At 35.7% G+C, this 57671-nt stretch carries 57 protein-coding genes and 1 riboswitch (1 of these 58 running past the window's edge); of the genes, 48 read left to right on the top strand and 9 right to left on the bottom strand.

What is annotated here, in order from left to right; translation table 11 throughout:
• From CD30_RS05300 to CD30_RS05280, 5 genes are all read left to right on the top strand, one after another.
• Positions 1–36 carry the 3' portion of a shikimate kinase gene (locus CD30_RS05300; protein ID WP_036173484.1) on the top strand. The gene continues 477 nt to the left of window position 1, outside the view, so 36 of the gene's 513 nt are visible here — the last part of the coding sequence; its start codon lies off the left edge, out of view; it ends in the stop codon at positions 34–36.
• A gap of 129 nt (positions 37–165) precedes the next feature.
• Positions 166–258, top strand: a riboswitch (glycine riboswitch).
• 225 nt (positions 259–483) lie between these two features.
• Positions 484–1587 (top strand): glycine cleavage system aminomethyltransferase GcvT, encoded by a 1104-nt coding sequence (gene gcvT, locus CD30_RS05295; RefSeq protein WP_036173481.1) that lies wholly within the window; start codon positions 484–486, stop codon positions 1585–1587.
• A gap of 21 nt (positions 1588–1608) precedes the next feature.
• A complete protein-coding gene (gene gcvPA, locus CD30_RS05290; protein ID WP_036173663.1) occupies positions 1609–2955 on the top strand; it encodes an aminomethyl-transferring glycine dehydrogenase subunit GcvPA in 1347 nt (448 codons plus the stop codon).
• Entirely contained in the window at positions 2948–4417 is a 1470-nt protein-coding gene (gene gcvPB / locus CD30_RS05285) for an aminomethyl-transferring glycine dehydrogenase subunit GcvPB (protein WP_036173479.1), read from the top strand. The genes gcvPA and gcvPB overlap by 8 nt, the downstream gene beginning before the upstream one ends.
• A 404-nt stretch (positions 4418–4821) precedes the next feature.
• Complete coding sequence (locus tag CD30_RS05280) at positions 4822–6183, top strand: IS4 family transposase (RefSeq protein WP_036173477.1); 1362 nt, start codon at positions 4822–4824, stop codon at positions 6181–6183.
• Between the two features lie 111 nt (positions 6184–6294).
• Here CD30_RS05280 and CD30_RS05275 read toward each other — a convergent pair whose 3' ends face one another.
• The gene (locus tag CD30_RS05275; protein WP_036173468.1) at positions 6295–6678 is read right to left on the bottom strand and encodes a rhodanese-like domain-containing protein; all 384 of its coding nucleotides are present in this window, start codon (positions 6676–6678) and stop codon (positions 6295–6297) included.
• A 103-nt stretch (positions 6679–6781) separates the two neighbouring features.
• On the opposite strand from CD30_RS05275, the gene CD30_RS05270 reads away from it, so the two are divergent.
• Positions 6782–7615, top strand: a complete 834-nt coding sequence (locus tag CD30_RS05270) for a lipoate--protein ligase family protein (RefSeq protein WP_036173465.1) — start codon at positions 6782–6784, stop codon at positions 7613–7615.
• Positions 7616–7864: 249 nt separating this feature from the next.
• Positions 7865–10438 carry a vitamin B12-dependent ribonucleotide reductase gene (locus CD30_RS05265; RefSeq protein ID WP_036173462.1) on the top strand — a complete coding sequence of 858 codons (2574 nt, stop codon included), beginning with the start codon at positions 7865–7867 and terminating at the stop codon, positions 10436–10438.
• A gap of 106 nt (positions 10439–10544) precedes the next feature.
• On the opposite strand, the gene CD30_RS05260 is transcribed toward CD30_RS05265, so the two are convergent.
• Both CD30_RS05260 and CD30_RS05255 read right to left on the bottom strand, forming a co-directional pair.
• Positions 10545–11309 carry a TSUP family transporter gene (locus CD30_RS05260; RefSeq protein ID WP_036173459.1) on the bottom strand — a complete coding sequence of 255 codons (765 nt, stop codon included), beginning with the start codon at positions 11307–11309 and terminating at the stop codon, positions 10545–10547.
• A 117-nt stretch (positions 11310–11426) separates the two neighbouring features.
• The gene (locus CD30_RS05255) at positions 11427–12311 is read right to left on the bottom strand and encodes a DUF1385 domain-containing protein (RefSeq protein WP_408056738.1); all 885 of its coding nucleotides are present in this window, start codon (positions 12309–12311) and stop codon (positions 11427–11429) included.
• A gap of 187 nt (positions 12312–12498) precedes the next feature.
• On the opposite strand from CD30_RS05255, the gene CD30_RS05250 reads away from it, so the two are divergent.
• The 12 genes from CD30_RS05250 (at position 12499) to CD30_RS05195 (ending at position 20607) form a co-directional block, all read left to right on the top strand.
• Complete coding sequence (locus CD30_RS05250) at positions 12499–12957, top strand: hypothetical protein (protein WP_036173453.1); 459 nt, start codon at positions 12499–12501, stop codon at positions 12955–12957.
• A 31-nt stretch (positions 12958–12988) separates the two neighbouring features.
• On the top strand, positions 12989–13417 hold the full coding sequence (aroQ, locus tag CD30_RS05245; RefSeq protein ID WP_036173442.1) for a type II 3-dehydroquinate dehydratase: 429 nt from the start codon (positions 12989–12991) through the stop codon (positions 13415–13417).
• A gap of 15 nt (positions 13418–13432) precedes the next feature.
• Positions 13433–14494 carry a M24 family metallopeptidase gene (locus CD30_RS05240; protein ID WP_036173439.1) on the top strand — a complete coding sequence of 354 codons (1062 nt, stop codon included), beginning with the start codon at positions 13433–13435 and terminating at the stop codon, positions 14492–14494.
• Between the two features lie 13 nt (positions 14495–14507).
• Positions 14508–15065, top strand: a complete 558-nt coding sequence (gene efp, locus CD30_RS05235; RefSeq protein ID WP_036173436.1) for an elongation factor P — start codon at positions 14508–14510, stop codon at positions 15063–15065.
• A 185-nt stretch (positions 15066–15250) separates the two neighbouring features.
• Complete coding sequence (locus CD30_RS05230; RefSeq protein WP_036173433.1) at positions 15251–15457, top strand: hypothetical protein; 207 nt, start codon at positions 15251–15253, stop codon at positions 15455–15457.
• Positions 15458–15464: 7 nt separating this feature from the next.
• Positions 15465–15842 (top strand): hypothetical protein, encoded by a 378-nt coding sequence (locus CD30_RS20290; protein ID WP_036173420.1) that lies wholly within the window; start codon positions 15465–15467, stop codon positions 15840–15842.
• Between the two features lie 12 nt (positions 15843–15854).
• On the top strand, positions 15855–16766 hold the full coding sequence (locus CD30_RS05220; RefSeq protein ID WP_036173419.1) for a stage III sporulation protein AE: 912 nt from the start codon (positions 15855–15857) through the stop codon (positions 16764–16766).
• A 204-nt stretch (positions 16767–16970) separates the two neighbouring features.
• A complete protein-coding gene (locus CD30_RS05215; RefSeq protein WP_036173418.1) occupies positions 16971–17381 on the top strand; it encodes a hypothetical protein in 411 nt (136 codons plus the stop codon).
• Positions 17378–17917 carry a SpoIIIAH-like family protein gene (locus CD30_RS05210; RefSeq protein WP_036173416.1) on the top strand — a complete coding sequence of 180 codons (540 nt, stop codon included), beginning with the start codon at positions 17378–17380 and terminating at the stop codon, positions 17915–17917. The genes CD30_RS05215 and CD30_RS05210 overlap by 4 nt, the downstream gene beginning before the upstream one ends.
• A 177-nt stretch (positions 17918–18094) precedes the next feature.
• The gene (accB, locus tag CD30_RS05205; RefSeq protein ID WP_036173414.1) at positions 18095–18613 is read left to right on the top strand and encodes an acetyl-CoA carboxylase biotin carboxyl carrier protein; all 519 of its coding nucleotides are present in this window, start codon (positions 18095–18097) and stop codon (positions 18611–18613) included.
• 12 nt (positions 18614–18625) lie between these two features.
• On the top strand, positions 18626–20002 hold the full coding sequence (accC, locus tag CD30_RS05200) for an acetyl-CoA carboxylase biotin carboxylase subunit (protein WP_036173411.1): 1377 nt from the start codon (positions 18626–18628) through the stop codon (positions 20000–20002).
• A 200-nt stretch (positions 20003–20202) separates the two neighbouring features.
• Entirely contained in the window at positions 20203–20607 is a 405-nt protein-coding gene (locus tag CD30_RS05195) for an Asp23/Gls24 family envelope stress response protein (protein ID WP_036173409.1), read from the top strand.
• Between the two features lie 151 nt (positions 20608–20758).
• On the opposite strand, the gene CD30_RS05190 is transcribed toward CD30_RS05195, so the two are convergent.
• The gene (locus CD30_RS05190) at positions 20759–20959 is read right to left on the bottom strand and encodes a cold-shock protein (RefSeq protein WP_036173407.1); all 201 of its coding nucleotides are present in this window, start codon (positions 20957–20959) and stop codon (positions 20759–20761) included.
• Between the two features lie 313 nt (positions 20960–21272).
• Between CD30_RS05190 and glpK the strand changes: the two genes are divergently transcribed.
• The 15 genes from glpK to CD30_RS05115 all read left to right on the top strand — a co-directional run bounded on the left by glpK (position 21273) and on the right by CD30_RS05115 (position 37502).
• Entirely contained in the window at positions 21273–22763 is a 1491-nt protein-coding gene (gene glpK, locus CD30_RS05185) for a glycerol kinase GlpK (protein ID WP_036173404.1), read from the top strand.
• Positions 22764–22937: 174 nt separating this feature from the next.
• Positions 22938–23318 carry a transcription antitermination factor NusB gene (gene nusB / locus CD30_RS05180; protein WP_036173396.1) on the top strand — a complete coding sequence of 127 codons (381 nt, stop codon included), beginning with the start codon at positions 22938–22940 and terminating at the stop codon, positions 23316–23318.
• Positions 23319–23360: 42 nt separating this feature from the next.
• Positions 23361–24215 carry a bifunctional methylenetetrahydrofolate dehydrogenase/methenyltetrahydrofolate cyclohydrolase FolD gene (gene folD, locus CD30_RS05175; protein WP_036173394.1) on the top strand — a complete coding sequence of 285 codons (855 nt, stop codon included), beginning with the start codon at positions 23361–23363 and terminating at the stop codon, positions 24213–24215.
• Between the two features lie 362 nt (positions 24216–24577).
• Positions 24578–25933: an exodeoxyribonuclease VII large subunit gene (gene xseA / locus CD30_RS05170; protein ID WP_036173393.1), complete on the top strand. Its 1356-nt coding sequence runs from the start codon at positions 24578–24580 to the stop codon at positions 25931–25933.
• A 1-nt stretch (position 25934) separates the two neighbouring features.
• Entirely contained in the window at positions 25935–26159 is a 225-nt protein-coding gene (locus CD30_RS05165) for an exodeoxyribonuclease VII small subunit (protein WP_036173391.1), read from the top strand.
• A gap of 11 nt (positions 26160–26170) precedes the next feature.
• Positions 26171–27055: a polyprenyl synthetase family protein gene (locus CD30_RS05160; protein ID WP_036173389.1), complete on the top strand. Its 885-nt coding sequence runs from the start codon at positions 26171–26173 to the stop codon at positions 27053–27055.
• A 91-nt stretch (positions 27056–27146) separates the two neighbouring features.
• Positions 27147–29048 carry a 1-deoxy-D-xylulose-5-phosphate synthase gene (gene dxs / locus CD30_RS05155; RefSeq protein WP_036173387.1) on the top strand — a complete coding sequence of 634 codons (1902 nt, stop codon included), beginning with the start codon at positions 27147–27149 and terminating at the stop codon, positions 29046–29048.
• On the top strand, positions 29045–29863 hold the full coding sequence (locus tag CD30_RS05150) for a TlyA family RNA methyltransferase (RefSeq protein WP_036173385.1): 819 nt from the start codon (positions 29045–29047) through the stop codon (positions 29861–29863). The genes dxs and CD30_RS05150 overlap by 4 nt, the downstream gene beginning before the upstream one ends.
• Positions 29864–30024: 161 nt before the next feature.
• Positions 30025–30474, top strand: coding sequence for a transcriptional regulator AhrC/ArgR (gene ahrC / locus CD30_RS05145; RefSeq protein ID WP_036173383.1), 450 nt, complete (start codon positions 30025–30027; stop codon positions 30472–30474).
• Between the two features lie 16 nt (positions 30475–30490).
• A complete protein-coding gene (gene recN / locus CD30_RS05140) occupies positions 30491–32191 on the top strand; it encodes a DNA repair protein RecN (RefSeq protein WP_036173381.1) in 1701 nt (566 codons plus the stop codon).
• A gap of 149 nt (positions 32192–32340) precedes the next feature.
• Positions 32341–33285, top strand: coding sequence for a SpoIVB peptidase S55 domain-containing protein (locus CD30_RS05135; RefSeq protein ID WP_036173378.1), 945 nt, complete (start codon positions 32341–32343; stop codon positions 33283–33285).
• Positions 33286–33544: 259 nt separating this feature from the next.
• The gene (gene spo0A, locus CD30_RS05130) at positions 33545–34336 is read left to right on the top strand and encodes a sporulation transcription factor Spo0A (protein WP_036173375.1); all 792 of its coding nucleotides are present in this window, start codon (positions 33545–33547) and stop codon (positions 34334–34336) included.
• A gap of 415 nt (positions 34337–34751) precedes the next feature.
• Positions 34752–35087 (top strand): phage holin, encoded by a 336-nt coding sequence (locus CD30_RS05125; RefSeq protein WP_084077655.1) that lies wholly within the window; start codon positions 34752–34754, stop codon positions 35085–35087.
• A 125-nt stretch (positions 35088–35212) separates the two neighbouring features.
• On the top strand, positions 35213–36784 hold the full coding sequence (locus CD30_RS05120; RefSeq protein WP_036173372.1) for a DUF342 domain-containing protein: 1572 nt from the start codon (positions 35213–35215) through the stop codon (positions 36782–36784).
• Positions 36777–37502, top strand: coding sequence for a glycerophosphodiester phosphodiesterase (locus tag CD30_RS05115; protein ID WP_036173369.1), 726 nt, complete (start codon positions 36777–36779; stop codon positions 37500–37502). The genes CD30_RS05120 and CD30_RS05115 overlap by 8 nt, the downstream gene beginning before the upstream one ends.
• Before the next feature lie 27 nt (positions 37503–37529).
• Here CD30_RS05115 and CD30_RS05110 read toward each other — a convergent pair whose 3' ends face one another.
• The gene (locus CD30_RS05110; RefSeq protein ID WP_036173367.1) at positions 37530–37772 is read right to left on the bottom strand and encodes a DUF2627 domain-containing protein; all 243 of its coding nucleotides are present in this window, start codon (positions 37770–37772) and stop codon (positions 37530–37532) included.
• Positions 37773–38020: 248 nt separating this feature from the next.
• On the opposite strand from CD30_RS05110, the gene CD30_RS05105 reads away from it, so the two are divergent.
• From CD30_RS05105 to CD30_RS05060, 10 genes are all read left to right on the top strand, one after another.
• Entirely contained in the window at positions 38021–39115 is a 1095-nt protein-coding gene (locus CD30_RS05105; protein WP_036173365.1) for a Leu/Phe/Val dehydrogenase, read from the top strand.
• A gap of 55 nt (positions 39116–39170) precedes the next feature.
• On the top strand, positions 39171–40592 hold the full coding sequence (gene lpdA, locus CD30_RS05100) for a dihydrolipoyl dehydrogenase (protein WP_036173362.1): 1422 nt from the start codon (positions 39171–39173) through the stop codon (positions 40590–40592).
• A 43-nt stretch (positions 40593–40635) separates the two neighbouring features.
• The gene (locus CD30_RS05095) at positions 40636–41646 is read left to right on the top strand and encodes a thiamine pyrophosphate-dependent dehydrogenase E1 component subunit alpha (protein WP_036173360.1); all 1011 of its coding nucleotides are present in this window, start codon (positions 40636–40638) and stop codon (positions 41644–41646) included.
• Positions 41646–42629, top strand: coding sequence for an alpha-ketoacid dehydrogenase subunit beta (locus CD30_RS05090; RefSeq protein WP_036173357.1), 984 nt, complete (start codon positions 41646–41648; stop codon positions 42627–42629). Before CD30_RS05095 ends, CD30_RS05090 begins: the two co-directional genes overlap by 1 nt.
• A gap of 13 nt (positions 42630–42642) precedes the next feature.
• The gene (locus CD30_RS05085) at positions 42643–43929 is read left to right on the top strand and encodes a dihydrolipoamide acetyltransferase family protein (protein ID WP_036173354.1); all 1287 of its coding nucleotides are present in this window, start codon (positions 42643–42645) and stop codon (positions 43927–43929) included.
• 117 nt (positions 43930–44046) lie between these two features.
• A complete protein-coding gene (locus CD30_RS05080; RefSeq protein WP_036173351.1) occupies positions 44047–45750 on the top strand; it encodes a methylmalonyl-CoA mutase family protein in 1704 nt (567 codons plus the stop codon).
• Positions 45747–47894, top strand: coding sequence for a methylmalonyl-CoA mutase (scpA, locus tag CD30_RS05075; RefSeq protein WP_036173348.1), 2148 nt, complete (start codon positions 45747–45749; stop codon positions 47892–47894). The genes CD30_RS05080 and scpA overlap by 4 nt, the downstream gene beginning before the upstream one ends.
• Positions 47894–49000 carry a methylmalonyl Co-A mutase-associated GTPase MeaB gene (gene meaB / locus CD30_RS05070; RefSeq protein WP_036173343.1) on the top strand — a complete coding sequence of 369 codons (1107 nt, stop codon included), beginning with the start codon at positions 47894–47896 and terminating at the stop codon, positions 48998–49000. Before scpA ends, meaB begins: the two co-directional genes overlap by 1 nt.
• A 69-nt stretch (positions 49001–49069) precedes the next feature.
• Positions 49070–49510, top strand: a complete 441-nt coding sequence (locus CD30_RS05065; protein WP_036173658.1) for a BrxA/BrxB family bacilliredoxin — start codon at positions 49070–49072, stop codon at positions 49508–49510.
• Positions 49511–49629: 119 nt separating this feature from the next.
• Complete coding sequence (locus CD30_RS05060) at positions 49630–50595, top strand: aromatic acid exporter family protein (protein ID WP_036173339.1); 966 nt, start codon at positions 49630–49632, stop codon at positions 50593–50595.
• 30 nt (positions 50596–50625) lie between these two features.
• Here the strand turns inward: CD30_RS05060 and prli42 are convergent, their stop codons facing one another.
• The gene (gene prli42 / locus CD30_RS20040; protein ID WP_156962300.1) at positions 50626–50721 is read right to left on the bottom strand and encodes a stressosome-associated protein Prli42; all 96 of its coding nucleotides are present in this window, start codon (positions 50719–50721) and stop codon (positions 50626–50628) included.
• A gap of 125 nt (positions 50722–50846) precedes the next feature.
• On the opposite strand from prli42, the gene mce reads away from it, so the two are divergent.
• From mce to CD30_RS05040, 4 genes are all read left to right on the top strand, one after another.
• Positions 50847–51257 (top strand): methylmalonyl-CoA epimerase, encoded by a 411-nt coding sequence (gene mce, locus CD30_RS05055; RefSeq protein WP_036173336.1) that lies wholly within the window; start codon positions 50847–50849, stop codon positions 51255–51257.
• A 5-nt stretch (positions 51258–51262) separates the two neighbouring features.
• Complete coding sequence (locus tag CD30_RS05050) at positions 51263–52810, top strand: acyl-CoA carboxylase subunit beta (RefSeq protein WP_036173333.1); 1548 nt, start codon at positions 51263–51265, stop codon at positions 52808–52810.
• A gap of 435 nt (positions 52811–53245) precedes the next feature.
• Positions 53246–54004, top strand: coding sequence for a gluconate 2-dehydrogenase subunit 3 family protein (locus CD30_RS05045; protein WP_036173329.1), 759 nt, complete (start codon positions 53246–53248; stop codon positions 54002–54004).
• Between the two features lie 14 nt (positions 54005–54018).
• Entirely contained in the window at positions 54019–55776 is a 1758-nt protein-coding gene (locus CD30_RS05040; protein WP_036173326.1) for a GMC family oxidoreductase, read from the top strand.
• Positions 55777–56119: 343 nt separating this feature from the next.
• Here the strand turns inward: CD30_RS05040 and tatA (CD30_RS05035) are convergent, their stop codons facing one another.
• The 3 genes from tatA (CD30_RS05035) to tatC form a co-directional block, all read right to left on the bottom strand.
• A complete protein-coding gene (gene tatA, locus CD30_RS05035; protein ID WP_036173322.1) occupies positions 56120–56317 on the bottom strand; it encodes a twin-arginine translocase TatA/TatE family subunit in 198 nt (65 codons plus the stop codon).
• Between the two features lie 135 nt (positions 56318–56452).
• Entirely contained in the window at positions 56453–56665 is a 213-nt protein-coding gene (gene tatA / locus CD30_RS05030) for a twin-arginine translocase TatA/TatE family subunit (RefSeq protein WP_036173320.1), read from the bottom strand.
• Between the two features lie 14 nt (positions 56666–56679).
• A complete protein-coding gene (tatC, locus tag CD30_RS05025; protein ID WP_052126049.1) occupies positions 56680–57420 on the bottom strand; it encodes a twin-arginine translocase subunit TatC in 741 nt (246 codons plus the stop codon).
• Positions 57421–57671 lie beyond the last annotated feature (251 nt).

Here is a 57671-nt window from a genome sequence, read left to right as displayed (position 1 = left end):
ATAGCATTCCAAGTAAATAGACTACAAGGCGAATAATGAAAGTTAAATTAATATAAAAGTTCGTGTTTTGCTTAATTTCAAAAAAACATTGCCAGCTATAGAGGTGTAATGTTAGGATATAGGCAATAAATAAATATTTTGAACTTTGAATTATTAATAATGCGGATGATTATACGGGGAGAGAACGTGAGGACACGTCGCCGAAGGAGCAAGTAGCATAGCTATGAATCTCTCAGGCAAAAAGACTCGTATAGGACGCGTCTCTGGAGAGTGCTGTATAACTTAATGTCAATTTATTGATCATTATACAGCCACCAAAGGGGAAAGCCTATTAGAAAGAAATTTTATTATAGGTGTAACTTTCAGGTGCAAGGACAGAGGATCCCTCAATTACAAGGGATTCTTCTGTCCTTTTTTGTTTTGAATGCCAATGTAAAGATTGAGTGGAATATTAATAACTTGATTTTACAAGGAGGAGACGTATTGACGACAACTTTAAAACGTACCCCATTATTTAATGAGTACGCAAAGTATGGTGGTAAGACGATTGACTTTGGTGGATGGGAGTTACCAGTGCAATTTTCTTCAATTAAAGAAGAGCATGAAGCTGTAAGAAGCCGTGCAGGCCTCTTTGATGTGTCACATATGGGCGAAATCATTGTTGAAGGAAAAGATGCAGTGCATTTTCTTCAAAGGCTATTAACAAATGATATATCAAAAATAGCAATTGGTAGTGCCCAATATAATTTAATGTGCTATGAAAATGGCGGAGTAGTAGATGATTTATTGGTATATCGACTAGAAGAATACTGTTATCTTTTATGTGTGAACGCTGCAAATATTGATAAGGATTTCGAATGGTTAAAGAATCATGTTGAAGGTAGTGTAACAGTTACCAATAGATCGAATGAATATGGACAGCTCGCGTTACAAGGGCCGCTGTCTGAAGAAGTACTTCAAGCTTTAACAGATACGAATTTATCGAATATACAATACTTCAAGTTTCAAAACGGAGTGTTAATCTCAGGACACGAAGTACTCTTGTCACGTAGTGGTTATACAGGAGAAGATGGATTTGAAATATACGGTTCACCAGAAGCAATTGTTGAATTGTGGGGAGCCATTTTAACTGCGGGTAAAGAGAAGGGTATTCTTCCTTGTGGTCTTGGCGCTCGTGATACTCTTCGATTTGAAGCCTGTCTACCGTTGTATGGGCAAGAACTTTCGAAGGATATTACTCCGCTTGAGGCTGGTATGGGATTTGTGGTGAAATTACAAAAGAATTCTGAGTTTATAGGGAGAGCGGCTTTATTAAAGCAAAAAGAAAATGGCCTAAAAAGAAAATTAGTTGGAATTGAAATGATTGATAAAGGCATCCCACGTCACGGCTATAAAATTTTAAAAAATGGTATTGAAATTGGAGAAGTAACAACGGGTACTCAGTCGCCGCTAACAAAGCGTAACATTGGGTTAGCACTAATTAATGTGGAATTTGCAACTGTTGGTACTGAACTGGAAATCGAAATTAGAAATAAAAAATTGAAGGTACTCACTGTGGAGACACCTTTTTATAAACGTTCAAAATAAATGATGAAAGAGGTTAGAGACGTGAATCATCGTTATCTCCCAATGACGGAACAAGATAAAAAAGAAATGCTTGCGACAATTGGTGTTGAAAGCATAAGTGAGTTATTTTCAGATATTCCTGAAAGTGTACGATTTAAAGGACTATATAATATTAAAGCAGCTAAATCAGAAAGTGCATTATTAAAAGAATTAAAACAGCTTGCCTCTAAAAATGAAGATACAGAAGCGAATATATCGTTTTTAGGTGCAGGTGTTTACAATCACTATAAACCTGTCATCGTAGATCATGTTATTTCGCGTTCGGAGTTTTATACAGCATATACACCTTATCAGCCCGAAATTTCCCAAGGTGAGCTGCAAGCGATTTTTGAATTCCAAACAATGATAGCAGAGCTAACTGGAATGGATTTAGCAAATTCATCAATGTATGATGGTGGAACAAGTTTGGCAGAAGCAGGGATGCTTGCAGCAGGTCAAACAAAGCGTAAAAAGATATTAGTATCTGAAGCGATTCATCCTGAGTATCGTGATGTTGTAGCAACATATGCTTACGGTCAATCTATTGAAACCGTTACAATCCCTACAGTTAATGGAGTAACAGATATCTCAGAGTTAAATAGATTAGTTGATGAAAATACTGCTGCAGTAATGGTGCAATATCCTAACTTTTTTGGTCAAATAGAAGATATTAAAGTGCTTGGAGAAATTGCTCACGAAGCTAAGGCATTATTTATCGTCTCTGCAAATCCATTGGCATTAGGAGTGCTAACACCTCCTGGAAAGCTTGGTGCAGACATTGTAGTAGGAGATGCGCAAGTTTTCGGTATTCCTGAAAGCTTTGGTGGTCCTTATTGTGGCTATTTTGCAACAACAACTAAATTAATGCGTAAAGTTCCAGGTAGATTAGTAGGCGAGACTGTAGACGGTGATGGGCGCAGAGGGTTTGTGTTAACATTACAAGCTCGTGAACAACATATCCGTCGTGAAAAAGCTACCTCTAACATTTGCTCAAACCAAGCATTGCTAGCTCTTGCAGCTTCTGTAGCAATGACTGCTCTTGGGAAAAAAGGTGTTCAAGAAATGGCAAAACAAAATATTGTAAAAACCCGCTATGCGAAAAATGCATTTGAATCAAATGGTTTCACAGTTCCATTTAAAGGACCTCATTTTAATGAAATCGTTGTTAAAACAAATAAACCCGTTCTTGAAATTAATAAAATGTTACTAGAAAAAGGGATTATCGGTGGGTATGATTTAGGACTTGTGTATCCGGAGCTTGAAAATCATACATTAATCGCAGTTACTGAATTACGAACTAAAGAAGAAATTGATCAATTAGTAGCAGAAATGGGGGCTTACAATGCGTAACGAAAATCAACCACTTATTTTTGAGTTAATTCATGAAGATCGTATTGGTTATAGCTTACCAGAACTTGATGTACCAGATGTGGAGTTAGAGGATTTATTGCCAGAAGGTTATGTACGAGAGGAAGCAGCTGAATTACCTGAAGTGTCAGAATTAGATATTATGCGTCATTATACGGCTCTTTCTCGGAGAAATCATGGGGTTGACTCAGGTTTTTATCCATTAGGCTCCTGTACAATGAAATATAATCCGAAATTAAATGAAAATGTTGCTCGTATTTCTGGATTTGCGAATATTCATCCACTTCAAGCGGAAGAAACAGTTCAAGGTGCTCTTGAATTATTATATGAGTTGCAAAGCTCTCTAAAAGAAATTACAGGAATGGATGAGGTTACGTTACAACCGGCTGCTGGTGCCCATGGTGAATGGACGGCATTGATGATGATTCGTGCTTATCACAAAGCAAATGGTGAAGGACATCGAAATAAAGTAATTGTTCCAGATTCCGCACATGGAACAAATCCTGCAAGTGCAGCTGTTGCTGGCTTTGAAACAATTACTGTCAAATCCGACGAAAATGGATTAGTAGATTTAGAGGATTTACGACGAGTCGTTGGAGATGATACAGCGGCATTAATGTTAACAAATCCAAATACATTAGGTTTATTTGAAGAAAACATCCTCGAAATTTCTGAAATCATCCATTCAGTTGGCGGTAAAGTTTATTATGATGGTGCAAATTTAAATGCTGTTATGAGTAAAGCGCGACCTGGGGATATGGGCTTTGATTGTGTGCACTTAAATTTACACAAAACCTTTACTGGTCCGCATGGCGGGGGAGGTCCAGGATCTGGTCCTGTTGGAGTAAAGGCGGATTTAATACCATTTTTACCAAAACCCGTATTAGTCAAATTAGAGGATGGTACATTCCATTTCGATTACAATCGACCACAATCTATCGGTCGAGTAAAGCCATACTACGGGAACTTTGGTATTAATGTTCGCGCTTATACTTATATTCGTACAATGGGACCTGAGGGGTTAAGGCAAGTAACAGAATATGCAGTATTGAATGCGAATTATATGATGCGCCGTTTGGAGCCATATTTTGACCTACCGTTTAATCGTCATTGTAAGCATGAATTTGTCTTATCAGGTCGTCGTCAAAAGAAACTAGGCGTTCGTACATTAGATATAGCAAAACGTTTGCTTGATTTTGGTTATCATCCACCGACAATTTACTTCCCTTTAAATGTAGAAGAGGGGATGATGATTGAGCCTACGGAAACAGAATCAAAAGAAACGTTGGATGCGTTTTGTGACATTATGATACAGATTGCCAAGGAAGCGGAAGAAAATCCTTCAATCGTTCAAGAGGCACCTCATACAACGGTTGTAAATCGGTTAGATGAAACGCGCGCAGCTAGAACACCTATACTAAGATATAAGAAAGATTATAAATAAAAAATCCGTGAGAGGTATCTCTCATGGATTTCTTTAGGTTAAACATCCAAAATTGGTTATTAAAAATGTTAAAAGATTATTAAAAAATAGTCTAGTCATTTAGGTCGTTTTTACAGTTTTAAATTGAGTTTCTACTATTATATAGTGATAAATTTATTTAGGTAAATATAGTAGGAAGTTACTAAGTAAATTAGGCAACTTATTATCTACGTCACAATAAATTTTTAATATAAAATTCTCAAACTTCGCACCTAAATAATTAGATTCGATAGTTGGCTCTATTAGGTTCTTCATGATTTCAATAAAAACCTTGACAAAGTTTTTTAAGATACAAAAAACACCTCATTCTTTGGTATAGTGGATTTGTCGAGAATACACTACCAAACAGAAGAGGTGCTTCCATTATGATAGAGCATAATGACCAAAACAATCAACTGCCAAAAGAATTAAAATCGGTATTTCGTGAATTAGAAATCGTAAAGCACCTTCGTAAAGCTGGCATTACGAAGAAGTTTGGCTTTACAACTTCCTATTTGTTTCAGCTTGTTTTTTGTTTAATCTTTCATCATAAGAGCTGGTTCACCCTTTTAAATTCAAAGAAGGGAGACCGTTACCCTGCCAAAGATTCTGTTTATCGTTTCTTGAATCATTCCAAGTTTGCATGGCGTCGCTTTTTAACGTATTTAAGTGTGCACGCCATTCAAAAGGTGGAGCAGCTGACGGATACAAAACGTCCAAAGGTATTCATCATAGACGATTCTATGTTCGACCGTAACCGCAGTAAAAAGGTGGAGCTTCTTGCGCGTTGTATGGATCATTCCTCCTTAACAAAACGCTTTTATAAAGGATTTCGCATGCTTACATTGGGTTGGTCCGATGGCTTTACATTTATGCCACTAGACTTCACATTACTAAGTTCAAAAAAGGCGCAAATCAACGGAATTTCTGAGAATATTGATAAGCGTTCTTCTGGCTATAAACGTCGTGTCGAAGCATTAGAATCTGCTCCAACCGTCATCCCAGGTATGCTTGAACGAGCATTACAAGCAGGTGTATCGGCTGACTATGTGTTACTGGATACGTGGTTTACGCAACAACCTCTTATCCAATCAATCGTTGAACTCGGTCTTGACGTCATTGGCATGGTAAAGGCAACGAACCAACGCTATTTGGTGAACAATAAAAAGCTATCTCTGAAGGAACTATATAAGGTTGCCGCACCTGTTTCTGGCAAGAAAGGCATCATGCGATCGATTCAAACAACCATGGCAAATGGCGTTCAAGTAAAAGTCGTATTTATTCAAAACCGCAATAAAAAGAGCGAATGGCTTGCGATTCTCAGCACGGATTGTACGCTTTCTGAACAAGAAATCGTCCGTATTTATGGTATGCGCTGGGATATTGAGGTCTTTTTCAAGACGACTAAATCCCTCTTACGCCTTCAAAAAGAATTTCAAGGCATGTCATATGATTTACTTATTAGCCACACAACGATTGTGTTTTCGAGATACATCGTTTTGTCCTGGCAGAATCGTTGCCATAACGATCAACGAACACTAGGTGGCATTTTTTATGAGCTATGTGATGAAGTGAACGAACTGGATTGGGCTGTCGCATTACAGCAATTAATCGAGCTTCTTGAAGATGCCTTAAAAAAGACGAATAAAACGATTCAAAAAATAATCAAAAGTCAACTACAGCAATGGATTGACGGTCTGCCTAACTATATCAAGGCTTATTTGTCGATTTCAGTCTGCGAAGTTTGAGTAAAATTTTAATAAAAATTTTACATTTAACTATGTATTGACAAAAATTGACTTGTATCTATGATTACCAGCATTGATACAAGTCAATGATAGATACGGGCGTAGAATTTATTACGCCTTTGTCTTTACTTTACCTGTCCAAGTTTTGAAGCCGCCTTGAAGTTGGTATAGTTGATTATATCCTTTTTTCTTTAAGAAAAGGGCAGCTCGTGCGCTACGACCTGAATTTTGACAGTACAAGTATACTGGTAAGTCAGGACGAATCTCTTTGTAACGTTGACGAAGCTGTGTAGATGGGATGTTTCTAGCACCAAGTATGTGTCCAGAATCAAACTCTTTTGTCTCACGTACGTCAATCAATTGGGCTTTTCGATAGCCTTGGATAAATTGTTCTTGAGATAAATTTGTTACAGATTTTTTTAAGCGGAAAGTATTAACTAGTACATAAATGATAATAAGAACTAGTATAATCGCGATAGTATAAAGAACGTTCACTGCATGTTTTCTCCTTTCATTCTACATAATCCATTATAAAAGAGAAAGTGGCGTTCGTCCAATGAGTTTGATAAAATGATATACATTGTGAGGAGATGGGAATATGAAAACAAAGTGGTACTTTATCAATTCAGGACCTTGTAGTCCATCTTATAATATGGCATTAGATGAAGCATTGTTAGATTTACATAGTAGAGGAGAAATACCTCCAGTCATTCGATTTTATGAATGGAATCCTGCTACACTATCTGTCGGATATTTTCAAAGAGCAGAAAAGGAAATAGATTTTGATAAATTGAAGGCTCAAAAAATTGGTTTTGTACGACGTCCAACAGGTGGGCGTGCAGTTTTGCATGAACACGAATTAACTTATAGTGTTATTGTAACCGAACAATATCCTGACATGCCTGCTACAGTAACGGAAGCCTATCGTGTTTTAAGCGAAGGTTTATTATTAGGTTTTCAAAATTTAGGATTAAATGCTTATTTTAGTGTACCTGATAGTGAGGAAAAACTATTAGATTTAAAGAAACCAAAAAGTGCGGTATGCTTTGATGCTCCGAGTTGGTATGAACTTGTTGTCGAAGGGAAGAAAGTTGCAGGAAGTGCTCAAACTCGACAAAAAGGTGTCATTTTACAGCATGGTGCGATATTACTAGACCTTGATGAAGATAAGTTGCTTTCTGTTTTTAAATTTCCATCCGAGGAAGCAAAAGAAAAAATGCGTACTAAGCTTCCAGAAAAAGCAGTTGCGATTAACAGAATTGCAGATCGTCGTATTACGATAGAAGAATGTGTTGTAGCATTTAAAAAAGGATTTGAGGATGCTTTGAATATTGAACTCATTCCTTATGAATTAACAGATTCTCAAAAAGACTTTGTTAAGGAATTAGAAAAAACTAAATATTTAACAGATGAATGGAATTTTAGAAAATAAATATATTACCGGAATGTACGTTTATATTTAGAAAAATTTTTTAATAGTTCCAATCCTAGTATTTTATAGGTTTTTAATATTTTTAAAAAAATCAACCCCTTGCATTGAAAGATTTTATGAGGTAATCTTTTCTAAGAAAATATTGCAACAACATCTAGTGTGCTTTTTTGTTAACATAACACTATATATTGTGTATGATAGATAGAAAGAATTTACTAGATATTGAACTTAGAAAAGGGAGGCTGGCAGATGGTATTGGCACACGCAAAAGAAACAACCATCCTCATAGATCAACTGAACAAAGACATCGAGAAATTTCCTCAAGTACATTCGATTACACCGGATATGCACATCACACATAAAGGTGTATCAAGATTAGTAATGATTGACCGTTACTCATTTAAGGATACGGAAAAGAAAACGTTAAAAACGGGTGATTTCGTAGTACTAACAATTAAAGAGGATCCGAAATTCCCAGCTCGTGGATTAGGATTTATACGATCAATTGACTTTGCTACGAAAAGAGCAGAAATTCTAATTGAGGAAGAGTATCGACACGTGCTTGACGATCCGAAAGAACAAGAAACAGGTGTTATTGTTCGTTCGATAGACGTGATTGAAAAGCCTCTTGAAGTATTTTATGAACAAATTGCAAAACGTAATGCTGCAGGTCTTGCTGCTGTTGAAAAAACGGAAGAAGATCGCGAAAAATGGTTCCAAAAGTTCTATGAGCAACTAGTGTCATTAAAATTCGTTCCTGCAGGTCGTGTACTATATGGTGCAGGTTCTCAAACGGACGTAACATTCTTCAACTGTTATGTAATGCCTTTTGTTGCCGATAGTCGTGAAGGAATTAGTGATCACCGCAAGCAAGTAATGGAGATTATGAGCCGTGGTGGCGGGGTAGGAACAAATGGTTCAACTCTTCGTCCACGAAACACATTAGCTCGTGGAGTAAATGGTAAATCAAGCGGTTCTGTATCATGGCTTGATGACATTGCTAAATTAACACATCTTGTTGAACAAGGTGGATCAAGACGCGGTGCTCAAATGATTATGCTTGCAGATTGGCATCCTGATATTGTGGAATTTATCATTTCAAAAATGCAAAATCCACGCATTTTACGTTATTTAATTGAAAATACGGAAGATGAAGTCATTAGCCGTCTAGCAAAAGAAAAATTAAATTTCAAACCTTTAACTGCTCAAGAAGAGGCAATGTATCAAGGTATTGTTAATTATAAAAATATTCCAGGGTATGGCGGCTTTAATGAAGCCATTATTAAAGATGCAGCGCAAAAGCTTCGCGATGGTGGGACATATTCTGTTCATAACCCTGAGTTTTTAACTGGTGCTAATATTTCGGTTACTTTAACGAAAGATTTTATGGCCGCTGTAGAAAATGATGAGGACTATGAACTTCGTTTCCCAGATGTAGCTAACTATACACCTGAAGAGATGGCTATTTACAATGAGAAATGGCATGAAGTAGGGGATGTTAGAGAATGGGAGAAAATGGGCTATCGTGTACGCACATATCGTAAAATTCGTGCGCGTGAACTTTGGAATTTAATCAATGTTTGTGCAACTTACGCTGCAGAACCAGGTATCTTCTTTATTGATAATGCCAACGACATGACAAATGCTCGTGCATATGGTCAAAAAGTCGTAGCAACAAATCCATGTGGAGAACAACCTCTTGCACCGTTTTCAGTATGTAATCTTGCAGCTGTTAATTTAGCTCAATTTGCGATTAAAGAGCAAAAAGCAATTGATTATGAAGCGTTAAAAGAAACTGTACGTGTAGGGGTTCGTATGCAAGATAACGTCATCGATGCTACACCTTATTTCTTAGAACAAAACCGTAAGCAAGCATTAGGTGAGCGTCGTGTTGGACTAGGGGTTATGGGTCTTGCTGACTTACTTATTTATTGTGAAAAAGAATACGGTTCAGAAGAGGGTAACAAGCTTGTTGATAAAATCTTTGAAACAATTGCGATTACCGCTTATGAAACATCCATTGAACTTGGACAAGAACGTGGCAGTTTCCCATTCTTAGAAGGTGAAACTGAAGAGGAAACAAACCGTTTAAGACAATCGTTCATTAATACTGGATATATGAGTAAAATGCCTGAACACGTTCGTCAAGGTGTGTTAGAGAAGGGAATTCGTAATTCTCACTTATTAACTGTAGCACCAACAGGATCTACTGGAACAATGGTTGGAGTGGCAACAGGATTAGAGCCTTACTTCTCATTCACATATTATCGTTCAGGACGTTTAGGTAAATTTATTGAAGTGAAAGCTGAAATCGTTCAAGAGTACTTAGAACAGCATCCAGAAGCAGATGAACATAATCTACCTAATTGGTTTATTTCATCCATGGAATTAACACCAGAAGCGCATGCTGATGTACAATGTGTGATCCAACGTTGGGTCGACTCTTCAATTTCTAAAACAGTAAATGCTCCTAAAGGGTATACGGTTGAACAAGTTCAAAAGGTCTATGAACGCCTATACAAAGGTGGAGCAAAAGGTGGAACGGTTTACGTTGATGGAAGCCGTGATTCACAAGTATTAACATTAAAAGCAGAATCGTCACACGACGAACAATTAGCATTTGATGAAGTTTTAGAAGAAAAAGTTCATGAGAAACAACCAGTAGTATTAGTGGACACGATTGCACCTCTAGAAACAACAAATGTAACAATTGGATCAGAGGTTGGTAATACATGCCCAGTATGTCGTCAAGGCACAGTAGAAGAGTTAGGTGGATGTAACACTTGTACAAGCTGTGGGGCACAGCTAAAATGCGGATTATAATCGAAAGAGAAGCCGTATTGAAGAAGTTCCTTATTCTTCATTAATTTAAACTTAATAAAATATAAAACCGGGGCAGACCTAAATTGGTCAGCCCCGGTTTCTTTCATTAACCGAAAAAATAATCGTATGTATTCTTCGCAATTAGTACAACGGTCATTACAATAAATAAAATTCGTACAAATGTCGTTCCTCTTTTTAGAGCAAATTTTGTACCGATGAATGCCCCTATCATCATGGATATCCCCATGATGATGCCATATAAGAACAATACTTCCCCGAGAAAGATAAACATGATAAGCGCGGAAATATTGCTTGTAAAGTTTAATAACTTTGCATTTCCTGCTGCCTGTAAAAAATCAAATCCCATTAATAAAAAAGCAAATATCATAAAAGAACCTGTACCTGGTCCAAAAAAGCCGTCATAAAATCCTAAAAGTATTAGACCCCCAAAAAATAAGGTCCCTGTTTTCCAATTAATAGCCTTTCTATCTTCAACACTACCCCAGTTTTTATTTAACAAAGTGTATACTAAGACGACTACTAACATGATAATAATCAAAGGCTTTAAAATCTCTGAGTCCAATAAATGAACAGTAAATGCCCCTAGCATGGAAAATGCGAATACAAATGGAACAATAGGCCCCATCAGCTTTACATCTACTTTCCCAGCTTTAAAGAATGTTAATGTGCTCGTTAGATTCCCCATAGTAGCTGCTAATTTATTCGTTGCAATCGCTGTTGAAGGGGGGAGTCCTAATGATAGTAAAGCAGGTAATGAAATTAACCCACCTCCACCAACGGTTGCATTGATAAATGAACTAATTAATCCAAAAAACACAAGAATAATACAGGTAAATAAATCCAATTCCATAATGAGATCCCCTTTAGTGTAATATCGAAATCTTATCGAATTTGTCGGAAATTGTAAATGGAATTTTGAAAATAATTAAAAAAGAGAGACTGGCGGTTTGCCAATCTCTCGATATTGTTAGTCGTGTGCTAATTCTTTTGCGATTTCAGGATTTTTTTCTACTTCGTGTAGTTTTTTGAATGAACAAATAGCTACTTCAACCATATCATCTTTAGGCTCTTTTGTCGTTAATAACTGCAGCCATAGTCCAGGGTAACCTAAATATTTTAAAACCGGTATGTTTCTTAATGCATTTGTACCTTGAAGAACTTCAAAGGAAATACCAATTACTACTGGAATTAACAAAATACGAATTAATACGCGTAACCATAGTGGATCTGTTGGGAATAAGAAATAAACGAACATCCCGACAACAACCGTAAATAAGATAAAACTAGATCCACATCGATAATGTAGACGCGATTGCTTTTGTACATTCTCAACAGTTAATTCTAAGCCTGCTTCATAACAATTAATGACCTTATGTTCTGATCCATGGTATTGGAAAACGCGCTTAATAATCGGCATCATGGAGATAAAATATAGATAGCCGAATAGCAAAATAAGCTTAAACAATGTTTCAAGTAAGATTTGCCCTGTCTTATCTGGTATCCACGGTGAAAACAATTCGGCAAGAAATACCGGAACTAATGTAAATACAAATTTACCGAATAAAAATGATAGGACCCCAACAACTGCAACGCCTAGTATCATTTGAAGCTTTGACATTTCTGGGCCTTGTTCTTCCTCTTCGCCTGGCATTACATCGTAACGATCACCAGAAAATTGCATATGTCGAGCCCCTAATCCAGCCGATTCAATTAAAGCGACATTCCCTCTTAAAAAAGGAACCTTCTTAAGTTTTTGAAGTAAGGGCTTTTTTTCCTTTTTCGCATAAAAATATTCAATAGACTCATCTTTACGACGAACCGCTGTAACAGAATGATCTTTTCCGCCGAACATAACACCTTCTAAAAGTGCTTGTCCTCCATATACAGGTGTTTTATTACTCAAGTTATGTACACCACTCTCTACTAGATTCTAAATATAGTAACTATCTCATTGTACTAAATTTTATCGAAATGCACTACTATACGCATACTAAATTTTAGTTTGGGTGAAACTAAAAGAAAAAAATGAGGTGTTTTTCATGTTGAAATTAGCATTATTAACAAGCATTGCCGCTTCCATTTTTTTAACCTTTGCACTATCTGGATTATCCTTTTTTAAATTTATCCAATGGAACCCATTGGATTATACCACTCGTTATGGCATCTTACAGGATAGTCATCCACTAGTACAATGGATTTTCCTAGCTATTTTTTTATTCGTTATTATTCTTATTTTTTATTTAATCATGCAGTATGTATCCTTTGTTCCTGCATTCTTTTCTTCATTGGTAATAGGTGGCGTCTTTGCATTATTAACCGAATGGGCAATATATGGATTACCAGCAGAGCTAGAATCGTTTACAAAATTATCAGTTCCATTCATTATTACTGTTATCGTCGCTGCTAGATTTGTTTTTGAAACGGCCAGCTTTCACTACCAAGCGAATGAGAATGAACGTCAAAATAAGTTGCCCTATAAGGACTCTGTGATAAAATAAATAGTAAATATTGGCGAAATGGGGAACCTTAGTGAAGCTTTTAGTGCTAAATGGGCCTAATCTAAATCGATTAGGAAAAAGAGAGCCAGAAATTTACGGCAAAGAAACGTTAGAAGACATTAAACAAAGATTACTACAGCTTTCCAATAAATTTCATGCAACATTAGATTTTAGACAGTCTAATCATGAAGGAGAGTTGATTGACTGGATTCATGAGGCGGAAGACACTGGGATTGACGGTATCGTTTTTAATCCTGGTGCTTATACGCATACGAGTGTTGCGCTTCGGGATGCTATTGCGAGTGTAAAAGTTCCTGTTATTGAAGTACACATTTCAAACATACATAAAAGAGAACCATTCCGACATACTTCCTTGTTAGCGGCAGAATGTGTCGGTCAAATTTGTGGTTTAGGAACTATTGGATATGATCTCGCTCTAAGAAAATTTTTAGAGCAATAAAGGGGGAACTTTAGAATGACGAAATTAGACAAGTTACGTAAATCATTGGAAGAGCAAAATGTTGATGCTTTAATTATTACAAACGAGCATAACCGTCGCTACATCACGGGTTTTACTGGGACTGCTGGAATAGCTATTGTTTCTAAAAATGATGCAGTATTTATTACAGATTTTCGATATATGGAGCAAGCGAAAAAACAAATTATAGATTTTCGTATTGTACAGCATAAAAAACAAATAATCGATGAAGTAGCAGACCAAGTGGTGGAGATGGGTATAAAATCATTAGGTTTTGAAAAAGATACGGTAACTTATAGTTTATTTGAGGAATTTCAAGCGAAAATTCAAGCGGATTTAATACCGCTTTCTGGTTTAATTGAAAAAATTCGCTTGATAAAGACAAACGAAGAGATTAATATTATTAAGGTTGCATGTGAAATTGCAGATAACGCTTTTACTCACATTTTAAATTTTATCAAGCCCGGAGTAACGGAGCTTGAAGTTTCGAATGAACTTGAATTTTTCATGAGAAAACAAGGCGCTACTTCTACATCCTTTGATACAATTGTTGCCAGTGGAACTCGTAGTGCTTTACCGCACGGAGTTGCAACAGATAAGGTGATAGAAAAGGGCGATTTCGTAACACTTGATTTTGGTGCAATATATAATGGGTACGTTTCAGATATAACACGTACGATTGCTGTTGGGAATCCATCACAACAATTAATAGAAGTGTATGAAACAGTGTTAGAGTCACAAATGTTAACATTAGAAAAAGTGGGGCCAGGCATGAGCGGTAAAGAAGCTGATGCCGTTGCTCGCGATTATTTAACGTCTAAAGGTTATGGTGAAGCATTTGGTCATTCTACAGGTCATGGTATTGGATTAGAAATTCATGAAGGACCTGCTCTTTCATTCCGCTCTGATACAATTTTAAAACCAAATATGGTCGTTACGATTGAGCCGGGCGTTTACCTACCTGGAATTGGTGGCGTACGAATTGAAGACGATATACTAATTACAGAGTCAGGTAACGAAAGACTAACTCATTCGAAAAAAGAACTAATCATTTTATAATGGAGGAGTATTCATGATTTCAGTAAACGATTTTCGTACTGGTCTAACAATTATGATTGATGGCCAATTATACCGTGTAATGGATTTCCAACACGTTAAACCAGGGAAAGGTGCAGCATTTGTACGTTCAAAACTACGTAACCTTCGTAATGGTAACGTGACAGAAAAAACTTTCCGTGCAGGTGAAAAAGTAGAAAAAGCACAAATTGATAACCGTAAAATGCAATACTTATATGCTCAAGGTGATTCACATGTATTTATGGATATGGAATCATACGAGCAAACGGAGCTATCAGCAGTTCAAATTGAAGAGGAATTAAAATACCTTCTTGAAAATATGGAAGTTTATATTCAATCATATCAAGGTGAAATGCTAGGTGTTGAATTACCAAATACAGTTGTTCTAGAAGTAAAAGAAACAGAACCAGGTATTAAAGGTGATACTGCTTCTGGTGGATCAAAACCAGCTGTTATGGAAACAGGTCTTGTTGTGCAAGTACCATTCTTCGTTAACGAAGGAGATAAATTAATTATCAATACAACTGATGGTTCATATGTATCTCGTGCTTAATCATTTTTAGCTAACTCGATTTTTCGAGTTAGCTTTTTTCATTTTATCCTGCATTTTTTAGGACAAATATTAATAAATTACATTGTAAGTCATCTATCCAATATAGATGGCTTTTTTAATTAGATAGAAGTAGGTCTATTTAATGGACCAAGCTCATATACTGCGTTACACAAGGAGGCGTCCTAATGGAGTTACAAGACGTTTTGCGAGTAGCTGGAGTAGGTTTAGTCATTGCTTTACTTCATGTCTTTTTCGAGCAAATCGGCAAAAAGGAATTTTCATTCTTCTTATATTTCATAGCATATTTATATATAACTGCAGAACTAATTCGATTTTTGCGTCTGTTCTTTGGTGATATATTAACATTCTTCCAATGGCTTAATTTAAATTAGGTAGATTATGATATTTGTATTTTATGCCGTCATTTTAATTTTAGTTTTAATATTAATTAGAGATTCGTTCGAAAAACTACACACATTAATCGCCATCATCTTTTTTTTCATACTACTACATTTTCTGTTGTCGATGCTTGTGATTCCATTTATAGAGAAACTCCTATCATATGTACACTCAGTGCCTTACATTTCACAACTTGTGTATTCTGCATTGTTTTATCAAATAGGTTCTTTAATTCACTCAATGTTTGAGGAACAGGAATACGAAGCTATTGGAGAGCTTGTAATGATAGCAGTAAGAATTGTGTTATTAACCTACTGGATTGGTGAATTTGCAGATGTACTATCAAAATTCTCTTCAATTTTAGAAAAGCTTCAATAAGGGGCTTGCATAATGAATGAAATACTAAACGTTTTTACGGATCCTCTGATTATTGCAGGGAAATCAATATTTCTAATCGTAACGTATACGGTTGTGTTTTTAGCCATTGAAGCCTTTGTGCCTAAATTTAAAAAGTGGAGTGACACGATGTTTATCGTCGTACTCGTTTTAACTTTAGGACAAACTGTTATGGATGCATTTTCATTAATGACCCAACTATCTGGGATATTTTCAAACTTCTTTTTAGCTTTATATCCAATCATCATGTCATTACTAGTTATTTTAAATTCAGTATTTTCATTTATTGCATGGAGTCCTATTATTTTCTTTATTTTTGAACTACTTATTCTACTATGTGACCGAATATTAATTCCAGCTGTATCCGTTGCACTTATCCTTGATTTTTGTACAAAGTTTATTGGAGATATGTCTTTTGGAAAAGCCTCTGATTTAATTAGGGGCACCGTCATGACATTAATTACAGCTTCAGTTTTAGCAATCGTAACTGTGCTTTCATTTACTGGAGTTGCATTCTTTACAATTGATAAAGCAATTGCGGATCCTGTTAAGAAAGTAATTGAGCAAACAATTCCAATAGTAGGCTCTCTGATTGTACAAGGTTTTTCCATTTTCCATAAATATCAATCTACTGCAACCACGGTAGCTGGATTTAGTGCAATGACTGCTTTTTGGGTAGCGGCATTTTATCCGGCTGGAAAATTACTCATTCATGCAATGACCTTTAAATTATTAGCAGCAATTATTGAACCTTTTACAAGTGGTACTGTAAGTGGACTGGTAGACGATGTTGGTAAATCACTCTTAGTTTTATGTGCTGTAGCATTTCTTTTAGGAATCGCATTTGTATTTATCTGGCTGATTTTAATGGTCATGACACAGCTTGGGGTGGGGAAAAGCTTTTGATAAAACTAGTTGCGATTATTTTAATAGGCAAGTGTTTACTACTTTTGACGGATGATAAGGACTTCATTATTTATATTAAGCTAGCAACTTTAATAATTTTTTTAACAACTATGTTAGATTTCCTAAATCTATAAAGCATAGACAGTGGTCAAGCATCATACAATGTGATGAAACGTTAAGAAAGGGGGCCGCATAGGACGTGACGTGGAAAAGAAATGGACAAAGTCAAAGACAAATCTAATATTAATACCCATCGCCCTAATTGCGTTCATTGCGTACATTTCTTCAACGTTTAATGATCCAAAAGATGAGCAGAGTGTTACATCATCAGCTGAAGGAAAGCTAGAGCAAACTTTAAAGCAAATTAGAGGCGTGGGACAAGTAAAGGTGTATTTTCATTACGATGAAGAAATTCCTGAAACAAGCAATTTGCTCAATGATTACTTTACTTCAAGCACTGGTGAAAAAATCGTATCAGGCATGCTCATCGTATCGGAAGGGGCTTCTGACCCAGCCATCAAAAATCAACTTTTGGAAACAATTAGTAGAGTAATGCAATTGCCTACTCACAGAATCATGATTGTACCTATGGAGAGTAAAGGAGATGAACAATGAAGGTAAAAAGAAGAACCGTATGGCTACTAACACTATTTAGTTTAGCTGCTGTCATTTCAGTTTATTATGTATTTGAAGGTAATCGTGATGTGAATTTAACAACGTTATTCACAGAAGATACTCTTGAAGAAACATCATTAATGGGTGTTGATGGAGTGACGAGCACAGCTACAACAACTGAAAGCTATCTATTCGATGAAATGCGAATGGAAATTAGTAATGAACGTAGTCAATTAAGAGATCAATTAACACAAAAAATGGCATCAGCTGAATACACTGCAGAAGAGAAAAATGAAGCATTCAATGAAATGAACGCACTTATTAAACAAGAGTCCTCAGAAGCCATGCTTGAAATGGTCATTAAATCACTTGGATACTCTGATGCGTTAGTTCGAATTGAAGGTGAGAAAGCACAAGTGACTGTATTAACAGATGAACTAACAACTCAACAAGCAAATGAAATAATCTTTAAAGTGAGATCTGAGCTTGAGGAAGTGCAAGAAGTTTCTGTAAATCCACAGACAAGTTATTATTGATAGAATAATATTTTATAACAGAAATTGACGTATAAAAGTAAAGAACAGTGCTTAGAAACAATGTATAAGCACTGTTTTTTATGTTATTCATATAAAAACTAAAATTATTTGTTTCAAAATCAATGAAAAAAATATAAAATGGTAATTGTAGTTAAAATAACAAGAGGGGTGTTTACTTTGTTTAAAGTTCAAGAATTACGTGAAATTATTAAATTAGTAGATGCATCATCGATTGAAGAATTTGTTTATGAAAATGATGGCGCAAAAATTAAATTAAAAAAATCAAATGGTGTTGTTACAGAAGTAATAACTCCTAAAAAAGAAGCGGCAGCTCCGGTTGCTCAAGAAGCGGTTGCACAAACTGCACCTGTACAAGCTCCAGTAGCACAACCTGTACAAGTAGCGGCTCCTTCAACTGAAGAAGCACCAAAAACAACTTCTACTGCTGATGAATCATTACATAAGATTACATCACCAATGGTTGGTACATTCTATCAAGCCCCATCACCAGATGCTCCACCATATGTAAAAGTAGGAGATAAAGTTTCTGATGAAACAATCGTTTGTATCGTAGAAGCGATGAAATTATTTAATGAAATTGAAGCTGAAGTTAAAGGTGAAATCGTTGAAATACTTGTAAAAGATGGCCAATTAGTTGAATACGGTCAACCACTATTCTTAGTGAAACCTGAGTAAGGGGTGCCCGACATGTTAAAAAAAGTATTAATCGCAAACCGTGGTGAAATTGCAGTACGTATTATTCGTGCTTGTAAAGAACTAGGTATTCAAACAGTTGCTGTATATTCAGAAGCTGATAAAGAAGCTTTACACGTTAAATTAGCAGATGAGGCTTATTGTATAGGTCCAAAATTATCAAAAGACTCTTATTTAAGCTTCCCAGCTGTGCTTGGAGTAGCTCAAAAAACGGGCGTTGACGGAATTCACCCTGGCTATGGCTTCCTTGCAGAAAATGCTGATTTCGCAGAGGCGTGTGAAAACGCAGGCATTAAATTTATTGGGCCATCTTCTGACTCTATTAAAATTATGGGTATAAAAGACGTAGCTCGTTCATCAATGGAAGAAGCAGGGGTACCACTTGTTCCTGGTACAGGCATTGTTCCAGATATTGAAACAGGAAAGAAATGGGCAAGTGAAATTGGCTATCCTGTCATCATTAAAGCGACAGCTGGTGGTGGCGGTAAAGGGATTCGCGTTGCACGTACAGAAGAAGATCTTGTTAAAGGTATCGAAATTACTCAAAAAGAAGCGGCAGCAGCATTTGGTAATCCAGGTGTCTATTTAGAAAAGTTCATCGAATATTTCCGTCACTGTGAAATCCAAGTTTTAGCAGATTCTCATGGAAACGTTGTTCACTTAGGTGAACGAGATTGTACTGTACAACGACGTATGCAAAAATTAGTTGAAGAAGCACCATCACCAGCTTTATCGGCTGAGCGCCGTGCTGAAATGGGTGAAGCGGCAGTTAAAGCAGCTTTAGCATGTGATTATGAAGGTGCAGGTACAATAGAATTTATCTACGATTATCAAGCAGATAAATTTTATTTCATGGAGATGAATACACGAATCCAAGTGGAGCATCCAGTTACTGAGATGATTACAGGCGTTGATTTAGTTCAACAACAGCTGAAAATTGCATCTGGAGAGCCACTTCCGTTCAAACAAGAGGATATTAAAATTAATGGATGGGCGATTGAATGCCGTATAAATGCTGAAAACGCCTTCAAAAACTTTATGCCATCTGCGGGTACTGTAGATTCTTATATTACTCCTGGTGGATACGGAGTGCGCATTGATTCTGCAGTTTATGCTGGATATACAATCCCACCGTATTACGATTCTATGGTTGCAAAGCTTATTGTACATGCTGACACACGCGAAGAGGCGATTGCTCGTATGAATCGTGCATTAAGTGAATTTGTTGTAGAGGGTCCTGGTATCCATACAACAATCCCATTCCATTCAGCATTAATGAACAATGATGTATTTAAATCAGGGAAATTTAATACAAAATTCCTTGAAGAAAATGACATCTTAAATACAAAAAAAGAAACAGTAACAAAATAAAAAGTAGTGTAGGCGAGTTGGAACCTTCCACTTGCCTACACTTTTTTGATGAATTAATATGGAAATTATAAACAAAATTATTTTCAGGTCGGTCCTTTGACAAGCAACGTAAGATAAAATGTTGTATAATTAAAAATAATAAGATTCATCGAGTAGTAAAACGATATAAAGTTTTACTAAAGAAAGAGAGGATGAAGAAGATGGCTGAGAAAGTGGCGAAGACTTTCGTGCAACCAACTCCTTCTGGTAAAGAAGAACTTGGTCAAATTGAAGTAGCTCCTGAAGTAATTGAAGTTATTGCAGGTATTGCTACTACTGAAGTAGAAGGTGTATTTGCAACAAGAGGTAATTTTGCTTCTGGAGTCGCAGAACGTTTCGGAAAGAAAGTTCATTCAAAAGGGGTAAAAGCGACTTTATCAGATGATGGCGATATTATCATTGATGTTTTTTGTTCTGTGAAATACGGATTTTCAATACCAAAGGTTGCAAAAGATGTGCAAACGGCAATTAGACAAGCAATTTATAATATGACATCAATTGATACCAATGAAGTGAATGTTCATATTACGGCGATTCAATTTGAAACGTCAAAAGACCAAGAATAGCTTTTATTTTTTCTCTTCCTTCATCTTCGAAGGAAGAGTTTTTTAATTTCTTAAAACAAAGGTAGGGTAATTATTTCAAAAAAATAAAACCGACAAGAAGTAAAGAATACTTCAAGTCGGTTTTATATTGGTTAATTCATTAATTGATGAATTAAAGTTTAACTACGTTAGTAGCTTGTGGTCCACGGTTACCTTCTTCAACGTCAAATTCTACTTTTTGACCTTCTTCAAGAGTTTTGAAACCGTCGCCTTGGATTGCAGAGAAGTGTACGAATACATCGTTTCCACCTTCAACTTCGATAAATCCAAAACCTTTTTCTGAGTTAAACCATTTTACTGTACCTTGAGTCATTTTAAAAGACCTCCATAAAAATTATTACATAATTAAATTGTGCTTTCATTCTAAAAAAAATTCACACATTACAAAAAGTATCGAGCTTTCACGATTACTTTTTGTAACATGTGAATTCTTAGATAATGAATAAATTTAATTAGTCTCTAAAATATACATGAAATAATTAACTTTGTCTACTGTTTTGTAAGAAAAATAAATAAAATAGGCAATTTTCATAATTGTAATACACAACAGCTAGGAATATTTATACCTAAAGACGAATTATTTAGTTTAAAATAGTGAAGTATTTCTTTTAAATGGGGGCATAAGTATGGACAAATATATTTTATCCTTAGATCAAGGAACAACAAGTTCTCGTGCGGTTTTATTTGATCATGATGGTCATGTAGTTCACATTTCTCAAAGAGAATTTAAACAATACTTTCCTGAGTCTGGTTGGGTAGAGCATAATGCAAAGGAAATTTGGAGTTCTATATTATCAGTAATTGCGACTGTATTATCAGAAAAAAATATAAAGCCTGAGCAAATAGCTGGAATTGGAATAACAAATCAAAGAGAAACAACTGTCGTATGGGACAAAACAACAGGTGAACCAATATATAATGCGATCGTTTGGCAATCAAGACAAACAGCAGCTATTTGTAATGACCTTATTGAAGGTGGACATGAAAGCTTATTTCGTGAAAAAACAGGTTTATTAATTGACGCTTATTTTTCAGGTACGAAGGTAAAATGGATATTAGATCATGTAGAAGGAGCTAGAGAAAAAGCAGAGAAAGGCGAGTTGCTTTTTGGCACTATTGATACATGGATTATTTGGAAACTTACAGAAGGTCAAGTTCATGTAACAGATTACTCTAATGCATCTAGAACATTAATGTTTAACATCCACGACTTAAAATGGGATGAGGAATTATTAAAGATTTTAACCGTTCCAACTTCAATGCTTCCAGAAGTCCGTCCGTCATCTGAAATTTACGGTCATGTGTCTAAAAATCATTTCTTCGGGGCAAGCGTACCTATTGCTGGGATAGCAGGAGATCAACAGGCTGCCTTATTCGGCCAAGCATGCTTTGAATCAGGGATGGTGAAAAATACTTATGGTACTGGCTGCTTTATGCTCATGAACACAGGTGAAAATGCAGTGCGTTCAAATCATGGGTTACTGACAACGATTGCATGGGGAATTGATGGAAAAGTTGAATATGCTTTAGAAGGAAGTATATTTGTTGCTGGCTCTGCAATTCAATGGTTACGAGACGGTTTAAGAATGCTTCGTAATGCTTCAGAGAGTGAAGATTATGCAACAAGAGTAAGAAGTACAGATGGTGTCTATGTTGTTCCAGCTTTTGTTGGACTTGGCACTCCATATTGGGATAGTGAAGTGCGTGGAGCTGTATTTGGATTAACAAGAGGAACAAAAAAGGAGCATTTTATCCGAGCTACACTTGAATCACTCGCATACCAAACAAAGGATGTATTATCCGCAATGGAAGCTGATTCAAATATAAAGCTCAAATCCTTAAGAGTGGATGGCGGAGCAGTTAATAATCATTTTCTCATGCAATTCCAATCAGATATTTTAAATGTCCCAGTTGAAAAATGTGCGATTAATGAAACAACTTCCTTAGGAGCAGCATATTTAGCGGGTCTAGCAGTTGGATTTTGGGAAAGTAAAGAAGAAATAGCGCAATATTGGAATTTGGAAAGAAAATTTGAGTCAACAATGGAAGAAAACGTGCGAACGACTCTTTATGAGGGCTGGCAAAAAGCTGTTAAAGCTGCTCAAGTATTTAAATAAACAATGTAAAGTAGGAGTGTTTAGAAAATATGCTTTCTAAATACTCCTTTCATGTTAAATCCACATTTATAAACTATGTTATGAATGAATTTTGAAATGTTAGTTTGAACCTGTATGTGAATAGCTAAAATATGTTATTATAGGACTTAATGTTACTAAGAAGGAGATTTATGCATGAAACGACATGAGGCGCGAAGTAAAGCTATGCAAGTATTGTTTCAGTTAGATAATACAGACCTAACAGTAAAAGAAGCAATCGGTCATGTACTAGAAGATGAAGGGTTAGATAAATTCTTTGAATCGTTAGTTCACGGAACAACAGAAAAGCTATCTGAAATAGATGCAGCTCTAGAAGAAAAATTAGAAAATTGGTCATTATCAAGACTTCCTAAAATTGAGAGAACTGTACTGCGTTTAGCTCTTTATGAATTATTATATATGGATGATACACCTAAAAACGTTATTCTTAACGAGGCAATAGAATTATGTAAAACTTATGGGGATGAAAAATCTAGCAAATTTGTAAACGGAGTACTTTCAAAGTTCGTTGAATAATAAGTAATAACGAACCTGATAGGAAATGGAAGGAGTAGGGACATGGCGATCATTAATGGTAAAGAAATTGGACAAAAAATTAGAGAATCAATTGCAGAACGTGTTGTTCAACTAAAAAATCAAGGTGTCACACCAGGACTTGCGGTTATATTAGTAGGGGACAACCCTGCATCACAAACTTATGTAAGAAATAAACAAAAATCTTGTGAAGCAATTGGCATTTTTTCTGAACTTATAAAATTACCAGAAGATACAAAGGAAGCTGAATTACTCGAACATATTCAATCATTAAATGAGCGAAAAGATATCCACGGCATTTTAGTTCAGCTACCACTTCCAAAGCATATTGATGAAAATAAAGTGATTGCAACAATTTCTCCAGAAAAGGATGTGGACGGGTTCTCACCAGTTAGTGTTGGTAAAATGATGTTAGGTCAAGAAACATACTTACCATGTACTCCTTATGGCGTTATGAAACTACTCGAATATACTGGGATTGAAATCGCTGGGAAGCATGCTGTCATCGTTGGAAGAAGTCATATTGTGGGCAACCCAATGGGACAATTACTATTACAAAAAGATGCAACCGTTACATATACTCATTCAAAAACTAAAGATTTACCATCTATTACGAAACAAGCAGATATTTTAGTGGCAGCAGTCGGTCGTCCTAATTTCATAACGAAAGAGCATGTAAAACCAGGTGCTGTTGTTATTGATGTGGGGATTAACCGTGATGAGAACAATAAATTAATCGGTGATGTTCATTTTGAAGAAGTTGAAAAACTTGCATCCCACATCACTCCAGTACCACGTGGAGTAGGTCCAATGACGATTACGATGTTACTATTTAACACAGTCCAATCTGCAGAAAAAACTTTGTCACAGGACAAGTAGACTGAAAGTATGTAAAATATTAGGTACATAGAGGCTGGGACAAAAGTAAATTTAGAACAAGTAGGCACTACAAAGGATAGTAAATATTTGCTCATCACTTTATTTGAAAGTCGTTCGTTGGAGAGGCGGGCGAAGACTCCTGCGGGATGTGAGAGCAGTGGCGAGACCACACAGAGCGAAGCTCGAGGAGGCTCGCCGCTCGCCCGCGGAAAGCGAAGCCTGCATCGGAAACGAACGGTAGCATATCAAAAAAGTACAATCTATATTTAAAAATAGATTGTACTTTTCCCTTTATGTCCCAGCCTCTTTCTATTGTTTTCTTCTGTAAAACCCTAATTCAAAGCAAAGGAGTCGTATTCAATATGACAACGTCTTCTTATTTAACCGTTAAAGCGCTTACGAAATATATAAAAAGAAAATTTGATGCAGATCCACATTTGAGAGACGTTTATGTAAAAGGGGAGCTTTCAAATGTTAAAATACATACATCTGGTCATATATATTTTACGTTAAAAGATGATGAAGCACGAATAACAGCTGCAATGTTTCGTGCCCAAGCAAATAAACTAAAATTTAAGCCTGAGGAAGGTATGCAAGTATTCATCCGAGGTGATGTCAATGTTTATGAGTCTTCGGGCATTTATCAGCTTTACGTTCAGACGATGGAACCAGATGGGGTGGGCGGTCTTTTTGTCGCATTTAACCAATTAAAAGAGCGATTACAAAAAGAAGGGCTTTTTAATCCACAGTTTAAACAACCGATTCCTAAGTTCCCAAACAGAGTAGGAGTACTTACGGCAACAACTGGTGCAGCAATTCGTGATATTTGTACAACGATAACTAGAAGATATCCACTTTCTGAAATAATTATTTATCCGACAATAGTACAGGGTGCCCAAGCTGCTCCAAACATAGTGAAGAACATTACGATTGCGAACGAACAAATGCTTTGTGATGTTTTAATTGTTGGTCGAGGTGGAGGCTCCATTGAGGATCTTTGGGCATTTAATGAAGAAAGTGTTGCTCGGGCAATTTTCGAAAGCCGAATTCCTATTATTAGTGCAGTAGGACATGAAACAGATACAACGATCGCAGATTTTGTGGCAGACTTACGAGCTCCAACACCTACAGCTGCTGCTGAACTAGCTGTTCCAAATCAACAAGAGCTTTATCAACATATCTTAAATAGAAAATCTTATTTACACCAAATAGTTAGTTCTAAATTGAATTATGAAAAAAGTAGACTAAAAAAATTAAAAAATGCTTATCCACTTGCAACACCTGAACGACTTTATCGTCCTTTTACGGAGAGAATTGTCAATTTAGATATGCGACTTTCAAAATCTACACAGCTATTTTTAATGAAAAAAAAGCATGATTATAGGCATCTAGAAGGCGCTATTAAAATGCATTCCCCGAAAAATGCGATAAAGTATCTAGAAAAGCAACTAGAACAATCTACAAATTTACTTACAAGATCTATGTTCAATGTATTAAATAATAAAAAAGAAGCTTATCTTTCAACCATTCGCACACTTGAAGCACTAAATCCACTTACTATTATGAATAGAGGCTTTAGTGTGACATATAAGGATAACAAAGTAATAAAAACAGTCTCACAACTATCAGCAAATGATGAGATTTCGATACACTTCCATGATGGTGAGACGAAAGCGAAAATCATTGAAACCATAGTAAATCAAGGAGGTAGTAAATAATATGACGAAACAACAATCATTTGCAGAAGCTATGAATGAATTAGAAGTAATTGTACAGAAACTAGAGCAAGGAGATGTACCTCTAGAAGAAGCTATAGATTTGTATAAAAAGGGAATGGAATTATCCCACTTTTGTCACGAAAAATTACAAAATGCAGAAGAGCAATTAATTTCTATTGTTAATGATCAAGGTGAAAAACAAGCATTTGAACCATCAAAGGATTAGAGGGTTAGCAGATGACAACTACATTAAAACAATTTATGGAAACAAATATTTCTAAAATTGATCATGAAATTTATGAAATAGTCGAAAATGTTCAAGCACCTGAACAATTAAAGGAAGCAATGCACTATTCATTAAAGGCTGGAGGCAAAAGAATCCGTCCTCTATTTGTTTTAGCAGTCAGTGCTCTTTTCAATAACATCAAAAAAGAGTCCTATACAGTAGGGGCAGTCATCGAGATGATTCATACGTATTCCTTAATTCATGATGATTTACCAAGTATGGATGACGATGATTTAAGACGTGGAAAACCAACCAATCATGTGGTTTTTGGTGAAGCATTGGCAACATTAGCTGGTGATGCATTAAATACACTTAGCTTCGGCGTTCTCGCAAGAATGGATGATGTAACACCTGCCGTAAAAGTTGAATTGATCAATTTATTAAGTGTTGCAGCTGGAGCGGAAGGAATGGTTGGGGGACAAGTACTGGATATAGACGGAGAAGCTCGCCAACTAAACCTTGAAGAATTAGAAAAAGTACATGAAAATAAAACGGGTGCCCTCCTTCGATTTAGTATTGAGTCTGGTGCAGTATTAGCAAATGCAACTGAAGAAGAAAGAAAAATACTAGTTGAATTTGCACACCATATTGGCTTGGCATTCCAAATACAAGATGATATTTTGGATATTGAAGGAACATCTGAGCAACTTGGAAAAACAGCAGGAAAAGATATAGCAAGTCAAAAAAGCACATACCCAGCACTTTTAACACTCGAAGGCGCAAAACGTAAGTTAAGAGAGCACTATGAGATTGCGATTGCATCTTTAGAAAAATTAAATGGGGATATCACACTTTTAAAAGAACTTGCTCAGTATATTGTCCTTAGAAATAAATAACAATAAGTGTAATACTTTTGAATAAGCTATAACACTGTTATAATAAGAAAAACAATCTACTGTAAATAATTGATGAAAAGGTGTGTGAGAGATGGATTTATATAATATTACTAGTCCATCCTTTTTAAAAAAATTGAATAAAAAAGAACTAGAATCACTAGCAGGTGAAATACGTTCTTTTCTAATAGAGAAATGTTCAATTACTGGAGGACATATAGGTCCAAATCTTGGCGTTGTTGAACTTACAATTGCGTTGCATAGATCATTCAATAGCCCTAATGACAAATTTATTTGGGATGTTGGCCATCAAACGTATGTGCATAAGATTTTAACTGGTCGTGCAAATCAATTTGATACATTACGTCAATATAAAGGACTTAGTGGTTTCCCTAAACGAAATGAGAGCGAACACGATGAATGGGAAACAGGCCACAGTTCAACATCACTTTCAGCAGCAATGGGTATGGCAGTTGCACGAGATTTAAAGAAAGACAGCAACTATGTGATTCCGATTATTGGTGACGGTGCCTTAACTGGTGGTATGGCTCTTGAAGCATTAAATCATATTGGACATGAAAAAACGAATATGATTGTCATCTTAAATGATAACGAAATGTCGATTGCGCCAAATGTTGGTGCCCTACATAATATTCTTGGTAGACTGCGTACCGCTAAGGAATATTCAAAGGCAAAGGAAGAGCTGGAATCATTAATGAAAAAAATTCCAGTACTTGGTGGTAAACTTGCAAGTACTGCTGAACGTGTGAAAGATAGCTTAAAATATTTAGTAGTTTCAGGTGTCTTTTTTGAGGAAATGGGCTTTAAATATTTAGGGCCAATTGATGGTCACGATTTAGACTCGCTTGAAAAAACATTAGAATATGCGAAAAAAGCAAAAGGTCCAGTGCTTGTTCACGTTATTACGAAAAAAGGCAAGGGATATAAGCCTGCTGAAGAAGATACAGTTGGAACATGGCATGGAACAGGTCCATATAAAATGGAAACCGGGGATTTTGTAAAAAGCCAAACAGTAGGTCCTGCATGGAGTTCATTAGTTTCTGAATCAGTTCGTAAATTAATGCATGATGACAAACGTATTGTAGCGATTACCCCAGCAATGCCAGTGGGCTCGAAAATGGAAGGGATTCAAAAAGAATTCCCAGAACGTTTCTTTGATGTTGGTATAGCTGAGCAGCATGCTGTAACAATGGCTGCAGGACTTGCAACTCAAGGGATGAAGCCGTTCTTAGCAATCTATTCAACATTTTTACAAAGGGCATATGATCAAGTATTACACGATATAGCAAGACAAAACTTAAATGTCTTCATCGGAATAGATCGCGCTGGTTTAGTAGGTGCAGATGGTGAAACACATCAAGGCGTTTTCGATATCGCGTTTTTACGACATATACCAAACATCGTTTTAATGATGCCAAAAGATGAAAATGAAGGCCAGCATATGGTAAAAACAGCCGTTGAATATAACGATGGACCGATTGCTATGAGATATCCTCGTGGGAATGGTTATGGTGTACCAATGGATGATGAAATGAAAACAATCCAGATTGGTACATGGGAAATCTTACGTGAAGGACGTCATGCAGTCATTCTAACTTTTGGCTCTACTATTCCAATGGTTATGGAAGCTGTTGATGAGCTATCTCATCAAGGAATCCAAGTAAAAGTCGTAAATGCCCGTTTTATAAAACCGATGGATGAAGAAATGCTTCATTCAATAATGGCTTCAAAATTACCGATTTTAACGGTAGAGGAAGCGGTTTTACAAGGTGGATTTGGTAGTGAAGTACTAGAATTTGCAAGTGACCATAAATATCAAAATGAAATAGAAAGAATTGGAATTCCAGATCACTTTATTGAGCAAGGAAGCGTTAATTTACTACTTGATGAAATTGGTATTACAAAAGATGAAATTGTAAACCGAATTCAAAAAATAGTTGTAAGTAATAAACGTCTAGGAACGAAAACTGTATGACAAAACAAATAAAAGAACGTGTCGATATTTTATTAGTTGAAAGAGGATTATGTGAAACACGTGAAAAAGCAAAACGGGCTATCATGGCAGGTCTTGTTTATTCAAATGAATTGCGGATTGATAAAGCAGGAGAAAAAATATCAATCGATGCACCTCTTCAAGTAAAAGGCACGCAATTAAAATATGTTAGTCGTGGTGGATTAAAGCTTGAAAAAGCTCTTGAAATATTCGATATGTCTGTCGATGGTAAAATCATGTTAGATATAGGTTCATCTACAGGAGGATTTACTGATTGTGCCCTACAAAATGGAGCAGTCCATTGCTATGCTCTTGATGTAGGTACAAATCAATTAGCATGGAAAATTCGTTCTGATGATCGGGTCACGGTTATGGAAAGAACAAACTTCAGATACTCAAAGCCTGAAGATTTCTCTGAAGGATTACCTAACTTTGCAACGATTGATGTATCATTTATTTCTCTTTCATTAATATTACCTGTTTTAAAAACAATATTACTGCCTGGTGGAGATGTCATGGCTTTAGTAAAGCCACAATTTGAAGCTGGTAAAGATAATGTTGGTAAAAAAGGCATTGTGAAAGATCCTAAGGTTCACCTTGATGTATTAGAACATATAGCAAAAATTGCTTCTGAAATAGGATTTGTTGTGAAGGATGCTTCTTTTTCTCCGATTACAGGTGGAGAAGGAAATATTGAATTTTTATTTCACCTAGTTAATCCAAAAGATGATGAATTCATAGAACCATTTACAAATTTTAAAAAAATTGTAGAAGAAGCACATAGCGAATTAAAATAAAAAGTCCCATAGTGTGCATTTACATTTACTGCATACTATTGGGGCAATTTTTTATTTTGAATATTTTTTGTATTAAAAAACGTTGTTTATTGATGCTCTTGTGCATTGCTGTGGGAAATGTTAGTATAAATATACAGAATTATTTATACGAGGTGATCATGATGAATAAAGGGCAACGTCATATGAGAATACGAGAAATTATTACAAACAATACTATAGAAACACAGGATGAAATTGTCGATCGTTTAAAGGAAGCTGGTTACAATGTAACACAAGCAACAGTATCAAGAGATATTAAAGAATTACATTTAGTAAAAGTACCATTACAAGATGGTCGTTACAAATATAGTTTACCAGCAGATCAACGTTTTAATCCTTTGCAAAAGCTACAAAGAGCACTTTCCGATGCATTTATTAGTATCGACGGAGCTTCACATTTCTTAGTTTTAAAAGCATTGCCAGGAAATGCGAACGCAATTGCTGCGTTAATAGATCGCTTGGAATGGCATGAAATTTTAGGTACAATTTCTGGTGATGATACGATTTTAATCATATGCAGAACAGAAAGTGATCGTGAAGAAGTGAAAGATCGACTTTTAGATATGCTTTAATATGAGGTGATAATGTTTGTTAACAGAGCTAAGTATTCGCAATTTCGCAATTATTGATGAGCTGTCCCTTAGTTTTTCAGAAGGTCTGACAGTTTTGACAGGTGAAACAGGTGCAGGTAAATCCATCATCATAGATGCGGTTCACTTATTAGCGGGTGGACGAGCTTCACAGGACTTTATTCGTCATGGTGCAAATAAAGCAGAATTAATGGGTCTATTTCAAATAACAAATGAAAATCAGGCTATATATGAGAAATTACAAGAAATCGGAATTGAAGTCGAAGAAGATTCAGTAATTCTCCAAAGGGATATAAATGAAAAGGGTAAAAGTATTTGTCGTATAAATGGAAAGCTTGTTCCTTTATCCATTTTACGAGAAGTAGGTGGAAAACTAGTCGACATTCATGGGCAACATGAAAATCAAGAGCTCATGGATGAAAAACAACATATTCGTCTACTTGATTATTATGCCTCAAACGACATTACATCAGTAAAAGAAGAATATTTATATGCATATCAAACTTATCGTCAATTGAAAAAAGAACTTGCTCAATTAAACATTGATGAAAAACGGACGAATCAAAGAATTGATCTTTACCAATTTCAAATTCGTGAGATTGAAGAAGCGAAATTGCAAATTGGAGAAGAAGAGGCACTTACTGAAGAAAGACGTAAGCTTTTGAACTTCAATAAAATTTTTGAACGTGCGAATCTTGCCTATGAGGCTATATCAGGTGAGATGAAAGGTCTTGATTTAATTGGTGATGCGATGGGGGCTTTGGATGATATCGTTGAGTTGGATAACGAATTTAAAGACGCTCAAGAAGCAGTATCATCATCCTTTTATTCATTACAAGACGCAGCACATCAAATTAAAAGTGTCATTGATGACTTAGAATTTCACCCTGAGCGTTTAAATGAAGTAGAGCATCGTTTAGCCCAATATCAAATGTTAAAAAGAAAATACGGCGCAGATGTTGAAGAAATTTTAAATTATTATGAAAAAATTAAAGATGAGTTAGATCAATTATTAAATCGTGATGAAGCAATACGAAAAACGGAGCAAAAGCTAAAAGCTCATGAAGAGCAGCTTGAAAAACTTGCTCAAGAGCTTACAACAATACGTAAGAAAAATGCGATTCAGTTAAGCGAATCGATTATGAATCAGCTTCGAGATTTACATATGGAAAAAGCAAAATTTATCGTGAATTTTGATACTTACGACCATTACGAATCAGATGGAAAAGATATGGTGTCATTTTTCATTTCAACAAATGTTGGAGAACCACCGAAATCTTTACCGAAAATAGCATCTGGTGGAGAGCTATCTAGAATCATGCTAGCATTAAAAACCATTTTTTCATCCGCAGATGGAGTTACTTCTATTATATTTGATGAAGTGGATACAGGCGTTAGCGGTCGTGTAGCACAAGCTATTGCTGAAAAGATTGCTGCCATCTCAAACCATTCACAAGTATTATGTATCACTCATTTACCACAGGTTGCTGCTATGGCTGATCAGCATTTCTTAATTAGAAAAGAAGTTGATCAAAATAGAACCTACACGACCGTATCAAATATTAATTTGAACGAACGTGCTGAAGAAATAAGTAGAATGATGAGCGGTGCGGAAATAACAGATTTAACATTACAACATGCTAAAGAGTTGTTAAATTTAGCTGAAGAACGAAAAAAAGAATATAAAGTGAAAATATAAATGAAGAAAATTGTCGACAATAAAGCTATATAAATTCGTCGGCAATTTTTTTGATCTTATTAACATGTATCCTACGACAAATATTTACCTCTCATTAATGTGCACTTTCTGACACATAGTAATGTTACAAACTTTAGAGGAGGTGGACTATGAGACATTTGCGTAACCTGATGACAGTCGCTTTACTCATTTTATTTACCTTTGCACCGACCATTTATGCGGATGCGAAGAAGTTAATACCGATGGGTGAATCAATTGGCATACAGTTGCAATTACCATTTGTCTATGTTGCTCATGATGTTTTACTACCGAATGGTGAATGGTTAAAAAAAGGTGATGTCATAACAGAACTAAATGGACGCAAGATTATTTCTGTTAGTGCCTTAAAAGATGAATTAAGTGATACAAACATAACTTTTTCAGTCGAAAAAAATAAAGAAAAAAGAGAAGTATCTTTAACGAATGAAGAAGCAAACAATGTTCTACCCTTTTTAAAGGATGAAACTGACGGTATCGGAACATTAACTTTTATAGATCCAGAGTCCAATCAATATGGTGCTTTAGGACATCAGATCATTGATGGGGTATTAAAAGCACCGCCAAAATTTACAGAAGGATCAATCTTTTTAGCATCCATTGAGCAAATTAAGAAAAGTAGTCCAGGACATCCAGGTTATAAAATATCAGTTATCGAAAAAAATAATATTCGCTTAGGTGATATTAAATCGAATGAACTATACGGAATATTTGGTACCTGGGAGAGCGATAATAAACAAAGTTTACGACAACCCATTGAAATTATGCATGAAGAAGACATAAAACTGGGGAAAGCGGAACTCTATACAGCAATTGAAGGATCAGATGTCGAAAAATTCACGATAGATATTACAAAAATAGAAGATAGTTTTTTACAATTTAAAGTAACGGATAAAGCTCTTCTTGAGAAAACAGGTGGTATTCTCCAAGGGATGAGTGGTAGCCCAATTATTCAGGATGGGAAATTTGTTGGAGCGGTTACTCATATGTTTGTCGAACAACCGGAAAAGGGAGCAGCAATAACTGTTGTTGAAATGCTTAAAAAAACGCCAGAATAAGTCTAAAAGACTACACCTTAACTTTTAAAGTGTAGTCTTTTTCCCATTTCCCCCTCTTGTTAACTAAATTATTTGTAGAAATAGGAAAAAAGATGTCGATAGAGAAGGAATTTATCATACAAGATATTCAATTTTCAGATTTCGAAAGGTTTTTTTTAGTAAATGTCGAAATTAGAATCGTCAAGTTAAAAAACTGTGACTTATGAAAAAAAGGGGTATTATACGTAGAATTTTAGGAAATTACGAGGGGGAATTTATTTTGGCTAAAGTTAGAGTGGCAATTGCCGACGATAACAGAGATCTAGTAAAAACATTGGAGCAATTTTTTGAAAACCATCCGGAAATAGAAATCGTAGCATCAGCTCCTAATGGAAAATTATGTTTGAAAATGCTGGAAGAGTATCATCCAGACGTATTATTACTAGATATAATTATGCCACATTTGGATGGTTTAGCTGTGTTAGAAGCAATGTATAATGATGATCAATTTTCTAACACACAAGTAATCATGTTAACTGCATTTGGACAAGAGGATGTTATGAAGCAAGCTGTTACATATGGAGCTTCTTATTTCATGCTAAAGCCATTTGAATTTGATCAATTAGTACAAAAAATAATTCATTGTGCAGGTCAAAAAACTGAAACTGTAAAACGTCAAAGTATCCTACAGCCAGAGCCAGTAGGAAAAGTAAATCAACGTCAGCTTGATACGACGATTACGGCTATTATTAAAGAAATTGGTGTTCCAGCCCATATTAAAGGATACTCCTATTTAAGAGAAGCGATTCAAATGGTTTATTTTGATATCGAGTTGTTAGGTTCAGTTACAAAAATTTTATATCCAGAAATAGCGAAAAAATTTGGCACAACGCCTTCACGTGTAGAACGTGCAATTCGTCATGCCATCGAAGTTGCGTGGAACCGTGGCAACTACGAATCCATTTCGCAAATGTTCGGCTACACAGTCCACCACCTTAAATCAAAACCAACTAACTCAGAATTCATTGCGATGATTGCAGATAAGATTCGGATTGAGTTGGTGGCTTCTTAATACGAAATAGTCTTAAAATGTAAATAAACTTTTATGGAAACAACCAATGAATTTATTTTCTTGGTTGTTTTTTCTTTGCACCTTTGATGAAGATTGGATACAAGGTGTAACACCAAGAATCACTGTGGACCAAGTAAAAAAGTAACTAGGTTTATAGCAAAATAGATGTACCTCTTTGCTAAAGTAGGAGCTACCCATTAATGCAAAGGCATTCAATAACAAAATGAAAAACACTCTATTATTATTTTTTTAGGATAATAATAGAGTGTTTTCATTTCTAAAAGATAAGCATTATAGGCATAAGCTGCTTCAATTAAAATACTCGCTTAATATGATAGGAATAATAAGATTATAGATTTTTATTATTCATAATTATACTTATCAAACATTTAAAAGAATTAGGAGGTGAATAAGTATGAAAATCAACTGGCAGGTTCGATTAAGACACAAGCAGTTTTGGATTTCCTTAATTGCCTTAATATCCGTATTTGCAAATCAAATTGCATCGATATTTAACGTTGATATTACTTTATTTAGCACCCAACTGACAGATTTAGCTGAAACGATTTTGATGTTGTTTGTCTTGCTCGGTATTTTAGTTGACCCAACAACTGAAGGGGTTTTCGATAGTGACCAGGCACTAACCTATAAACAGCCAAGAAAAAGAGAAACTTCAGATAAATTGAAAGAAGAAACAGTTAAAAATGAATTGACAGTTGGTGCTAAAAATACCGATGAAAATACAAAATAAAATAAATGACCCGTTATTTTTCATTACAAATAGCAAATAACGGGTTATTTATATTTAATTGTGAGAAAGGTCTCTAAACAAACTGCAAAATATTGTATATACTTAAAGAAAGGAGGATGAGTGAATTGATACTTTTTGCAAACGATCTCATAGAAGTGATAGAAGAGAATAATAAGGTGTATGTTAAAACAAATAAATTAGGGTTTTCATTAAAAGAATTTGATGGAATTCTCACAAAACATCCTCGAATAAAGTTAACAAATTTCGCACTTTTAAAAAGTGTTTTAACTAAAGAAACGTCAAAACCTGTGGAGATTGGCACATGGTTGCCGAATATTGAAATTGAAATTGCACACAATAAAATGAGTGCTTCAATTATTATTAATGAAACAAGAGAATCTATTAAAGAAAACATAGAGAAACTTGGACAAGATATTAAACGATTATTAGCAGAAAATAAAATAACTCACGGAATCCTTCCAATCGATTTAATGAAAGCGGATACGGGAAAAGCGATAGAAATTGCAAAAGGAACAGAACCAATCAATGGTGAGGATGCAATTGTAAAATATCTAGAAATTCCTGAAAGAAAACCTGTCATTCGTGAAGATGGCAAGGCGGATTATTTTGATATGAACTTTATATTTGAAATTAAAGAAGGTTCCTGGCTAGGTGAGAAAATTCCAGCACAACCTGGTATACCTGGAACAAATGTTCATGGAGAACCAGTACCAGCCCCACATGGCAAAGATGTCCCTTTAAAATATGATAAAAAATCAGCAGTCGAAGTAGAAGAAGAGGGGAAAATTGTTTTAAAAGCATTGAATAATGGTGTTCTTGAGGAACGTCAAGGTATGATTTCAATCAGTCGTCATCTACCGATTAATGGAGATGTGGGACTAGAAACCGGTAATATTCAATTTGATGGGTCGATTAGTATTCGTGGGACTGTTCAGAATGGATATACTGTCATCGCATCAGGGGATATCTCAATAGAACATCCAGAAGGGGTAATAGGAGCAAAGCTAATCCATTCGACAGGTGGAGATGTGTATATTCGTGGAGGCATCTTTGGTCTAGGAGAAACGGTTGTCGAAGCAGGTAAGAATATATTTGTAAAACATGTTAATGAAGCAAATTTAATTGCTGGCGAAGAAATTGTCATTGGTTCTTATGCACTCGGATCAAATTTATATGCAAATACTATAAAAGTAGATGAACGTAAAGGGAAACTGATCGGTGGTAGAGCTGTGGCAAAGGATACCATTATTACAGCAATCTCTGGAAATCGATTAGAAAGAAAAACTGAATTAATTATCGAAAGTGTGAGTAAAAAAGAAAAACAAGAAATGATTCAGGAGAAAGCATCATTATTAAAAGCTTTGCATGAAGAAATTGTTCAAATTTCATCTCAATTAAACGCGATGAATCAATATCAAAACAAAATGAATGACAAGCAAATGACAGCCTTTAATCATGCGAAGCAATTAGTAGAAAAAAAGAAAAATGACGCAGAGCTAGTGGATGAAGAAATAAAAAAATTAATGAAGGAATTCCATGCCTCAGCAAAAGAGGAAATTGTTGTTCGTAAAGAAGCATATCCTGGTACATATATTCAAATAGGGAAAAAATCCACTACCTTATCGAAAATGACAAACGGAACATTTCGTTTAGAGAATGGGGAGCTAAATGCATAAAAGAATTCCTGTTTTTGCTCATCGTGGTGCATCTGGATATACAATTGAGAATACGTTGCACGCCTTTAACTTAGCAAAAAAGCTCGGTGCTGATGGGATAGAAATAGATGTTCAAATGACGAAGGATGAGGAGCTTATCGTTTTTCATGATTTGAATTTATCAAGACTTGCTGGAATAAATAAAAAAATAACCGATTGTACATTGCAGGAAATTAAAACTCTGCGAATAGGGAAACGTTTATGGCGGTTATTGAAAAGAGAAGAAATCCCCAGCTTAAAACAAGTAATAGATTGGGCAAATGAAAATCAAATGTCCTTAAATATTGAATTGAAGGAATCGATATTAAATAACACAAAACCATTAGTCGACGCGATTCAAAGACTAGAATTGCCAGCAGGGAGCCATTTTTCTTCTTTTCATGATGAACTAATGAAAGTAGTAAAAATGCAAAGACCTGATTTCCAAACTGCCTTCATTGTTTCCAAAAAATTTAATTGGGACGATTTACAAACAATGTCTTACATTGATGTAGTGCATGCAAGTAAGAAATATTATAAAGAGCTTTACATAAATTACTGTGTCGAGGCAAAAAAAGGTATTCGCTTTTACTCAATTAATGGATATGAAAAGTTTATAAAGGATCCTCATCCATCTGTAATTGGATGGATAACTGATTTTCCTGATAAAGTATTAAAAGCTCAAAAAATGAAAAAATAGACGTTCTGCATGTGAGAACGTCTATTTTTATTTTGTTTCCTTTTGGAATTTCGGAGCAACCTTTCCTTTTTTACGATCACGATGTAAAAGAAAACCAGCGAAAAAGCCAAGTCCAATAACGAATAATATGATTCCAACTATAAATTGTAGCCATAACCAAGGAAATGGCTCTATTAATTTACTATATAAAGTATCACGCATAAACTTAATACCAGCACCTGCCATAATTGCAGGTATTAAGAGTACGATAAATGCCGCCATACGTGCCATATCATGTCCTCCTTACGATTACTTTAATTGTACAATGGTTAATTTGAAAGTCAAGAAAGGCCAAGTGATTATTTGGACAATTTCAATCTATTGACTGAAAAAAATTATTTAACGAATAATACCTTGATTCATAGTCGAATTAAAAGTATTGTAGAAATAAGGGTAGAAAATCGAGAAGAATATTGAATATTATAGAGAAAAAACGCCTAACGAAAAAGTAAGCGCTTTCGTAAAAGGGGAGGAGTTCTATGGAAATCTTTAAATCTTTGGAAAATCACGACTATGAGCAGCTCTTATTTTGTCAGGATCGAACGTCAGGTCTTAAAGCAATCATTGCCATTCATGATACAACGCTTGGGCCAGCTCTTGGTGGTATCCGTATGTGGCAGTACGAAACAGAAGATCAAGCGATAGAAGATGCACTACGTTTAGCCCGGGGAATGACATATAAGAATGCCTGTGCGGGGCTAAATCTTGGTGGTGGTAAAACAGTTATTATTGGTAATCCTTCAAAAGATAAAAACGAAGGAATGTTCCGCGCTTTAGGTAGATACATTCAAAGTCTTAATGGAAGATATATAGCTGCTGAAGATGTTGGAACAACTGTATCGGACATGGATATTATTCATGAAGAAACGGACTTTATTACAGGTATTTCTCCTACGTTCGGATCTTCGGGAAATCCATCTCCCGTAACTGCTTATGGGGTATATCTAGGTATGAAGGCTGCTGCAAAAGAAGCATTTGGTGTTGATTCATTAAAGGGAAAAAAAGTGGCCGTTCAGGGACTTGGAAATGTAGCTTACTCATTATGCGAGTATTTACACAAGGAAGGTGCAGTACTTATCGTAACGGATATTAACCAAAATGCTGTTATAAGAGCTATGAATGATTTTGGTGCAAAAGCCGTTTCTCCAGATGAAATTTATAATCAGGAAGTAGATATTTTTTCTCCTTGCGCATTAGGTGGTATTATTAATGAGGAAACAATCCCAAAATTTAAAGGAAAGGTAATTGCTGGCTCTGCAAATAACCAATTAAAAGAATCACGACATGGCCAGATGATTCATGAGGCTGGTATTATCTATGCTCCTGATTATGTAATTAATGCTGGGGGAGTGATAAATGTTGCTGATGAATTATATGGTTATAATCGCGAAAGAGCTATGAAACGAGTAGAAACCATTTACGATAATTTAAGTAAAATCTTCCGAATATCTAAGGAAGAGAATATCCCAACTTACTTGGCAGCTGATAGACTGGCAGAAGAGAGATTAGCTCGTATTTCAGCATCTAGAAGTCAATTTATAAGAAGCGAAAAAAATATATTAAATAGACGTTAAATAATTTGTGGGAACTTTTGAGAAATCATCAGTTCCCTTTGCAAGGGGGATTTCGATGTCACGTGAATATGATTTAGTGATATTAGGCGGTGGAACAGGTGGCTATGTTGCAGCTATACGAGCTAGTCAACTAGGCTTATCCACGGCAATTGTTGAACAAGAAAAGCTCGGAGGTACATGTCTTCATAAAGGGTGTATTCCAAGCAAAGCTTTGTTAAGAAGCGCGGAGGTTTATAGACAAACAAAATCTGCCAGTGAATATGGAATTGATACAACTGAAATACAATTGAATTATCCTGCTATTCAAAAACGAAAAGAGAACATCGTAGAACAGCTTCACACTGGTGTGAAAAGCCTTATCAAAAAAGGTAAAATCGATGTGTATTATGGAAAAGGTAGGATTCTTGGCCCGTCTATTTTTTCACCAATGGCGGGAACGATTTCAGTAGAAAACAATGATGAAGAAAATGAAATGCTTATTCCAAAAAATATTATCATCGCTACTGGCTCCTCACCAAGAAATTTAAAAAAAATTGAACCTGATGGCGTAAAAATACTAAATTCTGATCATGCATTACAAATGGATGAACTACCTAGATCAATGATGATCATCGGTGGAGGTGTGATCGGAATTGAATGGGCATCTATGCTTGCGGATTTTGGCGTTGACATTAAGGTGATTGAGTATAGCGATCGAATTTTACCGAGTGAAGATGCTGATATTTCAAAAGAAATGGAAAAAGCATTAAAAAAACGTGGAATACAGATTATTACAAGCGCACAATTGTTAGAGGAAAAACTTGAAATAACAGATGAAGGCGTAATAGCTACTGTATCAGTAAATGGTGTCGAAGAAGTATTTGAGGCCGATAAAATGTTCATTTCCGTAGGACGGATAGGCAATACAAAAGATATTGGAATAGAAAATACAGAAATAGAATTAGATTCTAGCTTTATTAAAGTGAATGAAGTTTATCAAACAAAGGAAAAGCATATATACGCAATTGGAGATGTCATTGGTGGAATGCAATTAGCCCATGTGGCGTCATCTGAGGGTATTGCTGCAGTTGAACATATTGCAGAAGGAACAAGGAAATCGATTAATTATCAAAATATAGCAAGATGTGTCTATTCCCACCCTGAAATAGCGAGTGTTGGGTTGACTGAAGAAAAAGCTAAAGAACAAGGGTTCACATTAAAAATAGGGAAATTCCCATTTAAAGCCATCGGAAAAGCATTAGTCTATGGTGAGTCAGATGGGTTTGTCAAAATCATTGCAGACGAATCAACAAATGATATTTTAGGTATTCATATGATAGGTCCTCATGTGTCTGATATGATTTCTGAAGCTGCGTTAGCAATGTTACTTGATGCGACGCCTTGGGAGATTGGAGAAACGATTCATCCACATCCATCATTAAGTGAAGTAATTGGTGAAGCAGCTTTAGCAGTAGATGGTAAGGCGCTGCATTTTTAAATAAGTGGGGCTACCATTATATATGGAAGGGGATGTGTAGTGTATGGAAGAAGTGAGACTACATCACTCAGAATTAGGATTAAAAGATGAAGACGTTTTACAAATGTATGAAACGATGTTAATGGCAAGACGAATAGATGAACGAATGTGGTTATTAAATCGGTCGGGGAAAATTGCCTTCGTTATTTCTTGTCAAGGTCAAGAAGCAGCCCAGGTTGGTGCAGCATTCGCATTAGATCGAACAAAGGATTATATTGCACCTTATTATCGAGATATGGGAGTAGTATTACATTTTGGTATGACCGCAAAGGATTTAATGCTATCTGCCTTTGCCAAGGCGGAAGATCCAAATTCAGGTGGTCGACAAATGCCAGGTCATTTTGGACAAAAGAAAAATCGTATTTTAACAGGATCATCCCCAGTTGCAACGCAGGTACCGCATGCGGTTGGTGTTGCCCTTGCAGCTAAAATGCGAAATGAGAATCATATTTCACTTGTAACTTTAGGAGAAGGTTCAACAAATCAGGGAGATTTCCATGAGGGTGCTAATTTCGCTGGAGTTCACAAGCTTCCAATGATTATTATGGTTGAGAACAATCAATACGCCATTAGTGTTCCAGTAGAGAAGCAATTAGGTTGTGCAAAGGTTTCAGATCGTGCAATTGGTTATGGTATGCCAGGTATTACGGTAGATGGAAAAAACCCATTAGAGGTTTACAAAGTGGTAAAAGAAGCGGCAGATCGAGCGAGAAATGGTGAAGGGCCCACTTTAATTGAGGCAGTAACCTATCGCTTAACAGCGCATTCCTCAGATGATGACGATCGCCAATATCGTACAGCAGATGATATTGCCCAAGGTAAAGCTGAAGACCCAATTTTACTATTTGAAAATTACTTAAACGAAACAGGCGTAGCCAATGCTGAACAGTTAAAAGAAATTAATTCCCGTGTGATGGCTATTGTAAATGAAGCGACAGATTATGCAGAGGCAGCACCATATTCATCGCCAGAGCATGCATTGAAATATGTCTATGCGGAAGGAGCGGATGAATAATGGCGGTAATGTCCTTTATTGAAGCGATTAACCTCGCAATGAAAGAAGAAATGGAAAGAGATGAACGGGTATTTATATTAGGGGAAGATGTTGGGAAAAAAGGTGGCGTATTTAAGGCGACTGCTGGTTTATATGACCAATTTGGAGAATATCGTGTTTTGGATACCCCATTAGCTGAAAGTGCTATTGCAGGTGTAGCAATAGGTGCTGCTATGGTCGGAATGCGGCCAATTGCAGAAATACAATTTGCGGATTTTATCATGCCTGCTGTAAACCAAATCGTATCTGAGGCAGCAAAAATTAGATATCGCTCTAATAATGATTGGGACTGTCCACTCGTTGTAAGAGCGCCTTTTGGTGGTGGCATTCACGGTGCATTGTATCATTCCCAATCAGTTGAAGCTCTTTTTGCAAATACACCTGGTTTGAAAATCGTTATCCCATCTACACCTTATGAGGCAAAGGGCTTGTTAAAAGCAGCAATAAGAGATGAAGATCCTGTATTATTTTTCGAGCATAAAAAGGCATACCGTTTAATAAAAGGTGAAGTACCGACAGAGGATTATACGATTCCAATTGGTAAAGCAGACGTTAAACGCGAAGGTGAAGATATTACAGTTATTACTTATGGATTAGCTGTTCATTATGCAATGCAAGCAGCTGAGAGACTTGCGATGGACGGAATTCAAACCCACATAGTAGATTTAAGAACGATTTATCCTTTAGATAAAGAGAAAATTGTTGAAGCTGCTAGTAAAACAGGAAAAGTACTATTAATCACAGAGGATAATAAAGAAGGTAGTATTATGAGTGAAGTGTCTGCCATTATTGCAGAAGAGTGTTTATTTGAGCTAGACGCTCCGATTAAACGATTAGCTGGACCGGATATACCAGCAATGCCTTATTCTCCAACAATGGAAAAGTATTTTATGATCAATCCAGAAAAAATCGAGCAAGCAATGCGAGAACTAGCAGCTTTTTAGTGGAGGTGAGAAGATGACCATTGAAAATATTTTAATGCCTCAATTAGGGGAAAGTGTAACAGAAGGTACAATTGAAAAATGGCTTGTAAAACCAGGAGATTTAGTGAATAAATACGATCCAATTGCTGAAGTTGTTACTGATAAAGTAAATGCCGAGATTCCTTCATCATTTACAGGTATTATTCACGAATTAATTGCAATTGAAGGTGAAACGTTATCTGTTGGAACGGTTGTTTGTACGATGTTAGTTGAAGGTGAAAAGCCTTCTGAGAAGAAAGATTCTATTGAAAAAGCACCAGCAAAAAAGATTAACAAAAACGAATTTTCACCAACTCAACATAATTCAAATAAAGCGCGTTTTTCACCAGCAGTATTAAAGCTTGCCAATGAATATCAGATTAATTTAGAAAAAATCGTTGGTACGGGTCTAGATGGACGAATTACGAGAAAAGATATTATGAAAATTGTAGAAACAGGCAACTTAAATGACTATGTAATCGGTAATGATGAAAACCGAGAACCAGCGATCAAACAATCCAATGTATTAAACGAGGAAATGCCTTTAACAACAGTTCACCAGTCTATAAAATCTAATGCAAATGATATTGAAATTCCAGTTTCCTCAATTCGCCGTGCAATTGCCAATAATATGGTTAGAAGTAAACATGAAATTCCACATGCATGGATGATGGTAGAAGCAGATGTGACGGATCTTGTTCAATATCGAGATAAAATAAAAAATGAATTCAAAGCAAAAGAAGGATTCAACCTTACGTACTTCGCATTTTTTATAAAAGCTGTAGCAACTGCGCTTAAAGAATTCCCTATGATGAATTCGGTTTGGGCAGGAGATAAAATTATTCAGAAAAAGGATATTCATATTTCCATCGCTGTAGCCACTGAGGATTCGTTATTTGTTCCGGTGATTAAAAATGCGGATGATAAATCCATTAAAGGTATTGCTAAAGAAATTTATGAATTATCGACGATTGTACGTTCAGGGAAATTACGTGCTGAACATGTGGAAGGTGGTACTTTCACTGTAAACAATACGGGATCATTTGGTTCTGTACAATCTATGGGAATTATAAACTATCCTCAAGCCGCTATCCTTCAAGTCGAGTCTATTGTAAAAAGACCTGTCATTATGAACGGTGGCATGTTCGCGGCACGGGATATGGTGAATTTATGTTTATCAATAGATCATAGAATTCTTGACGGATTGATTTGTGGGAAATTTCTAAATAGAGTGAAAAATATTCTCGAAAATGCAGAAAAAGAACAGATGTCAGTATACTAGAAAAATGAGGAAGCCTTCAAAAGAGGGCTTCCTTTAATTATTCTTCTTTCATGGAAAGTTATTCTAATGTAAAATATGGGTAAGTATCATTAAAGGGGGAAGCTGTTAGGCGAATGTATGACAAATAATATGAAACATATTCAATTTAACAATGTGAGCTATGAACAGTGGAAGGAAGAAGCGATTAAAGCACTTAAGGGGAAACCGTTTGAAACACTTTTTACACCAACAACTGATGGTATTACATTAGAACCTTTATATACACAACAAACAGTTATTGAAAAGTTGGGGGATCAATTAGAAAAACAAATTTCAACTATACGCTCTTTAAAGGCAACAAAAGATTTTTCATCTGCCCAACAAATATTTGGTGAAACGGCTGAACAATTTTTTAAAAATATTGAAGACAGTTTAGAGCGAGGTAACCAAATTCTTACAATTGATAGTCGAGTACTTTTTGATTGGGATGAAACAAATATTAGTCGACTTGCTTCTATCTTAGAAAACAATCCTTTTAAACTAGTTTTACAGGATAAAAATGATGTTATTTTGACAGTATTCGAACAAATAGAACCATCCTCAAGGAAACAAGTTTCGGGATATATTCTTTCTAAAGAACCGATAAAAATAGACAATTATCCGAATGTTCGTACAATCTCTGCTAATACACTTCCGTATCATTATGAAGGTGCAAATGTTGTACAGGAATTAGCACTATCATTAGCGCTAGCTGCCAAATTTGCAAATAACGAAAATAACTTTGCTGAATTTGTAAATAAATTTTATGTAAATTTTGCGGTAGATACACAATTCTTCTCTGAAATTGCGAAGCTACGTGCTTTTAAAATATTGTGGAAAGCGTTTACAAAGGCGTACAATGCTGAATCGAATATCGCAGTGCCGATAGTTGCTGAAACGTCTTTGAGAAGCTTCTCTAAATTAGATGAGTATGTGAATTTATTACGCGCGGGCAATGAAGCATTGTCAGCATTAATAGGTGGCGCAGATGTATTTACAGTACACCCGCATGACGTTTTAGTAAAACCAACAGACAAATCAATCAGAATTGCAAGAAATGTAATTTTAGTTTTAAAGGAAGAATCTCATGCTGCATCAGTACTTGATCCTTCGGGGGGATCTTACTTTATCGAATGCTTAACGGCTGAGTATGTAGAAAAGGCGTGGTCTTTGTTCTTAGAGATTGAAGATGCTGGTGGAATTGATGCTTATGAAGAATCTGGCAAGCTTCAAAGGATATTAGAGGAAGTAACGACTGCAAGATTAAAATCAATTGAAGCTCGTAAGCATTCTTTAATCGGTACAAATATTTATGCAAATCCTGAAGATGATTTCAATGTAGAAACTAACCCTTTATTTGTTGATGTTAAGCGTTTATCGACACCTTTTGAGGAGTTGCGTTTACTTTATAAAAATTTACAACCAAAAATTTCAATCCTTACTTACGGTAAATTGAAAAACTTTAAGCCAAGAGCTGATTTTGTATCGGGTTATTTTGCTACTGCAGGAATTGTAGCTAATCAATCAGGCGAAATTGATTCAATAGCTGATTTATTGAATTGGATAAATAAGACGGATAGTCAATATATCGTTTTCGTAGCTACTGATGAGGATACAAAAACGATTTTACCAAGCATACTTGAAAATAAGCGTAAAGAGTTGATTATTGATGTAGCAGGTAGATTTAAAGAAGAGGAAAAGGAATGGGTGGAAAAGGGCTTAAATGGTTTCGTTTTTGCCGGACAAAATCTTGTTGAAAAGCTTAACGCAATTGCTGAACGTTTAAAGGGGGAGCAACAATGATTCCTAATTTCAAATCCGTTGATTTAGAAAAAGTGCTAATTGATGAAAAATTACAGCCCGTCAATTCTTTTATGACTAATGAAGGAATTGAAGTGAAAGAATTTTATTCAAAAGAAAATATCGAAAATGCCGAGCATTTAAATGATGTTGCGGGTATTGCACCAAATACACGTGGTCCATATCCAACCATGTATGTTGCAAGACCTTGGACAGTACGACAATATGCAGGTTTTTCAACTGCTGAGGAGTCGAATGCATTTTACCGTCGAAATTTAGCAATGGGACAAAAAGGGTTGTCCGTTGCCTTTGACTTAGCAACACACCGAGGCTACGATTCGGATCATCCTCGTGTTAAAGGGGATGTGGGTAAAGCAGGGGTTGCCATTGATTCAATTGAGGATATGAAAATATTATTTGATGGCATTCCATTAGATCAAATGTCCGTTTCAATGACGATGAATGGTGCTGTATTACCGATTATGGCTTTCTATATTATTGCTGCAAAAGAGCAAGGCGTACCACCTGAAAAACTTGCTGGAACAATTCAAAATGACATTTTAAAGGAATATATGGTTCGTAATACGTACATTTATCCACCAGCAATGTCGATGAAAATCATTGCTGATATATTCGAGTATACAAGCAAATTTATGCCGAAATTTAACTCTATCTCTATTTCGGGCTATCACATACAAGAAGCAGGGGCCACTGCAGATATCGAACTAGCATATACTTTGGCAGACGGGTTAGAGTATGTTCGGACAGGACTAAAAGCTGGTATTGATATTGATTCATTTGCACCGCGTCTCTCTTTCTTCTGGGGAATTGGCATGAATTACTATATGGAAGTCGCAAAAATGCGTGCAGCTCGCCGAATTTGGGCTCAAATGATGAGTACATTTAACCCAAAAAATCCAAAATCTCTTGCTTTAAGAACCCATTCACAAACATCTGGATGGTCTCTAACTGAGCAAGATCCATTTAATAATGTCACACGTACACTAGTAGAAGCAAATGCAGCCGCAATGGGTCATACACAATCCCTTCATACGAACGCATTAGATGAAGCAATTGCATTACCAACAGACTTCTCTGCAAGAATTGCACGTAATACTCAATTGTTCCTACAAGAAGAAACGGGTATGACAAAAGTGATTGATCCATGGGGTGGTTCATACTATGTTGAAAAGTTAACAGAAGAGTTAACAGAAAAGGCATGGGAATTAATTGAGGAAATCGAAAATCTAGGTGGTATGGCAAAGGCTATTGAAACAGGACTTCCAAAAATGAAAGTTGAAGAGTCCGCAGCAAAACGTCAGGCGAAGATTGATTCAAAATCAGAAATCATTATTGGTGTCAATAAATATCGTCTTGAAGAAGAGGAACCGATTGATATTTTAAATATTGATAATACTATCGTACGTCAAAAACAAATTGAAAGATTGAATAAAATGAAAAGTGAACGAAATGAAGAAGAAGTACAAAGACTTTTAAATCATTTAACTCATGTGGCTGAAACAGGAGAGGGAAATTTACTTGCTGCCGCAGTCGATGCAGCAAGAGCTAGAGCATCTTTAGGTGAAATTTCAGACGCCATTGAAAAAGTATCTGGCCGCCATAAGGCAATTATTCGATCTGTTTCAGGTGTTTATTCTTCTAATTTTTCAGATGCGGAACTTATTTCAGAAGTGAAGCAAATGTCTGAAGAGTTTCTAGAAAACGAAGGTCGTCGTCCGCGTATTTTAGTTGCTAAAATGGGTCAGGATGGACACGATCGAGGTGCGAAGGTTGTGGCTACAGGTTATGCTGATTTAGGTTTCGATGTGGATATCTCACCATTATTTATGACACCTGAAGAGGCGGCTCAAATGGCGGTTGAAAATGATGTTCATTGTATCGGTGTATCATCACTTGCTGCTGGTCATAAAACTTTAGTACCTGAACTTATCGAAGAACTTAAAAAATTAGAGCGAGAAGATATTATTGTCATAGTAGGTGGGGTAATTCCTGCTCAAGATTATGAGTTCTTATATAACGCAGGCGCGGTCGCAATATTTGGTCCGGGTACTGTCATCCCTGTTTCAGCAATAAAGATTATTGAAGAAATATATAAACGTTTAGGCTATGAGGAAGTGTCTGAATAATGAGTAAGGACAAAGGGATGGAAGAAAGTGCTTTGTTTGTAATGGATGGTGTAAAAGGTGGCCACGATGGCATGAAACAAACATCTCCAAAGAGATTTCGTAAAAAGAATGAAGATACTCTTGATATTCCTAAATTAGTTGAAGAATTAAAATCAGGAAATCGTGCTTCTTTGTCCCGTGCAATTACATTAATCGAAAGCTCAAAAAGTGCTCATAAAGAACAAGCTCAAAAGCTTTTACAGGAATTACTACCCCATACAGGTCAAAGTATCCGAATTGGAATTACAGGTGTGCCTGGTGCTGGGAAAAGTACATTTATTGAAAGCTTCGGGACCATGCTATGTAATATGGGAAAAAGAGTTGCGGTACTAGCTATTGATCCAAGTTCCTCCCTTTCTGGAGGCAGCATATTAGGTGATAAAACGAGGATGGAAAAGCTAAGTCGTAATGAAAGAGCCTTCGTTCGTCCTTCACCAAGTGCCGGTACCTTAGGGGGTGTTCATAAAAAAACAAGAGAAACCATGCTGCTTTGTGAAGCGGCAGGTTTTGATGTAATCCTTATCGAAACTGTAGGCGTTGGTCAAAGTGAAACCTTTGTAAGAGGAATGGTCGACTTTTTCTTATTACTTGTATTAACTGGTGCTGGTGATGAGCTACAGGGTATGAAAAAGGGGATTATGGAACTAGCAGATGGTATTATCGTTCATAAAAGTGATGGTGATAATGTTATCCGTGCTAAAAAAACCGTTCGAGAATATAAACAAATTCTCCATTTTTTACAGCCTTCAACACCAGGCTGGTTAAGTACGGCACTTCCGGTCTCTTCTGTAACAGATGAGGGTTTAAAAGAAACATGGGATATGATATCAAATTTTGAGAAAACGGTAAAAGGTACGTCCTACTGGGAGCATCGCCGTTCCCAACAAACCAAAGACTGGTTCCATTCCATGATAAAGGATCATTTAATCGAAAGCTTTTATAATAATCCTACTAGGCAACAATTGATAAAAGTGCTCGAAGATTCTATACTTCAAGGAGAAATGACTGTTACACAAGGTGTAAAAACATTGTTTGTTGATGAAGAAGAAAAACCTTCAAAAGAATAAGTCTTTTCAAGTTATCAACCTGTCTTTCTATGATAAAATGTGTTATGAAAGGAGCGATAAACAATGAATATGAATATGGATTACGATTTATTTATGCAAGAAATTACAAGAACTGCTCGTTCTGAAATGGAAGCAGCTGGATACGAACAATTACGTACACCAGAGGAAGTTGAAGAGGCTTTTGCACGTCCAGGCACAACATTAGTAATGGTTAACTCTGTATGTGGCTGTGCAGGAGGGATTGCTCGTCCAGCAGCTGTGAACGCAATTCATTATGATAAACGTCCAAATCATTTAGTAACAGTATTTGCAGGACAAGATAAAGAAGCAACTGCCGCAGCTCGTTATTTCTTTGGAGAAGATCATATCCCTTCTTCACCATCATTTGTATTATTAAAAGATGGTAAAGTGGTAGCGGATATTGGGCGTCATGAAATTGAAGGACATGATCCAATGTCAGTTATAACAAATTTACAGGCAAACTTTGAACAGTATTGTGAAGAAGTGTAATTTGATGAAATGAATGAAAATAGTCCTTAAGTAAGCTTTTAATTACTTGAGGACTTACATTCATTTCTTTTTTTAAGAGTACATATTTATCGGGAACACTTCTAAAGGAGGCAGTCTGTATTAAAAAGTTCCGAATCGGTTATCGAACAATAAAAACTGCGATAGGTACAGCTCTATCAATTGCATTAGCTCAATATTTCGGATTGGAGTTTTTTACTTCAGCAGGTATTTTAACGATTCTTTGTATTCAAACGACAAAGAAAAAGTCCGTACATGCAGTATACACCCGTTTTGTAGCGAGTTTAATAGGTATGGCATTTTCATTTGTGGCATTCGAATTATTTGGTTATAACCCAATTGTTTTAACAGTTATGATATTACTCTTTATCCCAACAATTGTGATAGTTGGCGCTGCACCTGGATTTGTTTCTAGTGCAGTAATCATGATGCATATATATTCTGAAGCAAATTTTACACTCGATCTTTTATATAACGAGCTCGGGTTAATGGCAATAGGCTTTGGAGTTGCATTGATTGTTAACATGTATATGGGTGATATTCAAAAGACGATGGACAATTATCGAATAGAAATAGAAGAATTATACCGCAAAATATTTTCTGAAATCGTGGAATATTTGGAGAACGGCGACACCTCTTGGGATGGTAAAGAATTAATCGATGCTGAAAATGTATTAAATAAAGCGAAATCTTTAGCGTTTAAGGATGTTGAAAATCATTTAACACGTAAGGAAAATGCTTATTATTTATATTTTGATATGCGCGAAAGACAATTGGAAATTATAGAGCGTGTTTTACCAAAAATCACAGCACTTCCTGTTATGGTACAGCAGGTTGAATTAGTGGCAAATTTTATGAAGGATTTAGCGGATCATGTGCATTCTGGAAATACAGCACGTTCTTTTAGAGACAAGCTAGATATTGTTAAAAAAGAATTTGCAGAAATGCCTCTACCAGAATCCCATGAAAAATTTGTCGCTATGGCATCCCTATATCAATTTATAGAGGAAATGGATCAATATCTTGAAATAAAACAATCCTTTAAAGGCTTAAAACCAATAGAATAAGCGATTACCGAAAGAGGTAATCGCTTAATTTTAAATAAATAATGATAAACCAAATGCAAACGTTGATAGAATCATAATAATAATCATAATATATACTACTATTTTCTGAAATTTTTTATTGCTCATATTAAAATCGCTCCTTCTTTTCTTAAAGATAGTTTATCAAATTTGAAATAATTCGAAAAGTCCCGTAGCACATTCTTGTGAATTTCGTTACAATTAATATGTACTATAACAGAAGGGGTGTTATAATGGAAAAGGTAGATCATATTGGAATTTCTGTAAGAAATTTGGAAGAGCAAATTACATATTATACCGAAGTACTAGGATTAAAGCTTTTGAAAATCGAAGAAGTGCCATCACAAAATGTCCGCGTTGCATTTCTTGACGCTGGGAATGTGCACATCGAATTATTAGAACCTTTAAGTGAAGAAGGGGCTATTTATAATCATATTCAAAAACGTGGGGAAGGAATTCAGCATGTAGCCTTTAAGGTGAAAGACATCAGAGAAGAGATGCAAGATTTAAAGGGAAAAGGGGTTCGACTACTTTCTGAAGAACCAGTACCTGCTGCAGGTGGGGCTGAGGCTGCATTTATTCATCCGAAAGAATCTTTCGGTGTTTTATATGAATTATATGACAAAGGTGAAAAAGGGGATTAGTAGAAATGGACATGTTTGATAAAATCAATGAAATGTATGACCGCAAAAGAGAGATTGAACTTGGCGGAGGGGATAAAAGAATCGATAAGCAACATGAAAAAGGAAAGCTAACAGCTCGTGAACGTATCGATTTATTATTAGATGAGGGTACATTTGTAGAAATCAACCCATTTATTACACATAGAACGACTGACTTTGGAATGGACAAACTAGAAGGACCTGGTGATGGGGTTGTCACTGGCTTTGGAAAAATTAATGGACGTAATGTTTATTTATTTGCGCAGGATTTCACTGTGTTTGGTGGAGCATTAGGTGAAATGCATGCAAAGAAAATTGCGGCTGTAATGGATTTAGCTGCTAAAAACGGAACGCCATTCATCGGTATTAATGACTCAGGTGGTGCACGTATCCAAGAAGGGGTACTATCTTTAGACGGTTATGGGCATATTTTCTATCGCAATTCCATTTATTCAGGGGTAATTCCACAAATCTCTGTCATTATGGGACCTTGTGCAGGAGGGGCCGTTTATTCACCAGCTATTACAGATTTTATTCTAATGGTGGATAAAACGTCGCAAATGTTCATTACTGGACCAAAAGTAATCGAAACGGTGACAGGGGAAAAGATATCTTCTGAAGATTTAGGAGGATCGAAAGTACACAATACGATTAGTGGGAACGCTCATTTCCGTGCTCCAAATGAAGAAGAATCTATTGAACAAATTCGACAATTACTAAGCTATTTACCACAAAACAATAAGGAAAAAGCGCCAAAGTTTCCTCGTCCAGAAACGGATGATTATCGTCCAGATATTATTGATTTTGTACCAATTGAACCTACGAAGCCTTATGATGTTCGTAGAGTAGTAGAGCAAGTCGTAGATGAAGGCTCTTTCATGGAAGTGCATTCAGAGTTTGCTAAAAATGTTGTCGTAGGTTTTGCTAGAATTGGTGGAGAATCAGTTGGCTTAGTTTGTAACCAACCGAAGGCGCTAGCTGGTGGATTAGACATCGACTCTTCCGATAAAGCATCACGCTTCATTCGTACATGTGATGCATTTAATATTCCGCTAATCACATTTGAAGATGTATCCGGTTTCTTCCCTGGTGTTAAACAGGAGCATGGTGGAATTATACGTCATGGTGCGAAAATTTTGTATGCGTATTCAGAAGCAACGGTTCCAAAGATTACAGTAATTTTACGTAAAGCTTATGGTGGGGCGTACGTTGCATTAAACTCAAAAGCAATTGGAGCGGATTTAGTATTTGCATGGCCAAATGCTGAAATCGCTGTAATGGGTGCGGCAGGGGCAGCCAATATTATCTTTGCCAATGAAATTGCTAAATCGGAAGATCCAGAAAGCACACGTGCAGCGAAGATTGAAGAATATAAAGAAAAATTCGCAAATCCATATGTTGCAGCATCCCGTGGTATGGTAGATGATGTTATAGACCCACGTGAAACTCGTATCAAGTTAATACAAGCTTTAGACATGCTTTCTAACAAAGAAGAAACAAGACCAGCTAAGAAACATGGGAATATACCATTATAAAAGGTTGAAAACCATATAATTAATTTAATATAAAAGTAGCAGATTCTAGTATAAGAGCGTACACAAAACACCTCGAGATTTTTAAATCTCGAGGTGTTTTGTATTTTTTTTATGTATTTTTGTGTAAATCTACGAATTGTACCTTATTTTTATTTATTAAATGTCAAAATATAAAACTTTTTTATTACTTTTTGAAGGATTCTAAATAATGAAATATACGAAAATAACTATAAAATTATCAAACTTCGACACTTTAGTTAGAAAAAACTTTGTAAAAAAACTAAAAACTAAGGTAAATTGTAATAGTTTCCGTCAGACAAACATACTCGAAAAATTGTAGACTGCTAGATTAAAGCAAATTGCAATGATTGTAAAGTAGATTATGTTAGTAATTTAGGAACTTTATTAAACAAAATTTATCAAGGAGGAGTCATTATGTCAGAAAACAAAGAAACTTTTACAGAAAAAAAATCGACTAGACGTAATTTCTTAAAAAATTCTGGTCTAACTTTAGGCGGAATTGTTCTAGGGGGAGCAGTTACTAGTTTAGTAGTAAAAAATAATGATGGTGAAACAACAGTTGCTGACCCACATTCATCACACGGTACTGAATCTGCTAATTTCAATCGAGCATTAATGTTCTTCAACATTGAACAATTACTTACAGTGGAAGCAGCTGCAGAGCAAATTTTCCCGAAAGATGAAAATGGACCTGGTGCTAAAGAATTGTTAGTAGGATATTATATCGATCATCAATTAGCTGGAGGATTTGGTTCAAACGCTAAAGAATTTCGTCAAGGTCCTTTCGTAAAAGGAGAACCTACTCAAGGAAATCAATCCGCTATCTTAAATAAAGACCTCTTTACTATGGGTGTAACAGCATTAGATGCAGAGGCTTTTAAACTAGCAGAGAAAAAATTCTATGAAATAGAAGAAGAAAAACAAATTGAGTTACTTCAGAAATTTGAAGCTGGGGATGTAGCATTAAACGGTGCGAATTCAAAAGATTTCTTTAATTTACTTAAAAAAATGACGATTGAAGGCGTGTATGCTGATCCTTTATACGGAGGAAATGCCGGTTTAGAAGGTTGGAAAATGAAACGATATCCAGGAAGTCAAATGTCTTATGCCAATATTATTGAAAAAGACGAATTTGTTGAAATGGAACCAAAAAGCTTAAGTGATCATCAATAAAAGGAGTGAATAAAATGGCTGAAAAATTACCGAAAAAAGATGTTGTAATCGTTGGTGTAGGCTGGGCAGGCGGTATTATCGCCTCAGAATTAACAAAAAAAGGATACGATGTGATTGGTCTTGAAAGAGGTAAAGATCGTGACATGGCAGATTATTTACACGGTCATGATGAACTTCGTTACTCTACACGTAAAGAAATGATGCAGGATTTATCAAAAGATACTGTAACATTCCGTAATCATACAAAAATGACAGCACTACCAATGCGTCAATATGGAGCATTTTATCCTGGTGATGGTGTCGGAGGAGCAGGAGCTCACTGGAATGGACAAACATATCGTTTTGGTCCATATGATTTTGAAATTCGTTCTAAAACAATCGAACGTTACGGAGAAGGAAAAATTCCGAATGATATGCCTATTCAAGACTGGGGTATTACATATGATGAATTACAACCGTACTTTGAAAAATTCGAAGGTATGGCAGGTATAGGTGGTCAAGAAGATGAGGGTCCAATGGCTCCTCCTCGTCGTGCTGTATTTGACAAAAACGGAGAAAAGAAAAAATATCCTGTTGGACCAATGAAAGTTTCACCAATGATGAAAATGTTCATGGATGCTTCAACAGAGTTAGGATACAACCCTTATATTGTACCAACTGCTAATTTAACAGAGGCATACACAAACGAAGATGGAATTTCTCGTGCAGCATGTCAATACTGTGCATTTTGTGAGCATTACGGTTGTGAATATGGAGCGAAAGCAGACCCTGTTGTAACAGTATTACCTGTTGCAAAACAAACAGGTAAGTTCACTGTAAGACCACATTCAACAGTTATTAAAGTTTTACATACAGACGGAAAAGCTTCCGGTGTTGTATTCCGTGATACGATTACGGGAGAAGAGTATATTCAAGAAGCAGATGTTGTTGTACTTACAAGTTATGTATTTAACAATGTACGCTTATTATTAAATTCTAAACTTGGAAAGCCGTATAATCCTGAAACACAAACAGGTGTAGTTGGGAAAAACTATTGCTATCAAGTGCAACAATCAGGAGCAAGTTTATTCTTTGAAGATAAAGAATTTAATAGCTATGCAGGTGCAGGAGCGCTTGGAGCAGTTATTGATGATTTCAACTGTGATAACTTCGATCACTCTGATGTTGATTTCCTACATGGTGGAGCACTTCGTGTGATGCAAACAGGTAAACGTCCAATCGCTACGAATCCAGTACCTCCAATTGAAGGTCTACCTGGATGGGGTAAAGAATGGAAAGCGGCAACACTAAAATGGTATCACCGAAACGTTTCAATTGGTGGTCAAGGTGCATCACTTCCTAACCGTTATAACTATTTAGACCTTGATCCAACTTATACAGATGACTATGGCATGCCATTAATTCGTATGACATTTAATTACCATGATCAAGATAAAAAATTGTCTAAATACTTAGCTGAAAAAGCAGAAGAAATTGGTAAGAAAATGAATGCAACGTATATTAAAGTAAATGGTCTTGAACTTGGTGATTTCAATATTGCTAATTACCAATCAACACATAATACTGGCGGTGTAATTATGGGGAATGATCCTGAAACATCTGCAGTTAACAGCTACCTTCAAATGTGGGATGCTGACAATGTATTCGTTGTAGGTGCATCTGCATTCCCTCATAACTCAGGTTATAACCCAACAGCAACAGTTGGAGCTCTTGCTTACCGTGCAGCAGAAGGAATCGAGAAATTTATTAAAGAAGGCGGCTCTTTAGTTTAATCTATTTTTTAAACGGATTAAAAATTAAATTGTTAGATTTCTAGTCAACAAAACAAAAGGTTATCTCAGTTTTTTCTGAGATAACCTTTTTTAACTTTGGACAAAAGTAAAAGCTATTTGTACCATATTTGAAAACATCTCTAGCAGGCGCTGTAGCACCGTGATTCACTTAATAGAACAAATATGCATTAAAGGATTGTAACAGCTTTAAAGCGCCTGTTAGAGGGGAGAGGCATAGGGATAATTGCTGTGGAATGCAAATAATACATAAGTATGAAAAAAAGGCAGCTGGAATCAATGATTCCAACTGCCTAATATTAACATTTTGAAGCCATATTGCTAATTATTTTACTTCTTTAGCTTTTTTAGTGTCAGTTTCTTCTTCTGTAACATCGTCAATCACGTCTTTTGTAGAGTCTTTAAAGTTTTTTAAAGTTTCTCCAATTGAGCGACCTAATTGTGGTAATTTTTTAGGACCAAATATAATTAAAATTATGACTAAAATGATAATTAATCCTGGAATTCCGATTGATTGAAACATATACATTTTCCTCCAATTGTTTTATCGTAAAGCAATAACTATTTCAATATTATGATAGTCATCCCCTCTAGATACAAGTGCAACTTTCATTACACTCGTCTCTAGAAAGGACCGACCATTATTGAAATATGTCGGTTATTTTTTTTCTTCATTTTCTTTCTCTTTTTTGCTGTCATCTAAAACAAATTCCTGTTTGACATCATCTACGACTTCCTTAGTACCATCTTTAAATTCTTTTAAAGTTTGTCCAACTGCTCGACCAAGCTGTGGTAATTTAGATGGACCAAAAATGATTAAAGCGATTACTAAGATGATAACTAGTCCTGGAACTCCGATTGATTGAAACATTAGATAAACCTCCTCTAGTCGTTTTCTTGTACCTCATCAAGCATCTTTTTTCTATACGTTCTTTCTGAAACAATAATACTTATTTCAAATAAAAGTAATAGTGGAATTATAATTAAGAAATCAGATACGAAATCTGGTGGTGAAATCATAACACCAATAATAACTAATATTAAGTATGATACTTTTCGCATTTTTCTTAAACGTTGTGGTGTAACTATACCTAATCTTGTTAAAAAAAGTATAACGACAGGTAATTCGAACACGATACCAATTGGAATAAGCATATTAAACATTAATGTAAAGTATTGGTTCATGCCATAAGTTTCAACAGCACCGATGGATGCATTAATATTTGACATGAAATTTAGCATTAATGGAAACAAAATAAAGTAACTAAAAGAGACACCTACAATAAATAGGATAAAAGCAACGGGGATAAACCTTGCTGCCACTCTTGCTTCTTTATTCGTTAAACCTGGTTTCATAAATAACCAAAGCTGATGCATACCTATTGGAAGAGTAAAACAAATTGCAACCAATATTGCGCATTTTACATAGATTTGAATCCCGTCAGTATAACCAAAGACGTTCCATTCAACACTTTGAGCAATCTCTTGACTCTTTAAAAATTGTAAAATGTTCGGTGCAAACACAAAGCCGATGATAAGAGTCACAAGAAAAATTATACTAATTATAATCAATCTTTTTCTCAATTCAGTTAAATGTTCCACAAGTGTAAATTCTTGTTCTTCCACACACACACCACCTTTTCTATGTAAAAATAAAAGAGACGATTCAGATGATATGAATCTATGAAAAATAATAATGTTTTGGTAAATGTGAACATTTTTAAAATTTTTTTGAACAAAAACTTTGCATTAGTATACAAAATTAGAGTAGAATGTAATAGTTTTCATCGAACAAAAGACAATTATACACTTTTTGGGTGAAAAGTAAAGTTATGGTAGTGTCAAAACTTCTATGAAAAATTGAAAATCACAAAAAA

Source organism: Ureibacillus massiliensis 4400831 = CIP 108448 = CCUG 49529 (genome assembly GCF_000772965.1).
GTDB classification, from domain to species: Bacteria; Bacillota; Bacilli; order Bacillales_A; family Planococcaceae; genus Ureibacillus; species Ureibacillus massiliensis.
The sequence above is the reverse complement of the archived record's forward strand: the minus strand, read 5'-3'. Positions and strand labels throughout refer to the sequence as shown.

What these genes read in the sequence shown, in the direction of transcription:
- gcvPB (WP_036173479.1), top strand. Translation starts at nt 2,948, where the DNA reads ATGCGTAACGAAAATCAACCACTTATTTTTGAGTTAATTCATGAAGAT.
- CD30_RS05280 (WP_036173477.1), top strand. Translation starts at nt 4,822, where the DNA reads ATGATAGAGCATAATGACCAAAACAATCAACTGCCAAAAGAATTAAAA.
- CD30_RS05270 (WP_036173465.1), top strand. Translation starts at nt 6,782, where the DNA reads ATGAAAACAAAGTGGTACTTTATCAATTCAGGACCTTGTAGTCCATCT.
- CD30_RS05265 (WP_036173462.1), top strand. Translation starts at nt 7,865, where the DNA reads ATGGTATTGGCACACGCAAAAGAAACAACCATCCTCATAGATCAACTG.
- CD30_RS05260 (WP_036173459.1), bottom strand. Translation starts at nt 11,309, where the DNA reads ATGGAATTGGATTTATTTACCTGTATTATTCTTGTGTTTTTTGGATTA.
- CD30_RS05255 (WP_408056738.1), bottom strand. Translation starts at nt 12,311, where the DNA reads ATGTTCGGCGGAAAAGATCATTCTGTTACAGCGGTTCGTCGTAAAGAT.
- CD30_RS05250 (WP_036173453.1), top strand. Translation starts at nt 12,499, where the DNA reads ATGTTGAAATTAGCATTATTAACAAGCATTGCCGCTTCCATTTTTTTA.
- CD30_RS05240 (WP_036173439.1), top strand. Translation starts at nt 13,433, where the DNA reads ATGACGAAATTAGACAAGTTACGTAAATCATTGGAAGAGCAAAATGTT.
- efp (WP_036173436.1), top strand. Translation starts at nt 14,508, where the DNA reads ATGATTTCAGTAAACGATTTTCGTACTGGTCTAACAATTATGATTGAT.
- CD30_RS05230 (WP_036173433.1), top strand. Translation starts at nt 15,251, where the DNA reads ATGGAGTTACAAGACGTTTTGCGAGTAGCTGGAGTAGGTTTAGTCATT.
- CD30_RS20290 (WP_036173420.1), top strand. Translation starts at nt 15,465, where the DNA reads ATGATATTTGTATTTTATGCCGTCATTTTAATTTTAGTTTTAATATTA.
- CD30_RS05220 (WP_036173419.1), top strand. Translation starts at nt 15,855, where the DNA reads ATGAATGAAATACTAAACGTTTTTACGGATCCTCTGATTATTGCAGGG.
- CD30_RS05210 (WP_036173416.1), top strand. Translation starts at nt 17,378, where the DNA reads ATGAAGGTAAAAAGAAGAACCGTATGGCTACTAACACTATTTAGTTTA.
- accC (WP_036173411.1), top strand. Translation starts at nt 18,626, where the DNA reads ATGTTAAAAAAAGTATTAATCGCAAACCGTGGTGAAATTGCAGTACGT.
- CD30_RS05195 (WP_036173409.1), top strand. Translation starts at nt 20,203, where the DNA reads ATGGCTGAGAAAGTGGCGAAGACTTTCGTGCAACCAACTCCTTCTGGT.
- CD30_RS05190 (WP_036173407.1), bottom strand. Translation starts at nt 20,959, where the DNA reads ATGACTCAAGGTACAGTAAAATGGTTTAACTCAGAAAAAGGTTTTGGA.
- glpK (WP_036173404.1), top strand. Translation starts at nt 21,273, where the DNA reads ATGGACAAATATATTTTATCCTTAGATCAAGGAACAACAAGTTCTCGT.
- nusB (WP_036173396.1), top strand. Translation starts at nt 22,938, where the DNA reads ATGAAACGACATGAGGCGCGAAGTAAAGCTATGCAAGTATTGTTTCAG.
- folD (WP_036173394.1), top strand. Translation starts at nt 23,361, where the DNA reads ATGGCGATCATTAATGGTAAAGAAATTGGACAAAAAATTAGAGAATCA.
- xseA (WP_036173393.1), top strand. Translation starts at nt 24,578, where the DNA reads ATGACAACGTCTTCTTATTTAACCGTTAAAGCGCTTACGAAATATATA.
- CD30_RS05165 (WP_036173391.1), top strand. Translation starts at nt 25,935, where the DNA reads ATGACGAAACAACAATCATTTGCAGAAGCTATGAATGAATTAGAAGTA.
- CD30_RS05160 (WP_036173389.1), top strand. Translation starts at nt 26,171, where the DNA reads ATGACAACTACATTAAAACAATTTATGGAAACAAATATTTCTAAAATT.
- dxs (WP_036173387.1), top strand. Translation starts at nt 27,147, where the DNA reads ATGGATTTATATAATATTACTAGTCCATCCTTTTTAAAAAAATTGAAT.
- CD30_RS05150 (WP_036173385.1), top strand. Translation starts at nt 29,045, where the DNA reads ATGACAAAACAAATAAAAGAACGTGTCGATATTTTATTAGTTGAAAGA.
- ahrC (WP_036173383.1), top strand. Translation starts at nt 30,025, where the DNA reads ATGAATAAAGGGCAACGTCATATGAGAATACGAGAAATTATTACAAAC.
- CD30_RS05135 (WP_036173378.1), top strand. Translation starts at nt 32,341, where the DNA reads ATGAGACATTTGCGTAACCTGATGACAGTCGCTTTACTCATTTTATTT.
- CD30_RS05125 (WP_084077655.1), top strand. Translation starts at nt 34,752, where the DNA reads ATGAAAATCAACTGGCAGGTTCGATTAAGACACAAGCAGTTTTGGATT.
- CD30_RS05115 (WP_036173369.1), top strand. Translation starts at nt 36,777, where the DNA reads ATGCATAAAAGAATTCCTGTTTTTGCTCATCGTGGTGCATCTGGATAT.
- CD30_RS05110 (WP_036173367.1), bottom strand. Translation starts at nt 37,772, where the DNA reads ATGGCACGTATGGCGGCATTTATCGTACTCTTAATACCTGCAATTATG.
- CD30_RS05105 (WP_036173365.1), top strand. Translation starts at nt 38,021, where the DNA reads ATGGAAATCTTTAAATCTTTGGAAAATCACGACTATGAGCAGCTCTTA.
- lpdA (WP_036173362.1), top strand. Translation starts at nt 39,171, where the DNA reads ATGTCACGTGAATATGATTTAGTGATATTAGGCGGTGGAACAGGTGGC.
- CD30_RS05095 (WP_036173360.1), top strand. Translation starts at nt 40,636, where the DNA reads ATGGAAGAAGTGAGACTACATCACTCAGAATTAGGATTAAAAGATGAA.
- CD30_RS05090 (WP_036173357.1), top strand. Translation starts at nt 41,646, where the DNA reads ATGGCGGTAATGTCCTTTATTGAAGCGATTAACCTCGCAATGAAAGAA.
- CD30_RS05085 (WP_036173354.1), top strand. Translation starts at nt 42,643, where the DNA reads ATGACCATTGAAAATATTTTAATGCCTCAATTAGGGGAAAGTGTAACA.
- CD30_RS05080 (WP_036173351.1), top strand. Translation starts at nt 44,047, where the DNA reads ATGACAAATAATATGAAACATATTCAATTTAACAATGTGAGCTATGAA.
- scpA (WP_036173348.1), top strand. Translation starts at nt 45,747, where the DNA reads ATGATTCCTAATTTCAAATCCGTTGATTTAGAAAAAGTGCTAATTGAT.
- meaB (WP_036173343.1), top strand. Translation starts at nt 47,894, where the DNA reads ATGAGTAAGGACAAAGGGATGGAAGAAAGTGCTTTGTTTGTAATGGAT.
- CD30_RS05065 (WP_036173658.1), top strand. Translation starts at nt 49,070, where the DNA reads ATGAATATGGATTACGATTTATTTATGCAAGAAATTACAAGAACTGCT.
- prli42 (WP_156962300.1), bottom strand. Translation starts at nt 50,721, where the DNA reads ATGAGCAATAAAAAATTTCAGAAAATAGTAGTATATATTATGATTATT.
- mce (WP_036173336.1), top strand. Translation starts at nt 50,847, where the DNA reads ATGGAAAAGGTAGATCATATTGGAATTTCTGTAAGAAATTTGGAAGAG.
- CD30_RS05050 (WP_036173333.1), top strand. Translation starts at nt 51,263, where the DNA reads ATGGACATGTTTGATAAAATCAATGAAATGTATGACCGCAAAAGAGAG.
- CD30_RS05045 (WP_036173329.1), top strand. Translation starts at nt 53,246, where the DNA reads ATGTCAGAAAACAAAGAAACTTTTACAGAAAAAAAATCGACTAGACGT.
- CD30_RS05040 (WP_036173326.1), top strand. Translation starts at nt 54,019, where the DNA reads ATGGCTGAAAAATTACCGAAAAAAGATGTTGTAATCGTTGGTGTAGGC.
- tatA (WP_036173322.1), bottom strand. Translation starts at nt 56,317, where the DNA reads ATGTTTCAATCAATCGGAATTCCAGGATTAATTATCATTTTAGTCATA.
- tatA (WP_036173320.1), bottom strand. Translation starts at nt 56,665, where the DNA reads ATGTTTCAATCAATCGGAGTTCCAGGACTAGTTATCATCTTAGTAATC.